Consider the following 56086-nt stretch of genomic DNA (forward strand, 5'->3'; position numbering starts at 1 on the left):
GGTGTCGAACTCAGGGGTGTCGAACTCAGAGGTGTCGAACGCGGAAAGTGTCGAACTCAGAAGTACGGTCGCGCGCGTCCGCCTCAGTGAGCGATCTGCGGCCGGGCCTCCTCTGACGGTTGCCGCGCGCGTGTGGAACTTCTCGCCGCTGAACGGGTGACTTCCGCGTTGAGCCGTCACCGCCCGTGACATCCCCGGCCGGGTGCGGCCGGCTCACCACCGTTCCCAGTGCAGGACCTCCTTGCGGGGGATGCGGTGAGCGGGCTTGAAGCCGGTGCCGATGCTGAAGGCCAGGGGGATGAAGGCCGCCAGCATCACCTCGTCGTACGGTACGCCGAGCACCCTGGCCAACTCGCGTTCGAGCGGCCCTTGCGCGGTGGTCCACACGGTGCCCAGGCCGCGCGCCCGAGCGGCCAGCATGAAACTCCACACTGCGGGCAGGATCGATCCCCACGTCCCCGCCTGTACGGTCGCCGGGGCTCGGTCGGTGCGTCCCTCCACGCCCGGGATGACGAACGCGGGCACCCGGTGGATGTTGTCGGCCAGGTGCCGCAGGCCGTCGAAGACCCGCTCGGTGGAGCCGGAACGGTGGTTCATCCTGCGCACGTCGCCTTCGGTCAGCGGCTGCCCCGTGGCCAGGGGGAGGGCGCGGAGGAAGATGTCGGCCACGGCCCGCCGCTGCTCGGGCTCGGTCACGACCATGAAGTGCCAGCGCTGCCGGTTGCGCCCGGTCGGTGCCTGCACGGCCAGGTCCACGCACTCCTCGATCAGCTCGCGCGGGACCGGGCGGGTGAGGTCGAGGCGTTTGCGCACCGCGCGAGTGGTGCTCAGCAACTCGTCGGGGGTGAGATCCAGCGTCACGATATGCCTCTTTCGAGCAGTGGGTGCGGGACATGCTCGCCGTCTCGTCCACCAGTTGGCGGCCGACGTCGGGTCACGATCACCCTCCGTCTGCATGCAGACAGTTGGTGGACAGATGATTTAGACCGTATGGCCACAAATAATCTGCTGTCAAACAGTCTGCGTGGAGATGGGTTTGCGATAGGCTGACGGCTGAACGCAAGGGGAGAGTGATGGCGACGACGACCAGGACGACGGATCGCGGGGCGGCCTACTTTCCGCAACTCGCCGCCGAGCGGTTGGACATCGCGCTGTGCCGGGCCTCGGCCGCCGTGTCCCGCGCGGCCGAGGCGCATGCCGCCGGGGAAGGGCTCGGGGTCGGGCAGCATCTCGTGCTCCAGATGCTCGACGTCGTCGGCCCCTGCTCCCAGCAGACACTCAGCGAGGAACTCCGGATCGACCGCAGCGTCATGGTCGGCATCTGCGATGAGCTGGAGCGGGCGGGCCACGCCCGCAGGGAACGCAACCCCCGCGACCGGCGCTCGTACGCCGTCACCATCACCGACTCGGGCCGAGCGCGGCTCGCCGAGGCCCAAGCCTCGATCCCCGCCTTCCTTGAGGACACCTTCCAGGCCCTCACCCTCGACGAGCGCGGCCAGTTGAGCGCGATTCTCGCCAAACTCCTGCATCCCGGGGTCGATCGCTGACTCATGGGCAGGAGGTACGGCCTGTCGCCGTCCGATCGGCAGGGGTTCCGGTCCGAACCGGACGATTCGCACTTCCGACGTGGTTCAGCGGATGGCTCGATCCTGTGTGGGTTCCGGCGGGTTGGTGACGGTCATGGTCTTGGCGGGCCGCCGTAGGGCGAGTGTGACGAGCATGCCCGTGATCATCGCGGCCGCCACCAGCAGCACCACGAGTACGGAGCCGTCGGCGATGGCGGTCCGTAGCGCGTGGCCGGTCTGGCCGTCGACGCCGAGGTCGGCGATGGCGACGAAGACCGCCAGACCGATGGCGTTGCCGATGTTGAAAGCGGTGGAGGCGATCCCGTTGGCGACGCCCTGCTGATGGGCGGCGGTGCCCGTCGCGGCCGTGATCCACATGGCGGTCCAGACGATGCCCTGCCCGATACCCGAGACGACGAGCCCGGGCACGAGCAGCCCGTACCCGGCGTCGGCGCCGAAACCGAAGGCGAGCGCCGCCGTCCCGACCATACCGGTGGCGAAGCCGGTCAGCAGGGTGGCCCGGGCGCCGGACCGCGTGGTCAGACGCTCGCCGAGTTGAGTGCCGGCGGCGATGGCCAGCGAAGGGATGAGGAAGGCCAGTCCGGTCTGCAGGGCGCTGTAGCCGTGCACGTTCTGCATCAGGACGGTGAGGAAGTACGGCAGCACGCCGAAGGTGGCCATGTAGATGAAGGTGACGGCCATGCCGACCGTGAGGCTGCGGTTGCGGAACAGCCGGAACGGCATCAGCGGGTCGGCGCTGCGAGCCTCGACGATCGCGAAGATCGCGAGCAGTATCACAGCCAGGAGCAGGGCGCCGATCACCAGTGGGCTGTCCCAGCCCACTTCGGGGCCTTGGACCAGGGCGAAGACCAACAGGGTCGATCCGGCGGTGACGCTCAGGACTCCTGGGACGTCGAACCTCCGGCGTTCGCGCCGCGCCGGGTCCGGCGGGATGGCGAACAAGGCCGCCACCGCGACGAGCACGGCGAGCGGGACGTTGACATAGAAGACGGCGGGCCAGCCGAAATTCTCGGTGAGCAGGCCGCCGAGCAGCGCGCCCACGGTCAGGCCGCTGGCGCCGGCGCCGCCCCAGATCGCGAGAGCCCGATTGCGCTGGGGGCCCTCGGCGAACAAGGTGTTGATCAGTGCGAGGGTGGACGGCAGCAGCAGTGCGCCGCCGATGCCCTGGACGGCGCGGGCGGCGATGATGACCTCGGGGCTGTCGGCCAGGCCGCCCGCCAGCGAGGAGACGGCATACAGGGCGAGGGCGAGGACGAAGAGGCGGCGGCGGCCGAGCAGGTCCGCCGCGCGGCCGCCGAACAACAGGAAGCCGCCGGCGAAGACGACGTAGGCACTGACCACCAGCTGCTGGGTCTGTCCGGGAAAGCCCAGGTCGGAACCGATCTGGGGGAGTGCGACGAACACGATGTTCAGGTCGAGCGCATAGATGAGCTGGGCGAGGGCCAGTAGCGCCAAGGTCCAGCCGAGACGTCGCTTGGCGCCGCTCGGGGTCTGCCCGTGCGGCATGGGTGAATGGGACATGTGATGGGGCGCCCTTCGTCGGTGCTGTTCGGGACTACGGCCGTCGGTGGGACGGGCGGCTCTCCGAAAGACTGTACGTAGTTTTACGTACAGTCGTACAGTTCGCAAGCGGGTGGCGCCGGATTGTTCGTATGTCGCGGTACGGTGGGACTATGAGCGTCCGTCATCCCGATCGCGATCAGATCCGTGTCGAAGACGTCCTGTCGGCAATGGGAAACCACCTGCGTCTGGAGGTCGTCCGGCTGCTCGACGCCGGAGGCGAGCACAACTGCACGAGTCTGCTGAACGTCCTGGGTGTCACGGCGAAGTCGACCATGACGCACCATTGGCGGGTGCTGCGCGAGAGCGGTGTCATCTGGCAGCGGCCCTCCGGCAGGGAGAACCTCCTCACCCTCCGCCGCGAGGATCTCGACGCGCGCTACCCGGGACTCCTCGACGCCGTCTTGACCGGCGCCCTCACCGACAGCCTGACACCGGCTTCCCGTACCCGGGCCGACTCGGAAGGGTGATCGTGTCCTGGCGGGCCCGCAGCAGTCGCTGGGCAGGATCCGGGCGATGGTGTCCAGGCCGGCGGCGTTCCGCTCCGTGCGTTGATCGTTCTATCGGTAGTGTGGCGAGACAGAGGGCATGACATGGCGTGCCGCGGTCGGCGTGCGCGAGCGCCTGGTGCGGCGCCAGGGTCATGGTCGGGGTGGGCGCCCCTTGGGGCGGCGCGGGCGGGTGCTGCGGGTGGCGGCACTGTCGGATAGCGCTATTATCTAGTGATGCGTATCTCGGAGCTGAGCGCCCGGTCCGGCGTCGCCCTGCCGACGGTCAAGTACTACCTGCGGGAAGGACTCCTCCACCCGGGCGAGCAACTCGCCGCCACCCGTGCCGACTACGACGACTCCCACCTGCGCCGTCTTCGCCTGATCCGGGCCTTGCTGGAGGTCGGCAAGCTTCCCGTGGCGGGAATCAAGCAGATCATCGCCGCCGTCGAGGACGAGACCATGCCCGTTCACAGGATGCTCGGGACCGCTCAGTACGCCCTCTCCCCGGCCGTCGCCCCTGAAGCCTCCGAAGCCTGGGAGCAGGCCGCCGCCGAGGTGGACGACCTGGTGGACGAATACGGCTGGGACATCCACGCCCGCGCGCCCGCCCGCGCCGAACTGACCGAGATCCTCGTCCGCATGCGACACCTCGGCATGAAGGCCGACCTGCGACCGTATGCCGAGGCGGCCAATCGGCTGGTCACGGAGGTGGAGATGAGCAAGGTCCCGTTCGACGGCCCTCGGGACGCCGCCGTGGAGGCGCTGGTCCTGGGCACCGTCCTGTACGGCAGAGCATTCGACGCCCTCCGTCGCCTCGTCCAGGAGTCGGAGTCCGCCCACCTCCTTGGCCGGCCCGCAGCGCAGGGCTGACCGGCTCGGCGCCGCTGGAGCTTGTCGAGTGCGCCGACCTCAGAACAAGGTGAGCGGCTCGACCGGTTCCGGCGTGGGCAGCGGCGCCAGGTCGGGTACCCGTACCCGCACCTCCTCATGGAACCTGCGAGCCAACGGCGGCGCCTCCGCGTTGTCCGGCGTGTGGATGAAGACGGTCGGCGAGCGGCCCTCGCGCAGCCAGCCGACGACCGTCTCCACCCAGAACGCCCACCCTTCGACCGTCTGATCGGCGTCATCGCGCCCGATGTACCGCACGATCGGCCACCCGGTGAGCGCCCGCGCCCTTCTCGGCAGCCGAGGCTTCTTGGTCCACGCCTCTCGCTCGGCGTCGCTGGTCGGCGGCTGCTGGAACAGCGCCACCGTGTCGAACGGCACCCACTCCGCCCCTACCGCACCCAGTACGTGCTCCAGTCGCGCCGCCGTACGGTCGTCGGTGAAGAAGTCCCGGTGCCGCACCTCGACCGCCACCCGGCGCCCCTCGGGCAGCTGCCGCAGGAACCCCGCGAGCACCCCCAGATCGCCGGGCCCGAACGACCCGGGCAACTGCACCCACAACGCGTGCTCCCGGCTCCCCAGCGGCTCGACCGCGTCGAGGAAGGCCGTCAGCTCGGTAGCGGCTCCGCTGAGCCGCCGCTCGTGCGTGATCGTCCTGGGCAGTTTGATCACGAACCGGAAGTCGGGGTCCGTCTGTGCCGCCCACGTCTCGACGGTGCCGCGCGCCGGGGTGGCGTAGAAGGTGGTGTTGCCTTCGACGGCGTTGCACCAGCCCGCGTACGCCCGCAGCCGCTCGGTCGGCGGCAGCGGATGCGGCACGAACCGCCCTTGCCATGGCGCGAGCGTCCACATCGCACATCCCACATGAAGCCGCATCCCCCGACGCTATCGGAGCTTCAGGCACGGTGTTCGGGCCGCTCCGCCCCGCGGCGCGAGTCTGCGACGGCACGGGTCCGTGGCCGCACGGACGGGAACAGAGCAGGGCCTGGGCCTATAGTCGCCCCTATGGATCTCGGTATCGCGGGCAAGGTCGCCCTGGTCAGCGGGGGCAGTGCGGGCATCGGGCCGGCGGCGGCCAAATCCCTGGCCCGATGCCCGCACCTCTGCGCCAGCGCGCGCAACCAGGAACGCCGTCATGGAGCTCCAGGAGTTCGGCGGCATCGTCCACGACGTCGGCATCAGGTCTGAGGAGAACCCGTAGCCCGGTTCGACGAAAACGCCGTGACGCGGTCGGATGCCACTTGTCGGCGCGAGAAAGGGCTTGGCCACCGGCTACGCTGAAGATGCACCTCAGGTAACGCGACCGAAGGAGTCGAGCGACGGTGAGCGTGGACCTCGAACACGAGCCCATTCATGACCTCGCCCGCCGGGTCATCCGGCTGGCCGAGGAAACCCAGCACGCCGCTCAAGTGCTCGAACGCCGTCTGGATGCGCTGGAACGACGCTCCGGAGCCGCCGACAGAGCCGAGCGCATCCTGAGCGTTGCCGCCGACATGCGAACTCGCCTCGGTCAGGACCGGCTGTCCGTTGAAGACCTGTACGACCCGGACACCGGCCTTCCCGCATGATCATCGATTCCAGCGCCATCATCGCCGTCATCAACGGGGAGCCTGAAGCCGTCCACTTCGCTCAGGCCATCGCCGCGGCCGTATGTCGTATCTCAGCTGTCAACTACGTCGAAGCGGCCATCGTGGCCGACAATCGCGGTGAGGCCATGCGTGACGCTTTCGACACGCTCGTCAACGAGATGGGTCTTATCGTCGAGCCTGTAACACCCAATCAGGCCAGGATCGCGCGTCGGGCGTACCAGACATATGGCAAGGGCAACCACTCCAAGGCCAAACTCAACATGGGTGACTGCTTCGCCTACGCCCTCGCCAAGGACCTCGATCAGCCCTTGCTCTTCAAAGGCGAGGATTTCCCGCACACTGACATCACTCCCGCACAGCCATAACGGTCCTGTCCGGGGGGATCGCAGAGATTCCCTGCGGGAGCATCGTGTGCCGCAGGGACTCGCCCGCAGTTGCTCGCTGTAGCCGAACCCTTCCCGCGCTCACGCCTGTGGACGTGGGGGCGTTGGTGCTCACGGCGGGCTCAACTCGGCCCAGCTCGCTCGCCTGGGCCTATAGTCGCCCCTATGGATCTCGGTATCGCGGGCAAGGTCGCCCTGGTCAGCGGGGGCAGTGCGGGCATCGGGCTGGCGGCGGCCAAGTCTCTGGCCCGCGAGGGCGCGCATCTCTGCGTCAGCGCCCGCAACCCGGAACGCCTCGCGAACGCCGTCGTGGAGCTACAGGAGTTCGGCGGCATCGTCCACGCCGTCCTCGCCGACGTGGAGGACCCCGCCGCGGCCGTCCGGGTGGTGGCCGAGACGCGTGACGTGGTCGGCCCGGTCGACATCCTGGTCGCCAACGCCGGGGGCCCGCCCGCCGGCCGGTTCGTGGACGTCGGCCTCGCCGACTGGGACGTGGCGGTGCAGCGCAACCTCCTCGGCACGGTACGGCTGGTGCACGCCGTACTCCCCGAGATGCGGGCGCGCGGCTGGGGCCGGATCGTGACGATCACCAGCAGGTCGGTGCGCGAGGCCATCGACGGGCTGGCGCTGTCGAACGCCACCCGCGCAGCGGTCGCCGGAGTCGTCCGTACGCTCGCACGCGAGGTGGGCCGCGACGGGGTGCTGGTCAACAACGTGCTGCCGGGTCCGATCGACACCGACCGGCTGCGTGAACTGGCCGGCGACGGCCTGGCCGGACGCGGCGAGGCGGTCCCCGTCGGGCGGATCGGGCGCCCGGAGGAGGTGGGGGACGTGGTGGCGTTCCTGGCCAGTGCGCGCGCCTCGTTCGTGAACGGGGTCTCGATCCTGGTGGACGGCGGGGAGAGTCACGTCATCGCCTGACCGAACAAGCGCTTGCCCGCAATGGGCGCCCGGGCTACCGTGACGGCAGCCGGTCAGAGGAGCAGCGCCATGCCGAGGAACCCGACGCCGTTCACCGGGCAGGCGGCCGTCGCCGGGATCGGCATGACCGCGCTCACCCGGGCCTCAGGCCGTACCGAAGAGGATCTCGCCGTCGCGGCCTGCCGGGCCGCGTGCGCCGACGCCGGCATCGAACCCCGCGACGTGGACGCGATCCTCAGCTACCACCTGGGCGACTCGGCCCCGGTGATCCAGGTCGCCCGCGCCCTGGACCTCGACCACCTCGGCTGGCACAACGACATAGCGGGCGGCGGCACCCAGACGGCCTCCATCCTGGGAGACGCCGCTCTCCTCATACAAGCCGGTTTAGCACGAAATATCCTGGTCTATCGGGCGTTGAATGGGCGATCCGGGCAACGGGTCAACCGGCTTCCCACCGGACCGCCCGACGCGCGGCGCCACGGCATGGCCGGACCCGTCCCCATGTTCGCCCTCGCCGCCACCCGCTACCTCCACGACACCGGCCTCACCGAGCGGCACCTGCACGCCGTCGTCGCCCAGTCTCGCACCAACGCCGCCACCAACCCCCGCGCCCTGCGCCGCGATCCCCTGCCCCTGTCCGACTACCTGGCGGCGCCGTACGTCTGCACCCCGCTCCGCACCGTCGACTGCTGCCAGGAGACCGACGGCGCCTGCGCCCTCGTCGTGAGCGGCGTCCTCGACGGCCCGCGCGTGCGCGCGGTGGCGCGCGGCGGCGGTCCCGGCTGCTCCGCGATGGACCGCGCCGCCGACGTGAGCGCGATCTTCTCCTCGTACGTCGCCCCCGCGCTGTGGGGCAGCACCCACCTGAAGCCCGTGGACGTGGACACCGCGCTCCTGTACGACGCCTACTCCTGGCTGGTGCCGAGGCAGCTCACGGACTTCGGCCTGGCCGACGATCCCGGCCCCTACCTGCTCGAACGCCGCCACGACTGGGTCAACCGCCACGGCGGGCTGCTGTCGGAGGGCTACGTGCACGGCCTCAACAACGTCGCCCAGGCCGTCCGCGAGCTGAGGCAGGACCGCGAGGTCGCCCTGATCACCGGCTTCGGCGGCTCGTACGGCAGCGCCGCCCTCCTCACCGCAGACGGGTGAAATGCCGGCGATCCCCGCGACATGGACAGAGTGTGACCACCGAAGCTGAGCGGTTCGCGAGCGTCTACGCCGCGACCTACGAACAGATACTCGGCTACGCCGTCCGCCGCTGCGAGGACCCGGAGGACGCGGCCGACGTCGTGGCCGAGACCTTCGCCACCGCCTGGCGCCGCGTCCACGCGCTGCCGGACGGCGACGAGGCCCGCCTGTGGCTGTACGGCATAGCCCGCAAAACCCTGGCCAACCACCGCAGAGGCCGGGTGCGCAGACAGCACCACAGCGCGGAACTCGACGCGGACGTGGCCGATCTGTACGCCCACGACCCCGACTCGGCCGTGGAGTTGAGCACGATCGCCCGCACGTTCCGCGAGCTGTCCGACGGCGACCGCGAACTGCTGTCGCTGGTCGCCTGGGAGGGCCTGGACCACGCCGAACTGGCGAAGGTCCTCGGCGTCTCCCGCAACGCCGTACGCATCAGGCTCCACCGCGCCCGCAAGCGCTTGTCGCGCGCGCTCCGCGCGGCCGGAGTGACGTCCCACCACCTCGTGACGGAGGCGAAATGAACGACTTGAAGCACCTCGCACGAGTGCGCGACGAGGAACTGTCCGGCCGCGCGTCCGGTGCGGGGGCCCGGACGCTGCTGGCCTCGATCATGACGGAGCAGCCGAGGCGCAGCCGCCGGGGCCGCTGGCTCACGGCCGCCGCGATCACGGGCGTGCTGGCCACGGCGGCGGTGGTCGCCCCGGTCGTGGTGGACGGCGGGCCGTCGCAGTCGTACGCGAACTCGGCGATCGAGGTGTGGCGCGACGGCGACACCCTCCGCGCCCGCATCAAGGACATGCAGGCCAACGAGAAGAGATACGAGGAGGCGTTCGCGGCGATGGGCGCCAAGGTGCGGCTGGACCGCGTGCCCGTCACACCGAACAAGGTGGGCAGCCTGATCAGGGGCGGTAGCGGAGGCGGGGCGGTGGGCGGCCGAACCGGGTTCGGCACGGATCCGGCGGGCTGCCTGCTGACGAGCCCGGACTGCGTCCTGGTGATCGGTGTCTCCGGGGTGGGGACGGAGCACTTCTTCCTGGTAGGTCGGCAGGCCGAGCCCGGTGAGACATACCAGAACCCCGCGACCGCCACCGACGAGGGCGGGCAACTCGCCGACTACCCGGTGGACGAGAAGACCGTGGGCACGGTCCGCCCGGTGATCGAGGCCCGGGGTCTGGAGATCGTCTACGAGATCATCGAACCGAGCCCGGACGGCCAAGGCTTCGGTGCGAACCCCAAGGACCAGAATCGGCCGGTCGGCGCGGACTGGGTGGTGTGGGAGGCCATGGACCTGCGGCAGGGCGTCGTCAAGCTGCTCGTCTCCGAGAAGCGGGTGGCGAAGAACCCGATCTACGGCGGCAGGAAGAGCGAGGTCAGCAAGGGCTAGCCACGAACCGCGCGTGCGCCTCGGCGGCCGAGGCACCGAGCCCTTCGCGGGCCGACAGCCACGCCGCGGCCCCGGCGGCGTCGCCCGCCGTGCGCACGGCCACCGAGGCGCCGAGCAGTTCCTCGACGCGCTGACGCACCGGGCCCGGGTTGGTGAGCACGCTGCCCGCCAGCACCACCGGCCCCTCGACGCGCACCCGGCGGACGGTCTCCACCAGGTGCGCCGCCGCCTCGCGGGTGATCACCAAGGCCATCGGGTCACCCGCCGAGGCGGCCTGCCCGACCAGCACGGACAGCGCGGCCAGCCGCATGTGGTCGGCCTGCGCGAGCTGGATGATCCGCGCGGCCGTGAGCCTGGGCGTCGCCCCGCGCGCCGCGCCCAGGAAGTGCTCGGTGACGAGGTCGCCGAGCAGCCCGGCGGGCAGCTCCCGGTCGAGGGCGCCGACCTCGCGGCTCGCGGCGGCGCGGCCGATCCAGAAGCCGGATCCGGCGTCGCCGAGCAGCCAGCCGAGCCCGTCGGCCGTTGCGTCGAGCCGGTGGCCGACGATCCGGGCCGCGATCGCGCCCGTGCCGGACAGCAGCATCGTGCCGTCGGGCTCGGGGGAGCCGGCCGCGTACGCGGTCACGACGTCGCCGCTGATCTCCAGCGGGCCGCCGACGCCGCTCGCGGACCACAGCCGGGCGAGTTCGGCGTCGAAGTCGTCGAACACGCCCGCGGTCTTCCCCGCGACCCCGGCGTGCGAGGCGACGACGCGGGCGGCGTCGAGGCCGTCGAGCGCCCGGGTGAGCGCCTCGCCGATCGCGGCGGCGGCCTTGGGGACACCGTGCGCGGTGGGGTTGCCCGCGCCCGCTCTGCCGTAGCCGACGCGGGTGCCGTCGAGCCGGTGGACCGACACGCGGGTGGAGGTCGCGCCGGCGTCCACACCGATCACGAGCGCATTTGTCACGAACCTGATTGTGGGTCTTGACTCGACCGAGAAGCAAGAATAATTTTCGCCAGAAGACCGAGTATTCGGAAGGAATATTCGTGACTTCAGGTGCCCTCAGACGCGTCGAGACCGAACTGCCCTCTCTGCCCGAGGCATTGCGCCGGGTCGGAGAGGTGATCCTGGACGACCCGGCCGAGGCCGCCCGCTCGACGATCATCACGCTGGCCGAGCGCGCGGGCAGTTCCCCGGCCACCGTCACCCGCTTCTGCCGCGCGTTCGGGTTCTCCGGATACGCCGAACTGCGCGTGGCCCTCGCGACCGAAATGGGCCGGGCCGCCCAGGCGGGCTGGGGCGCCGGGGTCGGGCACGAGATCGGCCCGGACGACCCCATCGAGTCGGCGATCCAGGTGATGGCCCAGGAGGACGCCCGCATCCTCCAGGACACCGCCGCCCAGCTCGACCCCGCCATCGTGACGGAGGTCGCCGAGGCGATCGTCGCCGCCCGCCGGGTCCTGCTCGTGGGCGTCTCCACCAGTGCCAACGTCGCCAGCATGCTCGAAGGACGGCTGCGCCGCATCGGCATCCCGGTCTGGAGCACCGGCGACCCCCACGTCGCCCTGGCCGACGCCGCACTGCTCGCCGAGGGGGACGTCGCCGTCGGCATCAGCCACCGGGGGCGTACCCGCGAGGTCATGGAGACGCTGGTCGAGGCGTCCGGGCACGGCGCCACCGCGGTCGCGGTCACCTCCTCCGCCCGCTCGCCGCTCGCCGACCTCGCCGACCTGGTGCTGACGACGGCGAGCTGGGAGCCCGCCTTCCGGCTCGGCGGCCTCACGGCCGTCCACTCCCAGCTCCTGGTCCTGGACGCGGTGTTCGTCGCCGTCGCCCAGCGCACCTACGAACGCACCAACGAGGCGTTCCACCTGACGATCAACGCGGTCGAGAGCCACCGAGTGGAAAGAGGCTGAATGTCGTACGCAAGCCAGGCCCTGCACCTGGCCGGGCAGGTCGCCGAGAGCCAGCGCGACCCGGTGCGGCGGGCCGCCGCGCTGATCGTCGCCTCGCTGCGCGCGGGAGGCGTGGTCAACGCCTTCGGCTCCGGCCACTCCGAGGCCATCGCCATGGAGATCGCCGGACGCGCGGGCGGGCTGGTGCCCAGCAACCGCCTCTCCCCGCGCGACCTGGTCCTTTACGGCGGCGAGCCGGCCTCCGTCCTCACCCCGGAGCTGGAGCGCGACCCCACGGTGGCCCGCCGCATCTACGACCTGGCGCCGGTCGAACCGCAGGACGTGTTCGTGCTCGTCTCCAGCTCCGGCGTCAACGGCACCGTCGTCGAACTGGCCACGCTGGTCAAGGAGCGCGGCCACCCGCTCGTCGCCATCACCTCCGTCGCGCACAGCACCGCGATGGCCTCCCGCCACCCCAGCGGGCGCAAGCTCATGGACCTCGCCGACGTGGTGCTCGACAACGGCTCCCCGTACGGCGACGCCGTCCTCACCCTCGAAGGCGGCGGCACCTACGGCGCGGTCTCGACGATCACCTCGGCCCTGCTGGCGCAGATGGTCGTCACCACCGCGATCGACGAACTCGTCGCCCTCGGCGAGTCACCCCCTGTCTACCTGTCGGTCAACATGACCGGCGGGGACGCGCACAACCAGGCGCTGGAGAGCCGCTACGCAGGTCGGATCAGACGTGGAGCGTAAGGAGATGTAAGCCCGTGAACGACACCCCCCGCATGTCCCGGCGGGCGCTGCTGCGCAGCGCCGCCCTCATCCCGGCCGCAGGGGCGCTGGCCGCCTGTGCGACCCCGGCGGCCCAGCCCACGGCCGGTGCCTCGCCGGGCGCCGCCAAGTCGCTGGAGGTGTGGGTCTTCGACGGCGGCTTCGGCCACAAGTACGCCACCGACATCCACCAGCCGCTGTTCAAGACCAAGTACCCCGACGTGACCGTCAAGCACAACTTCACCAAAGAGGTCACGAAGATCCTCCAGCCGCGCTTCGCCGGCGGCAACCCGCCCGACGTCATCGACAACTCCGGCGCCAACGCGATGGACTTCGGCGCCCTCGCCCAGGACGGCCAGCTCCTCGACCTGGCCCCGTTGCTCGACGCGGAGAGCTGGGACGACCCGTCGGTCAAGGTCAGGGACACACTCGACCCGTCGGTGATCGAGATCGGCACCTACGACGGGAAGTTCCACGTCGTCGGGTACGTCAACTACATCTACGGCATCTGGTACTCGATGAAGGCGTTCAAGGACAACGGCTGGGAGGTTCCGAAGACCTGGGACGCCTTCCTGCAGCTCTGCGAGACCATCAAGAAGTCCGGCAAGATGGCCCCGTTCACCTACGCGGGCAAGCACCCGGGCTACGCCCTCGACCCGATCCTCACGATGGCCGCCAAGATCGGCGGCAAGGACGTCCTGCGCAACCTGGACAACCTGGAGGACGGGGCCTGGAAGGCCGAGGCGCTGAAGGAGTCGGCCACCCGCTGGGCCGAGATCAGCGCGAAGTACCTCATGGAGGGCACCAACGGCCTCGACCACGTACAGACACAGACCGCGCAGAACAAGTACCAGGTGGCCATGCTGCCGTCGGCGTCCTGGCTGGAGAACGAGCAGCGCAGCACCACCCCCGAGGGCTTCGACTACGCGATGTTCCCCATCCCGGACGTCACCTCCGCCGACAAGATGCCCTACGGGGCCCTGCACACCCAGCCGGGCGAGAACTACCTCGTCCCCGCCAAGGCCGCCAACACCCAGGGTGGCATCGACTACCTGAGGGCGATGCTGTCGGTGAAGGCGGCGGGCCAGTTCATGCAGATGGTCTCCACCGTGCCGACCGTCAAGGGCGCGGGCGAGGGGCTGGAGCTGAGCACCGGCGTCAAGAGCGCCGCCGACGCCTACGCGGCGGCGGGCGACAACACCGTCTACTTCCGCTGGAACGCCTGGTACCTGCAGCTCAAGGACGAGTCGGCGGCCGCGACCGGTGAGCTCATGAGCGGCCGGATCACCCCCGACAAGTTCCTCGAACGCATGCAGAAGAAGGCCGACGAGATCAAGGCCGACTCCTCGATCAAGAAGTACAAGCGCTGACATGCGCCTGTCCGAGAGGTACCGCCGGGGACTGTTCATCACCGTGTTCCTGGCGGCACCGGTCCTGCTCTACCTCGTCTACGTGATCGCGCCGTACGTCCAGGCGTTCTACATCTCGATGACCGACTGGCGGGGCGTGAGCGCCTCTCCCACGTTCGTCGGGCTGGACAACTTCCGGCGCCTGCTGTCCGACGGGGTGTTCTGGAAGGCCGTCACGCACAACGGCCTGCTGCTGGTGCTGCTGCCGCTGATCACCATCGTGATCGCGCTGTTCTTCGCCTTCCTGCTCAACGTCGGCGGCGCCAAGGGCACCGAGGGCATCAAGGGCTCCGGCTTCTACCGGGTGGTGTTCTTCTTCCCGCAGGTGCTCGCCGTGGCCGTGGTGGCGGTGCTGTTCCAGCAGGTCTTCCGGCCGGACGGCAGCGGCATGCTCAACGGCCCGCTGATGGCGCTCGGCCTCGAACCCGTCGGCTTCCTGTCGAACCCGAACATCGCGTTCTGGTCGGTGCTCGGCGTCATGGTCTGGCAGGCCGTCGGCTTCTACGTGGTGCTCTTCTCCGCCGGGCTCGCCTCGATCCCGCGCGACCTGTTCGAGGCCGCGCAGATCGACGGCGCCGGGCGGGTCAGCCTGTTCTTCCGTGTCACGCTGCCGCTGCTGTGGGACACCGTCCAGGTCGCCTGGGTCTACCTGGGCATCCTGGCCCTCGACGTGTTCGCCATCGTCTGGGTGATGACCGACCAGCACGGCGGGCCCGACTACTCCACCACCGTGATGGCCGCCGAGATCTACCGCAACGCCTTCCAGTACTTCCGCTTCGGGTACGCCTCGGCACTCGGTGTGGTGATGTTCTTCTTCACCGTCGGCTTCGCGTTCCTGTCCCTGCGCCTGTCGCGCCGCGAACGAATCGAGTACTAGATGGCAACGACGACGTGGACGGCGGCCAACTCGCGCAAGCTCGCCCGCCGCGAGCGCAAGAAGCGGCTGGGCCCGCTGTCGGTGCTGACGCACGTGACCCTGGTCATCTGGACGGCGCTGGTCGTGGTGCCGATCGTGTGGACGTTCCTGGCCTCGGTCAAGAGCGAGGACGAGATCTTCGGCGAGGCGTGGGGGCTGCCCGCCACGCTGCGCTGGGACAACTTCGCCCGAGCCTGGGAGCAGGCGCAGATCGGGCAGTACATGCTCAACAGCGTGGTCGTCGTCGCGTTCAGCACGTTCGGCACCATGCTCGTCGGCGCGATGGGCGCCTACGTGCTGGCCCGCTACCCGTTCAGGGGCAACCGCGCCCTCTACCTGCTGTTCGTCTCCGGCCTGGCCTTCCCGGTCTACCTGGCGCTGACGCCGCTGTTCTTCGTGGTGCAGAACATGGGCACGCTGCCGCTGATCGGGCCGTTCATCGGCCTCAACACCCACGCGGGCCTGGTGCTCGTCTACATCGCGTACTCGATGCCGTTCACGATCTTCTTCCTGGCGGCCTTCTTCCGTACGCTCCCGAACGCCGTCGCCGAGGCCGCCCGCGTCGACGGGGCTTCGCACACCCGGGTCTTCTTCCAGATCATGCTGCCGATGGCCCGGCCCGGCCTGGTCAGCATCACCATCTTCAACGTGCTCGGCCAGTGGAACCAGTACCAGTTGCCGCTGGTGCTGCTCCAGGACCGCGACATGTGGGTGCTGACCCAGGGCATCGCCGACATCTCGACGGCGGCGGGCTACGACGCCGACTGGGCGGCCCTGTTCGCCGCCCTGACGCTGGCCATCCTGCCCATGCTGGTCGTCTACACGGTCTTCCAGCGGCAGATCCAGTCCGGTCTGACGACCGGAGCGCTCAAGTAGGGCACGCGGTGGAGATGATCGGCCGCGAGGCCGACCTCGCGGCGGTGACCCGCGCCCTCTCGGGCGCCGGGGCGCTGGTGCTCGTGGAGGGCGAGGCGGGCATCGGCAAGTCCCGCCTGCTCGACGAGTGCCTGGCCACCCCCGGCCTGCGGGAGCGGCGGGTGCTCGTGGCGGCCTGCCCGCCGCTCGCAGAGCCGTTCCCGCTGGGCGCGGTGGTCGAAGGGCTGCGCCCCTTCCACGGGCGCCTGGCCGACCTGCGGCTCAGCCCGCTGGCCGGGGCGTTGCGCCCGCTGTTCCCCGAGTGGGCGGCGCTGCTGCCGCCCGCCCTGGAGGCGCTGCGCGACCCTCGGGAGACCAGGCACCGGCTCTTCCGCGCCCTCACCGAACTCGTCGGCGCGCTCGGCGTCGAGATCATCGCCGTCGAGGACGCCCACTGGGCCGACCCCGCCACCCTCGACTGGCTGCTGACGCTGGCCGCCTCGCGCAGCCGCGACCACGCGCTCGTGCTCACCTACCGGCCGCTCGACGTGGCGCCGGGCTCGCCGCTGCTGCGGCTGACCTCGCGCTCGCCCGCCGCCCGGGTCAGCCTGGAGCCGCTGGACGTGCCCCAGACGCGGGCGCTGGTCGAGGCCATGTTCGGGGCTCCCGAGGTGTCGGAGCGGTTCGCCGCCTTCCTGCACGAGCACACCGGCGGCATCCCGTTCGCGCTGGAGGAGACCGTACGGCTGCTGCGCGAGCGCCGCGACATCTTCCGCTCGGACAGCGGCTGGCGCAGACGGCTCATGGAGGAGCTGAGCGTGCCGCCGACCGTGCGGGACTCCGTGCTCGAACGCGTGGCGCGGCTGGCCCCGCAGACGCGGGCGGTCCTGCGGGCGGCCGCCGTACTGGCGGCGCCGGCGGAGGAGGCGCTGCTCGGCGCCGTGGCCGGGCTCGACGAGCACGGCACCCGGGACGGCCTGGCCGGAGCGCTCGCCGGCGGCCTGATGCGCGAGGTCGAGCGCGGCGCCTTCGGCTTCCGCCACGTCCTGGCCGCCCGCGCCGTCGGCGACGCGATCCCGGCGCCGGAGCGCCGCCTGCTCCACCGGCGGGCGGGCCGGGCGCTCAGGGACGGCGAGCACCCGCCGGTGGTCCGGCTGTGCAGGCACTTCCGCGAGGCGGGCGACGTCGGCGCGTGGAGCGAGTACGCCGAGGCCAGCGCCGAACTGGCCCTGGAGTCCGGCGACGGCCACACCACCGTCGCCACCCTGCACGAACTCCTGACCACCGCCGAGCACCCGCTCGAACGCCGTGTCCGGCTGGCCCGCAGGCTCGGCGAGGCGGTCACGCTCAGCGCCGAGCCGCTGTCCGAGCTGGGCCGGAAGGTCCGCGCCGCGCTGGGACTGGCGCTGGCCGACCCCGAACTGCCCTCGGCCGAGCGCGGCGAGCTGCGTCTGCGCCTCGGCCGCCTCAAACTGCACCTGGGAGAGTACGAGGAGGGGCTGTCCGACCTGGAGGCCGCCGTTCCCGAACTGGAGCACCGCCCGACCCTCGCCGCCCAGGCCATGCTGCTGCTCGCCACCCCGTTCAACGCCGCCTGGCCCGCCGACCGCCACCGCGCCTGGGCGGACGCGGCCGTCCGCATCTTCGCCCAGGTACGCTCGCCCGCCGAACGCCTGGTCTGCCTCAACAGCCTGGCCATCGCACTGCTGCTGCTCGGCGACGCCGACGGCTGGCAGGTCGTCTCCGATCTGCCGGAGGCCGCCGACAGCCGCCTCGAACGCCGCGAGCTGGCCAGGGGCCGCCTCGCCATAGGCCAGCTCGCGACCGTCTGGGGACGGCACACCGAAGCGGCCCGCCTGCTGGACACGGCCGCCGAACTGGTCGAGGACACCGGCTACCGGCGCGTGGACGGCACCGTCGCCATCGGCCGTGCCCGCCTGGCCTGGCACCAGGGCGAATGGGCGGGGCTGGCCGAACGCGTCGGCGAACTGGCCGTGTCCGAGTCCGCCGACCAGGGCACCCGCCTGGAGGCCGCGCTGCTCCAAGGTCAGCTCGATCTCGCCTCCGGTGCCCGGGTCCGCGCCGAGCGGCGGCTGCGCAGGCTCCTGGCCTCGGTCGGGCCGAGCGGCCACGCCGACCCGTTCACCGCGCCGAACGCCGCCCTGGGCCGTCTCCTGCTGGACGCGGGCGACGTGACGGGCGCGCTCGCCTGCACCGGGCGGGCCATGGACGTGATCGTCGGCAAGGGCGTGTGGCTGTGGGCGACCGACCCGCTGCCCGTCCACCTCGACGCGCTGGTGGCGACCGGGCAGGTGGCGCAGGCGCGGGCGACGGTGTCGGCGTTCGCGGCGGGGCTCGCCGGGCGCGATGCCCCCGCCCCCGCCGCCGCCCTGCTCGTCTGCCGGGGCATCGTCGCCCGTGCCGCCGGCGCCGAGGAGGAGGCGGCCGCCCGGTTCGCACAGGCGGCGCTGGCGTGGGAGGAACTGCCCAGGCCGTACGACCGGTGGCTGACGGCCGAACGGCAGGGCCACGCGCTCCTGGCCGCCGACCGGCGGGAGCAGGCGCTGGCCGCCTGGTCGGCGGCGCAGGAGGGGTTCGTGGCGCTCGGCGCCCGCTGGGACGCCGACCGGGTCGCCCACGTGTTGCGCGGCCACGGCGTCGGCGTCGCCCGCCCCTGGCGCGGCGGCCGCAGGGGTTACGGCGACCGCCTGTCGCCGCGCGAGCGCGAGATCGTCGCCAGGGCCGCCCAGGGCTGGACCAACAAGCGCATCGCCGAGGACCTCAGCCTGTCGCCGCGCACGGTCGAACGGCACCTGAGCGCCGCGATGCGCAAACTGTCGGTCACCACGAGAACGGCGCTGGTGGCGGCCTCGGCCGGGCTCCTCGACGCCGACAGCTGACCCCGTGGGGCAGTTAATTGGGTGATTTCCCGGATCGCGGGGCGGCCGGGCCGGGCGGACGATGAGCCACGTGGAACCAGACCCCGAACAGCCCGCCGCCACCGAACCCGCCACCGCCGGGCTGGTGGAGGCGGCAGAGGACGAGACACCGTCCGACGACCGGCATGAACCCCTTTAGCCGGTTACCGCAGAGAGGCACCGCTTCATGACCGCACATCCGTTACGCCGCCACACTCTGCGCGGCCTACTCGCCGCCACTCTGGCCGCCGGGCTCGTCTCGGGACTCCCACCGGCCGCCTCCGCGGCTCCCGCCCCGACCGGCCCCACCCCGGCCCGTACGGCACCCGGCCCCGGCCCCCACGAGATCACCCTCATCACCGGCGACCGGGTCACCCTGACCGAGTCCGGCGCCGGGCAGTACATCGTCCGCAGCACCCCGGGCCGGCGCGCCGACGGCAGCCGCCCCAGGCTGAGCACCCAGTACACCCCGAAGGGCGTCTACGTCCTGCCGGAGGACGCCGTCGCCGCCATCGACTCGGGGCTGGTCGACCGGGAACTGTTCAACGTCCGCTACCTCGCGGAGAACGGCTACGCCGACTCGGGCACGCCGCGCATCCCCGTCATCGTCCAGTACGCCAAGGGCACCCGCGCCCGCTCCGCGCTGCCCGCCGCCACGACCACGAACACCCTGGAGAGCCTCGACGGCGCCGCCCTCGACGTGGCCAAGGCGCAGACGGCACGATTCTGGGACACCGTCGCGGGCCAGGCGAAACAGCGCGCCGGCGGCGTCGCCAAGCTGTGGCTGGACGGCAAGGTCACCCCCACGCTCGACCACAGCGTCCCCCAGATCGGCGCCCCCACCGCCTGGGCGGGCGGACACGACGGCACCGGCGTCAAGGTCGCCGTCCTCGACACCGGAGTCGACGCCGCCCACCGCGACCTCGACGGCCGCATCGCCGAGACCCGCTCGTTCGTCCCGGGCGAGGCCGTCCGCGACGGTCACGGCCACGGCACCCACGTCGCCGCGACCATCGCGGGCACCGGCGCCGCCACCGGGCGCAACAAGGGCGTCGCACCCGGCGCCCAGCTCGTGATCGGCAAGGTGCTCGGCGACAGCGGCTCCGGCCAGGACTCGTGGGTCATCGAGGCGATGGAGTGGGCCGCCCGCTCCGGCGCCAAGGTCGTCAGCATGAGCCTCGGCAGCGGCCCCACCGACGGCACCGATCCGGTGAGCCAGGCGCTGAACGACCTGAGCGCCGCCACCGGCACCCTGTTCGTCGTCGCGGCGGGAAACACCGCCGACGAGGGCACCGTGGCCGCGCCCGGCTCCGCCGACGCCGCGCTCACCGTCGCGGCCGTGGACCGGAACGACACCCGCGCCTGGTTCTCCAGCCAGGGCCCCCGCTTCGGCGACTCCGGGCTCAAGCCCGACCTCGCCGCGCCGGGCGTGAGCATCGCCGCCGCCCGCGCCGCCGGGACCTCGATGGGCGAGCCCGTGGACGACGTCCACACGCGGGCCAGCGGCACCTCCATGGCCACCCCGCACGTCTCCGGCGCCGTCGCCCTGCTCGCCCAGCGGCACCCGGACTGGACCGGCCCGCAGCTCAAGGCCGCGCTGATCGGCAGCGCGAAGGACACCGGCGCCACCGTGTACGAGCTGGGCGCCGGCCGCCTCGACGTGGCCAGGGCCTACGGCCAGACGGTGCACACCGCCACCTCGGGCCTCGACTTCGCCTCGGTCAACGACGAGCGGCCCGTCGTCAAGGACCTCGCCTACCGCAACACCGGCGACCGGCCGGTGACGCTCACGCTCAGGGCGAGCCTGCGCAGGGTCGGCGGCGACGACGCCTCCGGCAGCCTCACCGTCGCCGACCCCACCCTGACCGTGCCCGCGAACGGCACCGCCACCACCAAGGTCACCCTGACCCCGGCCGGAGCCGCCTTCGGCGCCTTCAGCGGCGCGGTCACCGCCGAAGCGGACGGCCTGCGGCTGCGCACCCCGGTCGGCGCCGTCCGTGAGAGCCCGAAGGTGCAGCTCACGGTCCGCACGATCGGCAGGGACGGCAAGCCCGCCAACCCGTGGGCGCAGCACACCCTCGACGTGAGCGGCACCGACGGCTTCCTCGGCGGCACCCGGCTCGTGGACACCGGCGTCACCGTCACGCGGGTGCCGCCCGGCGTCCACCACGTGACCCAGTGGATCGACTGGGCGGACGAGGACGACCGCCTCAACTTCGGCTACCTGGTCGACCCGGAGGTCCGGGTCGACGGCGACACCGAGATCACCCTCGACCTGCGCAAGGCCAGGCAGGTCCGCTTCACCACCCCGAAGCCGGCCGAGCCGCTGAACAACGACTGGGTCGCCAACGTGCAGCGCACCACCGCCGCAGGCGAGGTGTACGGCGCCGGGATCACGCCCAACAGCCCGTACGGAGCCTGGATGAACCTGTGGGTGACCCCCACGGAGAAGGTCACCGTCGGCAGGCTGCGCTGGTTCTCGCACTGGACGCTGGGCAAGTCCGAGCTGGCTATGAGCGTGCGCGGGCGCGAGCCGTACCCGCTGAAGGTCCTCGCTCCCGTCCACAGTGTCAACGCGCAGGGCCCCACGCAGAGCGGCCACCCCGGCTTCGTGCAGTTCACCGGCATCCGCGACCTGCCCGTCGCGGACGTCGGCCAGGCCCGGCCGGAGGACCTCGCGGGCCGCGACCTGCGCGGCAGGCTGGTGCTCATGGACACCGGGATGGCCGACGACGGCGGCGCACCGCTCTGCGAGGCCCCCATCGAGCGGATCGGCCCGCTGCGCGAGGCCGGCGCCGCCTTCGTGCTCATCTCCCCGACGCGCACCGGCGCGTGCGGGCTGCCGATGGCCATCACCCAGAAGCCGTTCACCGGCGACGCCAAGCCCATCGGCGTGCCGAACGCGTTCCTGAGCCACACGGAGGCGCGGCGGCTGAAGGAACTGCTGGCACGGGGACCGCTCACGTTGCGGGTGGCGGGCACGCCCGACACGCCCTACAGCTACACGCTGAAGCCGTACGACGAGGACCGGATCGCCGCCGACCAGCACCGCGTCCTGACCGAGCGGCAGCTCACCAGGGTCGACTCGACCGTGCACGCCGCCTCGTCGGCGCGGATCTCCGACTGGCGCTACGTCTTCAAGCAGGACGACGGCATCAAGACCGCCGTCGCCATCGAGGAGTTCCAGCCCTTCGCCTACACGGCACCGGCCCGGCGCACCGAGTGGGTGGGGCCGCCCGACCCGGCGGTCATCCAGGAACGCGGCCTGACCTCGGTGCCAGAGGCCGGGACCGCCACCCTGGACACCCGCTACCGCACCGAGGCGTACGGCAAGGCGGGACGCGTGAAGCAGCGCTGGTTCACTCCGGGCAGCACGCCGGGCGCCGCGATCGTGCCCGACGAGGTTCTGCGCCTGGCCGACCCGTCGCTGCCGCCGCTGGCCGCGAAGGGGACCGGCGTCATGTGCTCGATCTGCGTGCAGCAGGACGTGCTGTGGGCCGACTTCGTCCTCACGGGCCGTTCGGAGAAGCAGTGGTTCCAGGGCGCCGGGTTCTGGAAGGGCGGCATGGTCCTCACCCCCGGCTACGACGTACGCCTCTATCGGGACGGCAGGCAGCTCGACCGGCTCGACAACCCCTGGTTCCGTGAGCTGCCCGCCTTCCCGCTCCAGGGCGAGGGGGAGTACCGGCTGACGGCGAAGAACGCGGCGCACGACGTCGAGTGGACGTTCCGGGCGCCGCCCCCGCAAGGGCAGACCCAGCGCGGGGCGGGCTGCCGGGCGTGGAACATCCAGGGGCCCGTCGAGCACTGCCGGCCGGTGCCCTCGGTGTTCGTGGCCTACGACTTCGGCGACGACGTCACGATGGACAACCGGGTCAAGGCCGGGCCCGCCCACACCTTCCGGGTGACGGCCTACCACTCGCAGTCCACGACGGCGATGCCGAGGATCGCCGGGCTGAAGCTGTGGTCCAGCACCGACGACGGCGCCACCTGGACGCCGGTGGACCTCAGGCGCGAGCGCGACGGCGAGTTCACCGCCCGCGCCCGCTACGGCGGCAGGGGCGCCGTCAGCCTGAGGGCCGAGGCGTGGGACGCGGACGGCAACCGGGTGAAGCTGACCAGCCCGAGGCTCTTCACCCTCCGTTAGCCCGGTGTCACAGGGCCGCGCGGGCTCGCCGCGCGGCCTCCGCCACGTTCGCCAGCGCCGCCTCCACCTGCGGGTAGGTGCGGGTCTTCAGGCCGCAGTCCGGGTTGACCCACACCTGCTCGGCGGGCAGCACCGCGAGGGCCGCCGCCAGCCGGCCCGCGACCTCCTCCACGGGCGGCACCCTCGGCGAGTGGATGTCGTAGACGCCGGGGCCGAGCCCTCTGGCGTACCCGGTGACCGCGTCCAGGATCCGGGTGCCGGAACGGGCCGACTCGATCGTGGTCACGTCGGCGTCCAGACCGTCGATCGCCGACAGGATCTGGTCGGCGTTCGAGTAGCACAGGTGGGTGTGGATCTGGGTACGGTCGCCCGCCGCACCCGTCGCCCGCCGGTAGGCGGCCACCGACCACTCCAGATAGTCGGCCTGCTCGGCGGCCCGCAGCGGCAGCAGCTCGCGCAGCGCGGGCTCGTCCACCTGGATGACCGACACCCCGGCGGCCTCCAGGTCGCGCACCTCCTCGGCGATGGCCGCCGCCACCTGGTGGGTCACCTCGCGCAGCGGCAGGTCGGCGCGGTCGAAGGACCAGGCGACGATCGTGACGGGGCCGGTCAGCATGCCCTTGACGGGCTTCGCGGTCAGCGACTGCGCGTACTTCGCCCACCGCACGGTGATGGGGGAGGGCCGGCCGACGTCGCCGTGGATGATCGGCGGGCGGGTGCACCGTGAGCCGTAGGATTGCACCCAGCCGTGCGCGGTCACCGCGAAGCCGTCGAGGTGTTCGGCGAAGTACTGCACCATGTCGTTGCGCTCCGGCTCGCCGTGGACGAGCACGTCGAGGCCGAGCCGCTCCTGCACCCGGACGGCGTGCTCGATCTCGGCCTCGACCAGCCGCTCGTAGTCCTCCCGCGCGAGCGTGCCCGCCGTCACGGCCGCGCGGGCCGCACGCAGTTCGCCGGTCTGCGGGAACGAGCCGATCGTGGTGACCGGCAGCGGCGGCAGCCGCAGGTGCTCGGCCTGCGCCGCCGCCCGCACGGCGTACGGGCTGCGGGCGGGGACCGGCGGCAGCTCCGCCCGCCTCGTGGGTACGGTACCGGCCGCGCCCCCCGTCTCACCGGCGGCCAGCGCCCGCGCGAGCGCGACGACCTCGGCCGCCTTCTGCTCGGCGAAGGCCAGGCGCTCCCGCAGCCCGGGGTCGAGCCCGTCCTCGACCGTCACGTCGTACGGCACGTGCAACAGCGAGCACGAGGTGCCGACCACGACCCGGTCCGCCTCGACCGCCCGCAGCTTGGCCAGCGCCGCCGCCGGCGGGGTGCGCCAGACGTCCCGGCCGGAGACGACCCCCGCGACCACGGTCTTGCCCGGCAGCGGCGGCGGCACCGGGCCGCGCACCAGGTCCACGGCCAGCGCCTCGACCGGGGTCGCCGCCAGCACGGGCAGCGCCTCGCCGAGGTCGCCGAAGTAGGAGGCCACGAGCAGCTTGGGGCGTACGGGGAGGGCGCCGAGGCGTTCGTAGGCCGCGCGCACGGCCGCGAGCTCGTCGGGCGTGCGGTCCTGGACCAGCGCGGGCTCGTCGAACTGCACCCACTCGACGCCTTCGCCGGCCAGTGCCGCGAGCAGCTCCTCGTAGTGGCCGAGCACCTCGCCGAGCCGGTCGAGCGCCCCCGCGAGCAGCAGGAACGTCACCGGCCCGACCACCACGGGCCGGGTCTCGTAGCCGAGCGCGCGGGCCTCGCGCACCTCGCCGACGGGCTTGCCCGCGTCCAGTTTGAAGACGGTCTCCGGGCCGATCTCCGGCACGATGTAGTGGTAGTTGGTGTCGAACCACTTGACCATCCGCAGCGGCGCCAGCCCGTCGGTGCCGCGCGCCATGGCGAAGTAGGGGTCGTCGGCGGCCTGGTAGCGCTCCGGCACCGCGCCCAGCATCACGGCGGTGTCGAGCACCTGGTCATACAGGGAGAAGGTGTTGGACGGCAGGCCGTCGAGCCCCAGCTCCGCCAGCCGCCGCCAGGTGCCTGCCCGCAGCCGGGCGCCTTCTGCCTCCAGTTCCCGCCGCGTCGAGCGGCCGTCCCAGTAGGACTCCAGCGCCCGCTTGAGCTCCCTGTGGGGCCCGATCCGGGGGTATCCGAGCACGGTCGATGACTGCATGGTTCCGCTCCCAAGCCGATGAGGAAAACGTCTGGATCGTGCCCGCGCGGCAGGTGGTGGTGCATCATCTATTGGTGTTGCTTATGCTGCGTGAGATCCAGTGCTTCGCCCGCGTCGCCGACCGGCTCAGCTTCTCCCGGGCCGCCGCCGACCTGGGGATGTCGCAGCCCGCGATGAGCCAGGCCATCACCCGGCTGGAGACCGCCCTGGATCTCAGGCTCTTCGAGCGGACCCCACGCGAGGTGCGGCTGACGCCGGCGGGCAGGGGGCTGCTGGCCCAGGCCGACGAGGTGCTCGCCGCCATGGACGGATTCGAGGCGGAAGCGGCCCGGCTCACCCGTCCGGCTATCAGGATCGCTTATCCGGCACTGGCCGGGCCGTTGGTGGCGCGGATCGCCAGGCGGCTGGCCGCGCGCACCCCGCCGATCGCCGTCGAGCTGAGCGTGGCCGGGCGCGCGGCCGCCGCACGGGCGCTCGACACGGGCGAGGTGGCGGCGGCGATCGTCGCCATGCCCGCTCCGGCGCGGTTCACGACCGGGGCGCGCTTCCACGTGAGCGTGGACCGGCTGGCCGTGCCCGCCGACCACCCCTGGCGCAACCGGGTGCTCGCCGGGCAACTGGCCGAGCAGCGGGTGCTGATCCCCGGCCGAGGCTGGGCCCGCCTGCCCGGCATCCACCGGCAGGTCGCCGAGGACGACTTCGCGGCCGCCCTCGACCTGGTGGCGGCGGGCGCGGGCCTGCTGCCGATCCCGCAGCTCGTGGCGCGGGCCGTACGCAGGGAGGACGTCAGGTTCGTGCCTCTGGAGGGCGCCGAGCTGCGGCTGACCTACGGCCTGGCCTGGCTCGGCGAGCCGGTGGCGCCGGAGCTCATCACGCTGGTGCGGGTGGTGCAGGAGGCGCTGTGGACCCGCTGAGGTTCTTGAGCGCCTCGCGCCGGCTCAGCCCGGACAGGCCCTTGGCCCGCACGTAGCGGATCACCTCGCCGGGGTTGACCTTGGCGTACTCGCGCAGCGCCCACCCGATCGCCTTGCGGGCGAAGAAGTCGTTGTCCGACAGGCTCGGCTCGATGCAGGCGTACAGCAGCGCGGTGTCCGTGCGCTCCTTGAACCGGTTCTGCGACAGGATCGCCGTGCGGCGCCGCCACAGGTCGGAGTCGCCCGCCCACTCCAGCATGAGGGGGCGCATCGAGTCGGGGAAGGCGGCCAGCAGCCCGCCGACGCGGTGGGTGGCCAGTTCGTCGACGAGGTCCCACCAGGCGCCGGTGACGATCATCTCCTCGTACATCGGCACCGTGTAGAGGGTCTGGTGGGCGCGGTACAGGCGGTGGCCGGTGAGGTCGACGGCGGCGTAGCGCTCCTCGCGGTACTCGGCCTCGTGCCACAGCTCCATCACCGCCCGCCGCCACGCGGGCGCGTCGGGAAGGGGGTGCTCGGCGAAGACCTTCCGGAGCAGCGCGCGGCGCGGGGCCGCCTGCACGCCGAGGAAGGGCATGTCGGACTTCATGTACGCCTGCATGCCCGTGGCCTTGGCGGGGTCGGCCGCCTCCTCCAGCGCGGCTCTGACCGTCTTGCGGAGGCTCATGCCTTCTGCGTGGTCCGCTCGCCGGTGGCCAGGCCGTCGAAGAGCACGGTGACGTAGTGCTCGGCCAGGCCCGAGGTGTTGAGCCGGCCGCCGGGGCGGAACCAGCGCACGGCCACCCAGATGGTGTCGCGGATCATGCGGTAGGTGAGCTTGGGGTCGACGTCGGGGCGGAACTGCCCGGCGGCCTGGCCCGCCTTGATCTGGCCCACCCACATCTGCTCGACCTCGTCCTCGGCCTTGACGAGGTAGTTGAAGCGCTCGAACTGGCGCAGGTAGTTCCAGTCGTTCTGCATGACGGTGATCGCCGCGCGGTGGGGTTCGAGGGTGCCGAAGCCGATGCGGACCATCTCCGACAGCACGGTGCGCGGGTCGCCGCCGCTGTCGAGGGCCGAGCGGTAGCGCGCGATGAGGTCGTCGAGGAAGGTGGACAGCACCTCGTCGACGATCGTCTCCTTGGAGTCGAAGTGGTGGTAGAGACTTCCGGAGAGGATGCCCGCCTCCAGGGCGATCTCGCGTACCGTCGTCGCCTGGAAGCCCTTGCGCGCGAACAGTTCCGCAGCGAGCTTGACGAGGTGGTCGCGGCGCTCGGACGCGGGCCCTGTTGAGGTCGCGCGTGGGCGCTTGGCCGGAGCCGCGGTCGCGCCGGAGTTCTTTCGCGTGGTCACGTCCTCCATTATGAGCCTTCGCACAATCGCTTGTTCACCGAACGCTAGTCTACCAAGCGCTTGCTACAATGTCGCCCATGGGCGAGGCGTACATCATCGGCGCGGTCAGGACCCCGGTCGGGCGCAGGAACGGCGGCCTGGCCGCCGCCCACCCCGCGGACCTCGGCGCGCACGTGCTCACGGCGCTGGTCGAACGCACCGGCGTCGATCCGGCGGCCGTCGACGACGTCGTCTTCGGGTGCGTCGACACGGTCGGCCCGCAGGCCGGCGACATCGCGCGCACCTGCTGGCTGGCCGCAGGGCTGCCGGAGGAGGTGCCGGGGGTGACCGTGGACCGCCAGTGCGGCTCCTCCCAGCAGGCGCTGCACTTCGCCGCCCAGGCCGTCATGTCGGGCACCTGTGACCTCGTGGTGGCGGGTGGCGTGCAGAACATGAGCATGGTGCCGATCGGGCAGGCCATGGTCGCGGGCCGCGACCTCGGCCACGACAGTCCCTTCGACGGAAGCGCGGGCTGGCGTGAGAGGTACGGCACCCGCGAGGTCTCCCAGTTCGCCGGCGCGGAGCTGATCGCCCGCAGGTGGGGCATCTCGCGGGAGGACATGGAGCGGTACGCGCTGGAGTCCCACAGGCGCGCCGCGCTGGCCGTCGACACGGGCCGCTTCGCCGCGCAGGTGGCGCCCTTCGCCGGGGTCGGGCAGGACGAGGGGCCGCGCCGTGACACCGATGCGCGGAAGATGGCGGCGCTGCGGCCGCTGGTGGACGGCGGCCGTCTCACCGCCGCGCTGGCCTCACAGATCTCCGACGGGGCCGCCGCGCTGCTCGTCGCCTCCGCGCGGGCCGTACGCGGGCACGGGCTGACCCCGATCGCGCGCGTGCACCATCTGTCGGCGCGCGGCGGCGATCCGATCGAGATGCTCTCGGCGCCGATCCCGGCCACCGCGCACGCGCTCGCGCGCGCCGGCATGGCGATCGACGACTTCGACGCCTTCGAGGTCAACGAGGCGTTCGCGTCGGTCGTGCTGGCCTGGCTGAAGGACTGCGGCGCCGACCCCGACCGGGTCAATCCGAGCGGCGGCGCCATCGCGCTCGGCCATCCGCTGGGCGCGACGGGTGCGGTGCTGATGACGAAACTGGTGCACGAACTTCACCGGACAGGCGGACGATTCGGGCTCCAGACGATGTGCGAAGGCGGCGGACAGGCTAACGTCACGATCGTGGAGCGGTTGTAGGTCACCGTGCCATACGGGTACATGTCACGTTCTGTGAATGGATCATCGGGCTGACGTCCGAAGATGCCACTAGCAAATAGGAAACTTTCCTATTAGATTCTGGGCATGCCCATGAGCCGCGACCTGCTGCGCCTGGCGGATTCCGTCCTTCTGCCCGGCTTCCAAGGCACCACCCCACCAGACTGGCTCCGCCGCAGACTCGGCGAGGGCCTGGCCGGGGTCGTGCTCTTCTCCCGCAACATCGTCTCCCCCGCACAGGTCGCCGAGCTGACCGCCGCCCTCCGCGCCGAGAACCCCGCCGTGGTCGTGGCCACGGACGAGGAGACCGGCGAGGTCACCCGCCTGGAGGTCCAGGGCGGCAGCAGCCGCCCCGGCAGCTACGCGCTGGGCGTCGTCGACGACCCGGCCCTCACCGAGGTCATCGCCCGCGACCTCGGCCGCGACCTCGCCGCCGCGGGCGTCACCCTCGACTTCGCCCCCTCCGCGGACGTCAACTCCAACCCCGACAACCCGGTCATCGGGCTGCGATCCTTCGGCGCCCACGCCGACCTCGTGGCCCGGCACACGCGCGCGTTCGTGCGCGGCCTGCAGTCGGCCGGGGTGGCGGCGTGCGCCAAACACTTCCCCGGCCACGGCGACACCTCGGTCGACTCCCACTACAGCGTCCCCCTCGTCGGCGCCGACATCGAACAGGCCCTCGTGCCCTTCGCCGCCGCCATCGCCGAGGGCGTGCGCTCGATCATGACCGGCCACCTGCTGGTCCCCTCCCACGACCCCAACGCCCCCGCCACCCTCAGCCACAAGGTCCTCACCGGCCTGCTCAGGGAGGAACTCGGCTTCCAGGGCCTGATCGTCACCGACGGCATCGAGATGGGCGCCGTGGCCGGGCCGTACGGCATCGGCGGCGCCTCGGCCCGCGCCATCGCCGCCGGAGCCGACGCCATCTGCGTGGGCGGCGAGAACTCCGACGAGGCCACCGCAGTCTCGGCCCGCGACACCATCGCCGCCGCCGTCGCCGACGGCCTGCTGCCCGAGGAGCGCCTGGCCGACGCCGCCAGAAGGGTCGCCGAACTGACCGCCTGGACCACCGCCGCCCGCGCGGACGGTCCCGGCGGGCACGGCGGCGACGGTGCGCACGGCCTGGCCGGCGCCCGCCGCGCGGTGCGCGTCACCCGCCGCTCGGCCGCTCCCTCGCTCCCGGTCACCACCCCGGCCCAGGTGATCGAACTGTCACCGGAGATGAACCTCGCCATCGACAAGGACACCCCGTGGGGCGTCGGCGAACCCCTGGCCAAACTGCTGCCCGGCACCGCCGTCACCCGTCTGACCGCGCAGGAGGCGGGCGGACCCACCCTCGAACGCCTCCTCGCCGAGAGCCGGGACCGCCCCCTGGTGATCGTCGTGCGCGACGTGCACCGCTACGAGTGGCAGACCGCCGCCGTGACGCACCTGCTCAGCGGACGCCCGGACGCGGTCGTCGTCGAGATGGGCCTGCCCGCCCGCACCGACCTCGGCGCCGTCCACATCGCCACCTACGGCTCGGCCGCCGTCTGCGGGCAGGCCGCCGCGGAAACGATCACCGGTACGCTCTAGCGTCGTGGACTTCGACAGCGAGGATCTCTCCCACCAGGCACTCACCGAGCGGCTCGGCGACGGACCGCACGTCTTCCGCGACTGCGACCTCACCTCCGCCGACCTGTGGGGAGCCTCGCTGGCCGGATCCCGTTTCGAGTCCTGCGTCCTGGAGGGGACCGACTTCCGCAAGGCCGACCTCGACGGCGCCGTCTTCGCCGGCGGGGGCGGCCTCGGCACCCGCTTCAGCGACTCCGACCTGCTCGACGCCGTCTTCACCGACGTCGACCTGTCCTCGGCGCGGTTCGGCGGGGCGCTCATGACCGACGCCGCCTTCAGCGGCTGCCGCATGATCGGCGCCTCCCTGACGGCCTCGCGCGGCACCGGCTTCACACTCTCCCGCTGCAACCTGACCATGGCCAACCTCGGCGGCTGCCTGTTTCGCGGGCAGACGCTGGAGGGCCTCCGCCTCGACGACGCCGACCTGTCCGGCTGCGACTTCACCGAGGCCACCTTCACCGACTGCCGGCTGATCGGCGCCAAGGTGCTGCTGGCCACCTTCGCCAAGGCGGACCTGCGCGGCGCCGACCTCGGCGAGCCCGACGACGCCAAGCTGCGCGCCCTGTCCGGCGCGGTGATCGGCCCCGGCCAGGCCGCCGCCATCCTCCTGGCCAGGGGCCTCACGGTCCTGTAGGTCTCACGGTCCTGCAGGTCTCACGGTCCTGCAGGTCTCACGGCAGCCCGTCCAGGACGGTCCCGGCCTCCGCCATGATCCGCCCGATCAGTTCCTCGCACGACGGCAGGTCGCCGATGACGCCGACGACCTGCCCGCAGGCCATCACCCCGAGATCGGCGCGGCCGTCCACCATGGCCGCCCGCAGCAGCACCGGAGTGTTCGCCGCCTGCAGCACCTGCGCCCAGGTCAGCTCCCGTCCGCGCCGCATCCGGCGGGCCTCGCCGATCAGCTCGGCCCACGACAGCCCCGACAGCCTGCGAAAGCGCGCGCCGTTCACGACCGCCCGCAGCAGCCGCGTACGGCCCAGCGACTCCACGAACGGCGTACGGAGCACCCGGTGCGGCACCCCGTCCACGTCCCTGGTGACCACCGTCTCGTTCGCCGCCAGGTACACCCGCTTGACCGCGTCGGGCACCGGCGAGTCCCGGGTGAGCAGGAATCTGGTGCCCATGGCGATGCCGCAGGCGCCGTACGCGAGGGCCGCCACGAGCCCGCGCCCGTCGAAGAACCCGCCTGCGGCCACGACCGGGATGTCCACCGCGTCCACCACTTGGGGCAGCAGCAGCGTGGTCGGCGTCGGCCCGGTGTGCCCGCCGCCTTCGCCGCCCTGCACGATCACCGCGTCCGCGCCCCACGCGGCCACCTTCTCCGCGTGCCTGCGCGCGCCCACCGATGGGATCGTCACCAGCCCGGCGTCCTTCAGCCTGGCGATGAGCTCCGGTCTCGGCGCCAGCGCGAACGAGGCCACCCGCACCCCCTCGCGGATCATCACCTCGACCCGCTCGGCCGCGTCGGCGGCGTCCGCGCGGATGTTCACCCCGAACGGCGCGTCGGTGCGCTCCTTCACCCGCCTGATCGCCGAGGTCATCTCGGCCACCGGCAGTGTCGCGGCGGCGATCACGCCGAGCCCGCCGGCCGCGCTGGTGGCCGCCGTGAGCCGTGCGCCCGCGACGTACCCCATGCCGGTCTGCACGATCGGATACCGGCAGCCGACCAGTTCGGTGAGCGCGGTCCTCATGCCGGCACGGTCCGGGGGGCGCGTTCCGGAGTCCTGGGCAGGGATGCCGGTACGGCCCCGGGGGCGCGGTCTGGAATCCCGGGCCGGGCCGCCGGCACGGTCCTGGGGACGTGGTCCGGAGTCGCGGGCCGGGTCCTCACGCCACCTCCTTGTCCCGCGTGCGCTCGGGGTCCAGCCGGTCGAGCGCCCGCAGTTCCTCGTCGGTGGGGGTGCGCGTCACGGGGACCACGGCCGGGATCTCCAGCGCGAACCCGGTCGCCGCGACCACCTCGTCCACGCTCACCCCGGGATGCGCCGAGACCAGCCGCATCGTCCCGCCCACGCCGCCGAAGTCGAGCACCGCGAGGTTCGTCACCACCCGCCGCAGCTCGCACGCCCCCCGGTCGACGCCGATCCCGCTCACCACGTCCACCCGCTCCACGAACACACGCGGCGAGTGCCGGGGGATCCAGTAGCTGGTCGGGCCGCACCTGGTGTTGCCCGGCGCCCCGCGCACCCCGAGCAGCTGCGCCTTCGGCCGGGCCCAGTCCCCGATGGCGGAGATGTTGGTGTTGCCGTACCGGTCGATCTGCGAGGCGCCCAGCATCGCGTGGCGGCGGCCGTTCAGCACCAGCCACAGGTGGTCGCGGAACGGCAGCCAGCCCTCCACCACCGCAGGCGCCCGCCCCAGCGGCGGGACGTCGCCCGTGAGCAGGCACCCGCCGTCGTGCGTGAGCAGGTCCGGCTCGAACGTCGCGCGGGCCAGCCGGGCGCCGAGCACGGTGATCGCGCCGCCGACGCCCGCTGCCAGGATCTCGCCGTCGCCCCTGAACGCCTCCGCGCAGGCGAGCACGCACACCTCGGCCCTGCTCATGTCAGCCTTGCCCATGTCAGTTCTGCTCATGGCGGCCCTGCTCACCTCAGCCCTGTTCACCTCAGCCCTGTTCACCTCAGCCCTGTTCACCTCAGCCCTGTTCACCTCAGCCCTGCTCATCGAGGAACTCCCGCCAGTCCGTCGTCGTGTAGCGCCGCTGGCGCTCCTCGTCCCTGCCGTAGTCCGGCTCGCAGCTCGTGAACCACGCGCCGCCGGGTGCCTCCACCACGCCGCGCACCATCGACCTGCTGACCAGCAGCGACTGCACCGGCCCGGCCCCGACCAGGTCGGCGGTGGCCACGACGCGCTCGCACGAGACGTAGGCGCGCTCGGCCGCCTTGGCGTACAGGTCGTCGAAGTAGGGGTCGGGGCCGAGGTACTGCGCGTTGCCGCCGGCGTCGGCCCGGTTCAGGTGGATCAGCGCCGCGTCCGTCCGCAGCGCCGGAACCGCCACCAGTTCCTCGCCCCCGTACGGCGAGCGGACCGTGCGCAGCTCCGGGTTCACCCGCATCACGTCGGAGCCGAGCCCCGCGTACGTCGGCAGGAACGGCAGCCGGTGCGCCGCCGCCAGCAGGCCGAACATGAACATGCCCTCGTCGTACTCGGTGAAGGCGATCGTGCCCTGCTGGCGGGCGCGGCGGAAGTGCGGTTCGAGGGGGATCGAGTCGAGGGTGACGAAGGGGGCGATCACCCGGCGCACCTTGCCGGCCGCGCAGAGCAGGCCGACGTCGGCGCCGCCGTACGAGACGATCGTGAGGTCCTTCAGCGGCGAGCGGAGGATGCCGGCCACCAGCGCCATGGGCTTGCGGCGCGAGCCCCAGCCGCCGATGCCGATCGTCATCCCGCTGTCCAGTTCGGCGACGACCTCCTCCACGGTCATGACCTTGCTCATCGAAGGAACCTCTCCCGGTGCTCGTCGCCCGCGCCCATCAGGTTGAGCTCGAAGGTGAATCCCTGCTCGAAGCGGTAGCTGCGCCTGACGTCCACCGGGTCGATGCCGTTGAGCGACTCCTTCGCCCGGCGGATGATGTACGGGTCCTTGGCGGCGATCTCCCCGGCGACCTCCAGGGCGCGTTCGCGCAGCCTGCCGGGGGCCGTCACCTCCAGGACGGAACCGAAGGCGTGCAGCTCGCCGGCCGTGACGTTCCTGCACGTGTAGACCATCGCGCGCATCAGGTGGGCGGGCACCAGCCGGGCCAGGTGGGTGGCGGCGCCGAGCGCGCCCCTGTCCACCTCGGGCAGGCCGAAGTAGGCGTTCTCCTCGGCCAGCACGAGGTCGGCGTTGCCCGCGAGCCCCACGCCGCCGCCGAGGCAGAAGCCGTGCACGGCGGCGATCACCGGCACCTCGCAGTCGTAGACGGCGGCGAACGCGGCGAAGCAGCCCCGGTTGGCCGCCACCAGGGCGGAGTGGCCCTCGGCCTGGATCTGCTTGATGTCCACCCCGGCGTTGAACCCGCGCCCCTCGGCGCGCAGTACCAGCGCCCGGGTGGCCCGGTCGCGCCCGGCCTCGGCCACGGCCTCGGCGAGGTCGAACCAGTCACGCACGGGCAGCGCGTTGACCGGGGGGAGGTCCATCACCACCTCGGCTACCGGTCCGCCGCGCACCGTGATCCCCATCCGCCGCTCCCATGGTCGCACCTAACGCTTGCTTGGTACGGTAGCATCCGTGACCGCGACTTACGACCACACCGGCAGGCACGTGCTCGTCACGGGCGGCACCCGGGGCATCGGGCTCGGCCTGGTGCGCGCCTTCGCCGCCTCGGGAGCCCGGGTGACGGCCTGCGCCCGCACCCTGCCGGACCCGCCCCCCTGCCCCGGCGTCCGCTACGTGCGGGCCGACGTGCGCGACCCGGACGACGTCGAACGGCTGGTCGGCGGGCTGTCCCGGCTGGACGTGCTGGTCCACAACGCGGGCGGGTCGCCGCCCGCGCCGCTCGCGGGCACCTCGCCGCGCCTGCACGCCCGCGTCATCGAACTCAACCTCACCGCGCCGCTGCTGCTGTCGCAGCGCGCCCACCCGCTCCTGGCCGCCGCGCGCGGCGCCGTCATCATGATCGGCAGCGTCAGCGGCGTCCGGCCCTCACCCGGCACCTCCGCGTACGGCGCCGCCAAGGCGGGCCTGCACCATCTCGCCGCCTGTCTGGCCGCCGAGTGGGCGCCGGAGGTGCGCGTCAACACCGTCGTGGTCGGCCTGGCCGCGACCGAGGCGGCGACCGACCACCACGGGGCCGGCTCCGGACGGCTGGCCGCCACCATCCCGGCGGGCCGGCCCGCCACGCCCGCCGACGTCGCGCGGGTCTGTCTGTGGCTGGCCGAGCCCGGATACGTGACCGGCGCCAGGATCCTGGTCGACGGAGGCGGCGAGACCCCTGCCTGGAGCTGGCTCGCACAGCCGTAGAATAAACTTCTGATTACTCTGTGCTTTCGTTTGGGGACTCTCGGTTATAAGATCGCAATGGCTTTGGCCTCCAGGGGTCAAGGCAGGTCAATGGGATGGTCGTAAGCCAAGGGCCCTGGCATGCCTCCGTCCTGCACTCGACTGACAGGAGCGGTAAGTGATCAAAAGGCTGTGTGCCGGCAGTGTCGTCTTGGTGGCGGCCGCCGGTGTCACCCTGTTGGCATCTCCCGCGCAGGCGGACGTCCGCAACGGCAACTGGAGCGGCAACCGCGCGTCTTCCCAGTCCGGGAACAACTTCTCGCGCATCGGCGCCTTCAACCGGGCGGGCGGCGGTTCGACGAACGTGAACAACCTCAACGGGTTCACGGCCACGTCGTCCCACGGCAGCGTCACGATCGTCTACATCTTCAAGTAAACGATTACCGACCAGAACTTCCATCCGCCCGGCGTGGTCCACGACACCTCGGGCGAAATGCGGATCCTCCACGGAAATCCTCGAAGGGAACAGGAATGATCAAGAAGCTCTGCGTTACCGGTCTTCTCGTCGCCGCCACCGCCGGCACCACGCTCCTGGTCGCAACCCCCGCTCAGGCCCACGACTGGAACAACAACTCGAGCCGTAACTGGGGCTCCTCCCAGTCGGGCAACAACTTCGGCTCCGTCGTCGCCAGCAACGTGGGCGGCCACGGCGCGACCAATGTCAACAACGTCAACGGCAACGCCGTGACCACCACGAACGGCAGCGGATCCCGTCTGGGTGTCGACCTCGACTAGCCGTTCGCCCGAAGGTGCGCGGGCGGGCCGGGCGCATGCGCGGGCCCGCTCGTGATGAGGACGGGCCGCCACGGGCGCGTGCGTGGCCGGTCCGTCTCCCGGGCCGTGCGGGCGGGGTGCGCGTGTGGGCCGGTCGGCCCGGCTTCCCGTACGGGCGTGACTGTGCGCCTCCCGTCCGCCGGTTCTCGCGAGCGGCGGCGCGGAGCGTGGCCGGAGCCCGGTTCGTGGGCTGTGCGAACCGGGTCGCGGACGCGCTCCGCGCGACCCGCCCGTGATCGGCGCGCTCGCGCCGTCCCCTTCGTGAAACGGCCGCCGCATCCGGCGGCCCTTCACGAAGGGGTGAACGGGCGGCTCTGTGAAGGTCCAGCCGGTCAATATCCTGATATGTCCCGTATTAGCATGCCTCAATGACTGCATGTGCATATGTGACGTTTGAGGACCCGCAGGGAATCGACGACGAGCGCGACGGCGTCCTCGGCGCCTGGCGCGAGGCGGGCATCGACGGGGAGCTCGTCCGCTGGGACGACCCCGCCGTCGACTGGAGCTCCTACGACGCCGCCGTGGTGCGCTCGGTCTGGGACTACGTCCACCGCCGCGCCGAGTTCCTCGACTGGGCCCACCGGGTCGAGTCGGTGAGCAGGCTCCTCAACCCGGCCGCCGTGCTCGCGGCCAACACCGACAAGACCTACCTGCGTGAGCTGGGCGTCCCCGTCGTCCCCACCCACTGGTCGTCGCGGGAACTGCCCGCGTGGGCCGAGTACGTCGTCAAGCCCACGATCTCGGCGGGCGCCCGTGACACCGTGCGCACCGGCGACCGGAACGCCGCCGCCGCGCACGCCGCAGCCCTGGAGACCGCCGGGCGCGCGCCCATGGTGCAGCCGTACCTCGACATGGTCGAGACCGAGGGCGAGCACTCACTCGTCTACTTCAACCGGCGCCTCAGCCACACCGTCCGCCGGATTCCGATGCTCGCCGGGAACCTGGGCGAGGCCGACGCGGTGCGCGCCGAAGCGCGCGAACCGGCTCGGGACCAGGTCGAGCTGGCCGAGCGGGTGCTCGCCGCCATCCCGCAGCCGCTGCTGTACGCCCGGGTCGATCTCGTACGGCTGCCCGACGGCAGCCCCGCCGTCATCGAACTGGAGCTGACCGAGCCGTACCTCTACCTGAAGTTCGCCCCCGAGGCCCCGCGCCTGTTCGCCGAGGCCCTTCGCGACCTGCTCAAGCAGGACGCTCAGCAGGCCAGTCCGCCGTCGACCGGGATCACCGCGCCCGTCAGGTAGGCGCCCGCGCGCGACGACAGGTAGATGGCGGCGCCCGCCATGTCCTCCGGCCGGCCGATCCGCCCCAGCGGGACCTCGCCCGCGACCATCTCCCTGGTCACGGGGTCGTCGAGGGCGAAGGCCATCATCTTCGACTCGAACGGCCCCGGCGCTATGGCGTTGACCGTGATGTGGTCGGGGGCGAGCTTGCGCGCCAGGTGCCGGGTGAGCATGTGCACCCCGGCCTTGGCGGCCGAGTACGCGTACGTCTCCAGCGGAGGCACCCGGATGCCGTCCACGGAACCGACGTTGATCACCCGGGCCGGGTCGTCGGCCGAGGCGGCGGCGCGCAACTGCGGCAGGAACCGCTGAGTGACGTAGAAGACGCCCTTCACGTTGATGTTCCAGAGCTTGTCGAACGCCTCGGACGGGAACTCCTCCAGCGGCGCCCCCCAGGTGGCACCCGCGTTGTTGACCAGGATGTCCAGGGGGCCGTCGACGGCCTCGGCCAGGGTGGCGACCCCCTCGGGGGTGGACAGGTCGGCGGGGATCCCCGTGCAGCCCAGCTCTGCTGCGGTCTTCTCGACCTCCGCGCCCTTGCGGGCGGAGATGTACACCTCCGCTCCGGCGTCCACGAACCCGGCGGCGATCATCCGGCCGATCCCCCGGGATCCGCCGGTCACCACGACTTTCTTGCCGTTCACGGAGAAGAGATCCATGAGAGGGAGCATTTCATACCGACCGGTCGGTCGCTAGCGCGCTCCGGGCGTGTGGTGCGGTGGTGGCGGAGGCCGGGCCGTGTCAGAGTATGTCGCCGTTGCGGAAGAGGTCCACGAAGGTCTGGTGGTCGGTGCGGGCCTGGAGGCCGTAGGCGTGGGCGAAGTCCACCAGCATCCCCACGAAGCCGGCCGTGTCGCCGCCGACCGCCGCCACGATCGACTCCTCCGTCGAGAAGTCCACCAGGTCGTGGCTCGACTCGTCGTCGGCGACCGAGTGCATCCGCGCCACCGCCCGCCCCAGATCGCGCATGATCGACCGGAGTTCGTCCGGTTCGTTCACGTCGTCCCAGTCGAGGTCGGCCGAGTACGGCGACACCTCGGCGACGAGCTGCCCCACCCCGTCGAGCGCCGTGTACCCGAGCCACGGGTCCGAAGACGCCTGCAGCGCCCGCTGCGACTCCGCCGTGCGGTGTCCCTGGTGCAGGAAGTACCCGGCGACCCTGGCGTCGGTGACGTGCCTGGCCACAGCGGGCACCTGGGCCTGCTTCATGTACAGGATGACGTCGTTCTCCAGCGCCTGCGAGCGCCCTTCGAGCAGCAGGTTGTACGACGGCAGCCCCGCGGACCCGATGCCCACGCCCTTGCGCAGCGCCACGTCCTTGATGCGGTGCTCGACCGGGTCGGCGGCGGGCAGCCCCGGCAGCGTGGTCAGGTACCGCTCGAAGGCCGCCAGCACCCGCTCCCTGGTCTCCTCGGTGACGGCGGTGCGCTCGCCGGTGATCGCGAAGCGCCGGTCGTAGTCGTGGATCACGGTCTCGACGTCGAGCATGGCGACCCGGGTGCTGAGCCGCGCGGTCTGCAGCACCCGGTGCAGCACGCCGGTGGTCGTGTCCAGAGTGAGCGAGCCCACGGCGTCGTCGCCGCCGTGCGCGATGCCGGTCAGCTCGGCCAGGTAGGCCGTGCCGAACTCGGTGACCAGCGCGGTGATGGCGGTGTCCGACAGGGCTTTGCCGTACCCGATGAGGGCGACGCTGGCGGCGAAGCGCTTGAGGTCCCACGTGTACGGCCCGACGTAGGCCTCGTCGAAGTCGTTGACGTTGAAGACCAGCTCGCCGGAGGCGTTCATGTACGTCCCGAAGTTCTCCGCGTGCAGGTCACCGTGGATCCACACCCGGCCGGTGCGCTCGTCGAGGTAGGCGTCGTCGGCGAAGGCGCCGGTCAGGTCGGCGTAGAAGACCGCCGCACTGCCCCGGTAGAAGGCGAACGGCGAGGCCGCCATCTTGCGGAACTTCCGTGAGAAGGCGGCCGGGTCCTGCCGGATGGAGTCGCCGAACTCGGTGGTCAGGACGTCGAGGAGGTGAGCCGCGCGGCCCGTGGTGCTCATACCCGGAAAGGTAGGGCCGCGCGGCCCACGAGGGCTAGCCTGTCGCCACCTCGATCGGCCTGGCGGCGGGCAGCCGCCGCCATCCGGCTATGGCGGTGGTGATGACGGTCGCGCCGAGTACGACGATCAGAGGATGCGAGAAGCTGTCGCGGAACAATTCGGGCGTGAGCGACGCCAGATAGGTCGCCGCGACGACGGACAGCGCCAGCAGGGGCGCCGCGGAGGAACGCCGCACAGCGCAGACCACTGCGGCTACGACGATCGCGATGACGATCGTCCAGCTTCCGCTGATCAATAGGAGAACCTGGAAGACGCTGAGGTCCGCCAGACCGGCGAGTGCCAGGCCGGTGATCCCCAACCCGAGACCGGTGAGGAGCGCTGCGCCCAGCGGCAGCGCCCACCACGGCACGTGCGGCGCCCGTCGGCCCTTGCGGTAGCCGAGGTAGAGCGCCGCCACCGGGACGAGCGCGGGGATCGCAGGAAGGTAGCCGCTCGGCGTCGGGGCGTCACCTGGCGCAGGGAAGGCGGTCAGCGCCTCGGCGACCGGGTGGAGGAGCACGCCTGTCGCGCAGACTTTGGCCAGCAGGACGCGCCCGCGAACCAGTGCCACGTACGCCGACACGCTGATGGCGCTCACCGCAGTGACGACGAGGGTTTGTGGGGTGAGGTCCGGGTCGGTGCCGAAAAGGGGTACAGCCGCCCACGAGAGCAGCCCGGACAGGCCGTCGGCGGCGGAAATGAACAAACCGATCAGCGCGATGAGCCGGACCGTGTCGCCCCAGGCGAGGACGCGGGCTCGCGAGCCGAGCCGCAGTCGCAGCGACAGCCCGGCGATGCTGGCGACCTCTCCCCAGGGCGGGCGGGCGCCGACCGCGTCGTCCGGCTCGCCCGCGTACTCCAGGTAGGCCGTCACCATCTCTTCTTCGCGCTCGGCCCGGTACCACCGGGGCAGCAGCCGCAGCACGAAGCGGTAACGCTGTTCGAGCAGGTTCATCAGGCTCCTCCGAGTGCCACGTGCCGGGCCCGCAGCCGGGTCCGCGCGACGGCGGCGTTGGCGGCGACCCGCTCGGCCTCGGCCTGGAGCGCCGCCGCGCCGTCGTCGGTCAGGCGGTAGTAGCGGCGCAGCCGTCCCCGTTGGACCTCCTCGCGGTCGAGTTCGACCAGCCCCTCGGCGGACAGCCGGTCGAGCACGCCGTACAGGGTGCCGATCTTGAGCTGTACGCGCCCGCCGGACAGTCGCTCGACCTCCTGGACCACGCCGTAGCCGTGCCGAGGCCGGTCCACGAGCGCGGTCAGCGCGAGGAACATGGGCTCGGTGATGTTCATGCCGCCACCATATCCTGTCACTCAGGATATGGGGAAGGTCAGGGATGCTGGCTGGAGACCGAGACGATCTCGCCCGTCATGTACGACGAGTAGTCGCTGGCGAGGAAGACGATCACGTTGGCCACCTCCCACGGCTGCGCCGCCCGCCCGAACGCCTCCCGCGCGCTCAGCTCGGCCAGCAGCTCGTCCGTGGTGACCTTCGCCAGGAACGGGTGCATCGCCAGCGACGGCGCCACCGCGTTGACCCGGATGCCGCGCGGCGCCGCCTCCAGCGCCGCGCACCTGGTCAGCGCCATCACCCCGGCCTTCGCCGCGGCGTAGTGCGCCTGGCCCGCCTGCGCCCGCCACCCGGCCACCGAGGCGTTGTTGACGATCACCCCGCCCGCCATGCGCCGGAGGGCCGCGCGGGTGCAGCGCATGGTGCCGGTGAGGGTGACGTCCACGACCGCGTGCCACTGCTCGTCGGTCATCGCGACGAGCTCCGCCGTACCGCCGAGGCCGGCGTTGTTGACCACCACGTCGAGCCGTCCGTGCGCGGACACGGCCGCGTCGAACAGCGCCGTCACCTGCTCCTGCGAGGTCACGTCGCACGGCACCGCCAGCGGCCGCGCGCCCGTGAGCGCGGCCAGCGACGCGGCCGCCTCCGCCAGGCGGCGCTCGTGCCGGTCGGAGATCACCACCGTCGCGCCCTCCTCGGCGCAGCGCCGCGCGGTCGCGTACCCGATCCCGGCCCCCGCCGCCGCGGTCACCAGCGCGACCTTGCCGTCGAGCAGCCCGTGCGCCCTGGGGTACTGCGGCGCGCTCATCGCGGCAGCCCCAGCGCCCGCTCGGCGATGATCGTGCGCTGGATCTCGCTGGACCCGGCGTAGATCGTGTCCGCCCTGCTGAACAGATACAGCCGCTGGAGCTCGTTCAGCTCGCCGTCCTCGGCCACGAGTCCCGCCCGCCCCTGGACGGCCTGCGCCAGCTCTCCGAGCCGCCGGTGCCACTCGGACCAGTACAACTTGGTGAACGGCAGTCCCGGGTCGCGCAGCCCGTTCAGCCGCATGACCCGCAGTTCCAGCCACGACTGGGCGATCCGGTCGCGAAGGACCGGGTCCTGCGCCGCGCCGGTGCGGACGGCCGTCGCGACGACCCGGTCGAGCTCGCGCTGGAAGCCGATCTGCTGGCCCAGCGTGGCGGCGCCGCGCTCGTGGCCGAGCGTGGCCATGGCGATCCGCCAGCCGTCGCCGGGGGCGCCCAGGATGTGGTCGGCGGGGGTGCGGGCGCCGTCGAAGAACACCTCGTTGAACTCGGAGGTGCCGGTGAGCTGGACGATCGGCCGGACCTCGACGCCGGGCGCGCGCATGGGAACCAGCAGGTACGACAGGCCCCGGTGACGGGTCGAGCCGGGTTCGGTGCGGCACAGGACGAAGCACCAGTCGGCGACGTGGGCCAGGGACGTCCACACCTTCTGGCCGGTGACGACCCACTCGCCCGCCACGAGTTCCGCCCGCGTGCGGACGTTCGCGAGGTCGGAGCCCGCCTCCGGCTCCGAGTAGCCCTGGCACCACAGCTCCTCGCCGCGCCGGATCCCCGGCAGGAACCTGGCCTTCTGCTCGGGGGTGCCGAAGTCGAGGATCGTCGGGCCGATCAGGCCCTCGCCGATGTGGCCGACGCGGGCGGGGGCGTCGGCGCGGGCGTACTCCTCGTGGAAGGCGATCTGCTCGGCCAGGGTGGCGGCGCGTCCGCCGTACGCCTCCGGCCAGCTCAGGCAGGTCCACCCGGCGCGGCCGAGATGCCGTTCCCAGGCGAGGCGGACGTCGTGGCCCTCGTGCTCGCGTCCCGGGCCGCCGAGCCCTCTGGCGTGCGCGAACGTCGTGGAGAGCTGCTCCGCGAGCCAGGAGCGGGCCTCGGCCCGCAATCGTTCAGGACGATCCACTGAAACCTCCGTAACCGCCTCGGAAGAACACCAGCGGGCCGCCGTCGGCGTGGGCGTCGAGCTGGAGCACCTTGGCGACGACGATCGCGTGGTCGCCCGCGGGGTGCTCGGCCTCCACCACGCAGTCGAGCCAGGCGAGCGCGCCCGTGAGCAGCGGGTTGCCGCAGGGGGACTCGGTCCACGCGAGGCCCGCGAACTTGTCGCCGCCCCTGGCCGCCAGTTGCGCGCACACCGGCTGCTGGTGCTCGGCCAGGACGTTCACGGTCAGTGTCTTGGCGCTGCGCACCCGGGGCCAGCTCGTGCTGGTGTGGGCGACGCAGAAGGCCACCAGCGGGGGGTCGAGGGAGACGGAGGTGAAGGAGTTGGCGGCCAGGCCGTACGGCTCGGCGGTGTGGGGGTCGAGCGCGGTGATGGCGACGACGCCGGTGGCGAACCTGCCGAGCACCGATCGGAAGCGCCTGCTGTCCGGATGGCCGTTGTGGCGGTCGTGGTTCTGCATGGCGGCTCCGTCGAGGGGTCTGCGCTTGCGCGGCGAGTGGCCGAGCTCGGCGTGGACGCTCATCCGGGCCTCCTCGTCGGGGGTTGTCACCGAACTATACCAAGCGCTTGCTTGGATGGAAGGGGTTCGCGTTGACGGGGGCCGGGCGGGTGGTTACCGTCGGGCTCGTGGCCAAGCGCTTGTTCACACTGGCGGACCGGGTCGCCGTCGCCGGAGTCGGGTACACGCCCTTCACCAAGAACTCCGGGGTCAGCACGCTGACGCTCGCCTGCCGGGCCGTCCTCGACGCCCTCGGCGACGCCGGGCTCGGCATCGACGACGTCGACGGGCTCGCCACCCACCGCGTCGGCGACTCCGTCCCGCCGTCCCTCGTGGGCCCCGCACTCGGCCTCGACGAGCCGAGCTGGTACCTCGACCAGTTCGGCGGCGGCAGCGTCTCCCACGCGATGGTGGCCCAGGCGGCCCTCGCCGTGGCTTCCGGCGTCGCCGAGACGGTCGTCTGCTACCGGGCGATCAACGCCCGCTCCGAGTTCCGCATGGGCCGGGCCGCGAACCCGGGCCCCGAGGCCCAGTACCAGACCCCGTACGGACTCACCGCCCCTGTCCAGCACTTCGCGCTGAACGCCAGGGCGCACATGCTGAAGTACGGCACCACCGAGGAACACCTCGGCGCCATAGCCGTCGGGCAGCGCGCCCACGCCGTGAAGAACCCGCGCGCCCTGATGCGCGAGCCGATCACCCTCGCCGACTACCTCGCCGGGCGGTGGATCGCCGAACCCCTGCGACTGCTCGACTGCTGTCTGGAGACCGACGGCGCCTGCGCACTGGTGCTCACGACGACCGAGCGGGCGCGGTCGCTGCGCCGTACCCCGGTGCTCGTCTCCGCCGCCGCCTGGGGCGGCGGGCAGTCGTTCCTGTCGGGCGCCGACCCCACGGTCAGCGCCGCAGCCGCCCTCGCCCCCCGCCTGTACGGCCAGGCCGGGCTGGGCCCCGGGGACATCGACGTGGCGCTGCTGTACGACTGCTTCACGTACTCGGTGCTGGTGCAGTTGGAGGACTACGGCTTCTGCGCCAAGGGAGAGGGCGGCCCGTTCGCCGCCTCGGGGGAGGGGCCGCCGGTGAACACGCACGGCGGCTTCCTGTCCGAGGGGTACGTCCACGGGCTCAACCACATCGCGGAAGCGGTCTCCCAGTTGCGCTGGGAGGCGGGGGAGCGGCAGGTGCCGGGGGCCGAGACGGCGTTGTCGACGTCCCAGCCCGGCTACATCCTGCCCGCCACGTCCGCCCTGATCCTGCGGCGCGGGTGAGCGGATGACCGAGACGGGTGCCCCGGCTGTCCGAGGAGGACCGGGATGAGCGGAACAGTGGGCGACCGGGATTCGGCGCAGTGGTGGGAGCGGCTGGCCCGGGGCGAGTTCGTGGTTCAGGAATGCGACGGCTGCGGAGGGCGGCGGTTCCCGGCCCGCGCCTTCTGCGCCGGGTGCCGCGCCGAGGCGTGGCACTGGGTGCGGGTGGATCCGGTCGGCCGGGTGGAGACGTGGACGATCGGTCACCGGCCCTTCCCGGAGGGGACGGTGGTCCGGATCCGGCTGGCGGCCGTGCCGGACGCCACGGTCTTCGGCGGCTGGGCGGGGGAACGGGCTCCCGAGTACGGGCAGCGGGTGGCGGCGGTGCTCACCACGGACGGCTCCCGGCCCTTGTTGCGCTGGCGACCGAGGAGCGGCTGACGCCTCTCGGCGCCGCCTGTGTGGAGAACGCTCCCTGGCGGGCGTGGGGGACCCGCCAGGGAGCGCTTCCTTTCCCCGACGCGGGCGATGCCAGGACTCCGGCGAGGGATGGAGTCCTAACCCGACTGTTCGCGTGCGGAGTCGGTGGGGGAGTGACCCTCCGAGGAGTGACCCACGGGGGACTCCGGTTGTCGGTAGCGTGCGGCGATGCGTCGCGCGGCCCCGACCGGGTCGGCTGCGGGATGCCGGACTTCTACGCCCTCCTCAGTCCAGACGAAGGACCCGTCCTCGCATCTCACGGTCAACTCGGCTAACACGGACATCCCACTTCCACTGTCGTGGCTGGTGTGGACGAACCCCTGGCGACGCAACGCGTAACGCAGTAAACGTGTTGCGTCACGGGGATCGTGTCCGCGTGGACCGGCGGCACCGGCCCTCACCCCCTCACCGGCCTTTCGATGGATTTGTACCAACGAATGGATGATGCGGCTGTAAAGCCCGTCCGGTCAAGGGGTTGTGGCCTGCTAGAACCAGATCGTCTAAATTGTTGGAACAAAAGGGGTGAAAGTGGCAAGGTCGGCGCTGTATCAGCAGGTGGCTTCCGAACTCCGCAGAGCCATCTACTCCGGCGACTACGGACCCGGGGCACAGCTGCCGACAGAAGAAGAGCTCCGCCAGCGCCACGGTGTCAGCCGCAACACCGTCCGTCTCGCCGTCGCCGAGCTGGTCAACGAGGGTCTGGTCACCCGCGCCCCCCGCCGGGGCACGATCGTCAGAGAACGTCGTGCCCTGCTCATGCACCCCCAGCGCGAACTGCAGCGCCGGCCCACCGGTGAGCCCCGCGAGGCTTTCGCCTACGCCGTCAGCCAGGAGGGCCGCGCGCCCAGTCAGCACATCGACGTGCTCGCCCTGGTCCCCGCCGAGGAGATCGCCAGCAGGCTGGAGCTCGGCGACGGCGATCTCGCACTCGTACGGCGGCGCCTGCGGTTCGTGGACGGCCAGCCGTACAACACCAACGACTCCTACTTCCCCTTCGAGCTGGTGGGCGGCTCCGAGATCGCCCGCCAGGGCGACATCAAGCGGGGCGCCAACCGGGTGCTGGAGGAGCTCGGCCACGCGCAGGTGCGGGTCGTGGACGACATCTGGGCGCGGATGCCCAACCAGTCCGAGGTCGACCGGCTCCAGCTCGAACTCGGCACGCCCGTCGTCGTGTACGTCCGGGTCGGCTATGACCGCTCGGACATGCCGGTGCGGGTGGCCGTGTCGGTGCTGCCGGCGGACAAGCACCTGATCAGATACGAGCTCGACGTCAGCTGAGGTTTCCGGCCGGTCGCCGATGGTTTCGGTCCGTTCGGCCAGGGGAGTATTACATGCTCCCCCAAATCACAATTTATCCACAAATATCCGGTTAGCTACCGCGTGCCATGCGGTGGACACGTCATGTGTCCCCTTGGACACCCAACGCGACGAAGGGCTGACCGATGCGTTCGCACACCCTCCTGCACCCCCTCACCCTCCGCAAGGCCGGACCGGCCGACCTCCAGGGCGTTCTCTCCCTCCTCGCCGACACGGCGAAGTGGCTGCACTCGAGGGGGGTCCGCCAGTGGCCGCGCGAGGGCTTCGGGCCCGAGCGCATCGCGCCGCTCATCGAGGAGAGGGTCCTGTACCTCGTCGACGACGAGCTCCGCTTCCTCGACCCGGACGCGGCGGGCCGGCCCGTGGCCACGATCGCGCTCGACGGCCACGCCGATCCGGAGTTCTGGTCGCCCGCCGACGAGCCCGCGCAGGCGCTGTACGTCCACAAGCTCGCCGTGGCCCGCCTCTGGTCGGGCACCGGGCTCGGCGGGGCGCTGCTGGACTGGGCGGGGGGCGCGGCGCACGAGGCGGGACTGCGCTGGCTGCGGCTCGACTGCGCCAAGGCCAACGCCCGTCTGCAGGCGTACTACGCGCGCAGCGGTTTCAGGCACGTGCGCACGGTGGACCTGCCGCACCGCGCGTCCGGCGCGCTGTTCCAGCGCACCGCCGCCGCCTCGCTCCCGACCGCCTTCCGCCCTCTGGCGGCGTGACCGGCCACGCGGGCCTCACTTTCCGGCCATCGGCGGCGTGAGCGGTCGCGCGGGCGTCACGACTCGGTCGGATTGACCCCGCCCCAGCGGTCACGGCCCAGCCGGGCAGGCCGCCGCCCGCCGTCGCGGGCGCGCGGCCTCCCCGGCGNNNCCGCCACCCGCCGCCGCGCGCGGGCGGCCTCCCCGGCGCCACCCGGGCCCGGCGGCGCACCCGCCCGACGCCGCCCTGCCAGGCGTCTGGGGTTCCGGGCCGAGACCGTCTGTCGGTCAGTCGGCGTTCCGGGATGAGGCCGCCTGCCGGGCGCCTGGAGTTCCGGGATTCTGTGCCGTTCGCCCTCCTGGAACGTCGCCGTGGTCCCACAATGGCCTTGACCGTGATCTTGGCGTGCCCGGTGTCGGGATTGTCAGGGGATGGGCTGTCATGACGGGTTAGCGCACGATATAACCTCTCCTGCATGACCGGATCCCTCCTTGAGGTGATCGCGCTCGACGTGCGCGACGCCGTGGCCGCCGAGCAGGGCGGCGCCGACCGCCTGGAGGTCGTCGCCGACATGTCGGCGGACGGTCTCTCCCCGACACCCGAGACGGTCGCCGCCATCGCGGCCGAAACCGCACTCCCCCAGATGGTGATGCTCCGCTCCAGCGCCGGCTTCACCTCCGCCCCCGACGCCCTCGACCGGCTCAGAGCCGACGCCAAGGCCCTCACCCAGGCGGGCGCGGCGGGGTTCGTGTTCGGCTTCCTCGACGAGGCGGGCGTCGTCGACCTCGCCGCCACGGAGGCGATGATCCACGCGGTGTCCCCGCTGCCGTGGACCTTCCACCGGGCCGTCGACCACGCCGCCGACCACCAGGCCGGGTGGCGGGCCGTGCGGCTGCTGCCGAACCTGGCCACCGTCCTCACCGCCGGAGCCCCCACCGGGGTCTCGGACGGCCTGCCGGTGCTGAAGGCCCGCTGCGAGGCCGGCGACGCCGGGCTCATCCTCGCCGGAGGCGGGCTGAAGCCCCCGCACGTGCACTCGCTGCTCACCAACGGCGTGCGCGCCTTCCACGTGGGAAGTGCGGTGCGCCGCACCTGGTCGGAGCCCGTGGACCCGGCCCTCGTGGCCCGCTGGCGGGCGCTGGTCGACCGCGACCTCTGAGCCTGGGGGATCCGGGGTGAGCGCGAGTGGGCCCGGGTCCGCGGTTCCACCGCAGCCGCGATCGACCCCGCTGCCCGTCAGTCGCCGAGGGCGTGGCGGGCGCGGTCGAGGGCGGCGACCAGGGTCCTGATCGTGGCGGGCTCGTCCATCACGCCGTCCACCCGCCGCCGTTGCTCCCATGCCGCCACACGCCCGGCGTAGGCGTCGCGGGTGGCCAGGTGAAAGGCGTAGACCGTGGCGAACCGGCTGACCAGGTGCGACGGATGCATGTCCCAGCCCTGGTGGAAGCCGTTGGCCAGGCTGTGCCGTACGAGCCGGGCGTGGCGGCGCCACAGCGCGTGCACGTCGGCGCCCGCGTCGGAGGCGGGGGCGGCGGCCAGCGAGCCGTCCGACAGTTCGACGCCCGTGCCCGCGAACGCCGTCCGCATGACGTGGCGCGCGTGGTCGCAGGCGGGGTGGTCGAGGCGCTGCTCGTGCGGCGGCAGGCCGATCGCGGCCGTGTAGTCGAAGACGCCGAAGTGCGCCGCCGCGAGCCGGTCCGCCCCGAGCCCGGGGCGCAGGAACGGCAGCGTCTGCGGCGCCTCCACCTGGATCTCGAAGCGCAGCGGCGCGAGCCCGAGGCCGTGCTCCAACTCCCGCAGGAAGTCGGTGAACTGCCCGATGTACCCCTCCATGAGGACCTTCGGGAAGGTCACCGTGAACCCCTGGGGCAGGTGCCCGGCCGCGTCCACGACCCCGGTGAGGAACCCGTCGAGCGTGCGCAGCGACCGCTCGGGGTCGGCGTCCGCGAACGACTTCACCCGCAGTCCCCACCGCCGGGGCAGCGTGCCCGCCGCGTGCATGGCCGCGACGGCGGCGGCGGCCCGCTCGGCGTCGCCGTCCTCGTCGTCGGGGCGCACGCCGTAACCGTCCTCGAAGTCCACCCGCAGGTCCTCGACCGGCTCGGCGCCGAGCTTGGCCGTCACCCTGCGAAGGACGTCCGCGGCGATCGCGGAGGGGATCCCGAACACCTCGGCGACCTCGCCGGGATCCGGCAGGTGCGCGCCCGCCAGGGCGAGCGCACGCTCACCCCACTCGGCCACCGTCGCGGCCGTGAACCGGTCGGCGGGCACGTACACCGTGTGCACCGGCTGCCATCCCGGGCGGGCGGAGGGGAAGCGCTCGCACTGCAGCCGGTACTCCTCGGCGAACCCGGCGATCGGCCGGTGCCCCACGGTGACGCGCATGGTCCCTCCGTACGCTGCTTCATCGAGTCCGGGGTGAGACCGGAGAGCATGTCACAACCGGGCCCGGACCGCCTGCCGCATCGCCTCCAGGCCGACGAGCTTCACGCGATCCCCGCGCCCCAGAGAACGCGCCAGATCGGCCTCTGCGGCCTCGATGGACAACCACTGGTCGTAGGTGACCGGCCGCACCCCGCGGGCCTCCAGAAGCCCGTCCAGGGGCGTGTGTCCCTCTCTCCGCCGGTCGCCGAGGTCGTGCAGCAGCGTCCGTACGGTCTCCGCCGCGTCCGACTTGTTCGTCCCGATGACCCCGGTGGGCCCGCGCTTGAGCCAGCCCGCGACGTACTCGCGCCCGCGTACCCGCCCCGCCTCGTTGGGCACCGTCATCGACCTGTCGTCGAACGGCACCCCCGGCAGCGGCACGCTCTGGTAGCCCACCGACCGCAGCACCATCCCGACGGGCAGCGTCTCGAACTCGCCGGTGCCCTCCACGCGGCCCTCCGGCGAGAGCCGGGTCCGCTCCAGCCTGATCCCCTCGACCCGGTCGCGGCCGAGGATCTCCACGGGCCGCAGCCAGAATCGCACGTCCAGCCTGCGCGGCCGGCCTGCCGGCACGCGCGTCGACCACGAGCGCAGCACGTCGATGTTGCCGCGCACCTGCCGGGGGTAGTCGCCGGCCGGGACGACCGCCTCGTCGGGGCGCACGAGGACGTCGGCGTTGGTGAGCTCGCCGAGCTCGCGCAGCTCCTTGAGGGTGAACTTGGCGTGCTCGGGACCGCGCCTGCCGATCATGTGCAGGGCCTTGACCCGGCTGGCCGCCAGCCGCTCCAGCACCTCGTGCGGCACGTCCGTCGAGGCCAGCTCCTCCGCGGTCTTGGCGAGGACGCGGGCCACGTCGACGGCCACGTTGCCGACGCCGATGACGGCGACCTCCGGGCTGTCGAGCTCGAAGCGGTCGGCGGCCACGTCCGGGTGCCCGCAGTACCAGTTGACGAAGTCCGTCGCCGCCACGCTGCCGGGCAGGTCCTCACCGGGGATGCCGAGCCTGCGGTCGACCATGGCGCCGGTGCAGTAGACGACGGCGTCGTAGCAGGCGAGCAGGTCGTCCACGGAGACGTCCTCGCCGAGGGTGACGCCGCCGAGGAAGCGGACCTGGGGCAGCTCCAGCACCCGCCGCAGGTAGTTGGCGATCGACTTGATCGATGTGTGGTCGGGGGCCACGCCGTACCTGACCAGTCCGTACGGCGTCGGCAGCCGTTCGAGCACGTCCACCTCGACGGGCTCCACCGACTGCTTGACCAGCGCCTCCGCCGTGTAAATGCCGGCAGGGCCCGACCCGACCACGGCCACGCGAAGGGTCACGCTGCCTCCTCAGGAGCAGGGGATCCAGGTCGCGTGGCATCTCTGGGAACCCGCGCACGTGTCTCAAACCACGCGAACACCATAGATCCAACTTAACCGCCCGCACCCCGGTCCTGCGGGATTCTCGCCGGATCGGACGTTCCCGGATCAGCCCTTTCGGCCGAGGGTCAGCCGCCGGAGGGCGCTCTTGTCGGTCTTCCCGTTGGCGTTGGCGGGCAACTCGTCCACCACGATCAGCCGCTTGGGCACCTTGTATCCGGACATGTTCGCCCTGGCCCACTCCAGGACCCCGGCGACGTCCACGCTCGCGCCCGCCCTCGGCACGGCGAAGGCCCAGCCCGCCTCGCCGGAACGCTCGTCCGGCACCCCCACCACCGCGACCTGCGCCAGCGAGCCCTCCCGCAGCAGCAGCGCCTCGACCTCGGCGGGCGAGACGTTGAAGCCGTTGACGATGAACAACTCCTTCTTCCTGTCCACGACGCTGAGGTTCCCCGACTCGTCGAGGACGCCGACGTCGCCCGTGTGCAGCCACCCGTCGGCGTCCACCGCCTCCGCCGTCCGCTCCGGGTCGCCCCAGTAGCCGCGCATGACCCCGTACCCGCGCTCCAGGATCTCCCCTCGCACCCCTGCGGGCACCTCCCGCCCCTCCAGATCGACGATCTTCACCTCGATCCCCGGCACCGTCCGGCCGGCGCTCGCCGCGATCACCTCCACCGGGTCGTCCGCCCTGGTCATGGAGACCACCGTGCCCTCCATGAGCCCGTACGCGTTGATCACCCGTTCCAGCCCGGCCGCGCCGACCAGCCGGGTGACCAGCGCGGCGGGCACGGCGGCCGCGCCGCACACCGCCACCCGCAGCGACGACACGTCGGCCGCCCGCCGGTCCAGTTCGTCCAGCAGCCGGTGGAACAGCGTCGGCGGCCCGGCGAGCACGGTGGGCCGCCAGGACTCGACCAGCGACATCAGCGCGTCCGGGGCGAACGCGCCCACCGGCAGCATCCGCGCCCGCCGCATCACGCAGGCGACGAGCCCCGCGTTCAGCCCGAACCCGTGGCTGAACGGCGCGATCACCGGATACCGGTCCTCCGGCCCCAGGGTGACGATCTCCGCCCAGTCCCAGTAGCCGCGCAGCACCTGCGCGTGGTCGATCATGACGCCCTTGGGCGTCCCCGTGGTCCCGGAGGTGGACATGATCTCGCACAGGTCGCCGGGACGGACCGCCGCCGCCCGCTCCTCGACGTCCGGTCCGGCAGGCCCGGCAGGCTCGGCCCCGAGGCCGCCGCCGACCACGTGGCGCAGACCGGGCACCGGCGGCAGCAGGTCCGCCCGGACGCCGTCGAGCGCGACCAGCACCCCGGCCCCGGTCCTGGCGATCGTCTCCGCCGCCTCGATTCCCCTTGACCTGGCCGACAGCGGCACCAGCACCGCGCCGGCGTCCCACACGCCGAAGGCGGACCAGGCCCACGCGGCGTCGTTCACCCCCCAGACGGCGACGCGGTCGCCGGGCCGTACCCCGAGGTCGATCAATCCTTGGCCCACGGCGGCGGCGCGCTCGCGCAGCCCGCCGAGGGTGAGCGGGACCGGGCCGTCCACCACGAGCGCGCCGGGGTCGCGGGCGGCGAGGTCGCGCAGCATGCGGGGCAGCGTCCCCCACGCGGGCACGGTGTCCACGTCGGCTTCCCCGCCCCTCAGCCGAGCAGTGCGCGGTCGCTGCCGAGGTGGTGGCCGCGCAGGTCGGTCACGGCCCCGAGGACGCCGCTCTCGGCCGCCTCCGGCGCGATCTCCACGGTGACCGAGACCGGGGTGAGCGCCTGGACGGCCTGCTGCACACGGCCCTTCCACATGGGGTTGCGCACCAGGCCCTCGCGGTTGAAGACGACGGTCAGGGTGGCCGAGTCGAGCGTGCCCGGTCTGCTGAGGCGCAGCTCCCACCCGGAGACCCCGTCGATCCTCGCCAACGCCTTCCGCAGCCGGGGCAGCGCCAGCCACACGCCGCGCACCAGCACGTGCTCGCCGACGGTGTGCGCCGGGCGCAGGCCGTCGCGTGAGTAGAACCCGGTCCGCAGTACGGTCTCCCCGCCTGGCTCCCCGCCGAGGAGGACCACCTCGCCGGACCGCTCGGTGAACTCGTCCTTGGCGGGAGCGGCCAGCGCGAGGTCGGCGAGCGGCGTGAACGGCTCGTCCTCCGCCGCCCGCCACCCGAGCGCGCCGCCGCCGAAGGGGCTGGCGAACACCTCGCTCACCCGGGCGCCGAACTCCTCCGCCAGGTGCGACAGCGTGCGCTTGGAGGCGATCTCGCCGGTGACGACGAGGTGGCGCAGGCCGAGGTCCAGCGGGTCCAGCAGGAACTCCAGGTGCAGTCTGGCCAGTAGGTCCATCGCGCCGGTCGGGGTCGCGACCAGCGCCGTCGCCCCGAGCGCCGACAGCGCGTGGTGCAGGCGCAGCCGCCCCCTGGGGCCGACGGAGGCGGCGCTCGCGCCGATCCCGGCTGCGGCGCCGGCCCACAGGGAGCCCGCCGGCTCGGCCAGCGCGACGACCACCCGGTCCGAGGGGCCGATCCCGGCGGCGGCCAGGGCGGCGCGCACGCGCTCCGCGTCGGCGGGGGAGCGCGGGACGACGCTCTCCGCGTCGGGGGAGACCAGCAGCAGGCCGGTCGCCGCGCGGGCGCCGGAGGCGAGGTCGTCCCTGGTGAGCCAGCCGGGCATCAGCGCATCACCTCGGTCATGAAGGTCCGCATCGAGTCCTGGACCAGCGCGTGGGCCAGCCCGCCGACCTGGCACTGGAGGATCAGGTCGGTGGCGCCGGCCTCGGCGATCCTGGCGACGGCCTTGCGGGAGCCGTCCACGTCGTCGACCACGACCATGACGTGCTCACGGAGGGTGGCCATCGCCTCCTCCGGCGGCATCCCGGCGGCGAGCTGGCCGAGGACGCGGTGGGTGGCGTGCCTGGCGTCGTGGTAGCCGGGCGGGGTGACCAGGTTGACCTGGCGGCGGATGTACCAGAGGACCGCGTCGGCCGCCCGGTCCCGTTCGGGGCCGACGTACCAGGGGATCATGAGCGCGACGCGGCGGCTGTCCGGGTCGTGGCCGTGCTCGGCCAGGCACTCGCGGTATCGGGCGAGGTCGTCGGCCACGTCGTCGATGCCCTTGAGCATGGTCATGGCGAGCAGGTTGTACCCGTGCCTGGCTGCGGCCAGGAAGCCCTCCAGGGACGTGGAGGCCACCCACACCCTCGGGTGGGGGTTCTGCACCGGGCGCGGGTACACGGACACGTCGGGGATCTCGAAGAACTCGTTCGTCCGGGTGAGGGGCTGCCCGTCGGCCTCCCAGATCGCGAGGGTGGCCTCCAGGGAGTCCTCCCAGATCTGCCGCGACTTCTCGAACGGCCGCTGGAACGCCTGGTACTCAAGGGGGGAGGCACCCCGGCCGGTGCCGAACTCGACGCGGCCGCCGCTGAGGACGTCCAGGGTGGCGACGCGCTCCGCCGTGCGGACGGGGGACTGGAAGGGCAGCAGCACGACGCCGAGCCCGAGGCGGATGCGCTCGGTGCGCTGGGAGATCGCGGCCAGCACCAGGTCGGGGGCGGAGGAGTGGGAGAAGCCCCTGGTGAAGTGGTGCTCGACGAACCAGGCGGTGTCGAATCCGAGCTGGTCGCCGAGGACGACCTGGTCGATCACGTTCCGGAACGCCTGCTGCTCGACCTCGCGGGTTCGCCCGCGGACCTCCAGCTCGTATCCGAGGCTGATCCGCATCCATCCTCCAAGTAAACCAAGCGCTCGCTTGGTCGAGCGTATCAGGGCCGGGGTCTTGCGGGAAGGCCGCTGCGGCGATCAGAGTGGATGATCGTGAGGCGAAAGCACGCGCTGCGGCGGGCGAAAGATGGCACGCTCCCTGACATGAGGGGTTTCCGCCCGACCGGATCCGGCGACGACGAACCGTCGAACGCCCGCAGGTACGAGGCGTTCGGCAGGGTCATGGCCGCGCTGGCCACCCAGGCCGACTTCATCGAGTCGTGCCGGGACCTGACGTGGTGGCGCGGGTCCGACGACAGCTGGCACATCGAGTGGCGCGACGGGCCGTACGCCGCGGAGGTGGCCGAGTTGCTGGCCGAGCACGTGCGCGATCCCGACTTCGACGGCGCCCTCGTCACGGCCGCCGGGCCGGGCAACGCCGCCACCGCCGTGCTGGACGTGATGGGGGTGCGGTTCGAACTGCGCGCCGTCGACCCGATGGGGCGGGCGCGGGTGGGCTCCCGGCCGGCGTTCTGGCGCCTGTCCGAGGCCCTCGACACGACCCGCCGCACCACCGCGCGCCAGCCGTGGGAGGAGCTTCTCGGCGGCTGACCCCGCTTCCGGCGCGCCTTCGTCGACGAGCCTTCGTCGTCACGGCGAAGCCGCCCCACGGCCTCCCGCCGTCCCCTGTGACCGGCCTCCACGGCGCTCCTCACCTGTCCTCCCTCTCGCCGCGACGCCGCCCTCTTGTCCACGGCCGGGCACCCGCATCCGGCGCTTCTCGCCTGCCCCCTCTTGTCCGCGGCAGGGCGCTCCCATGCGGTCTTCGCGGATTCAGGGGGAAGTCGGCTCGAAGATGCGGCTCGCCAGGAAGCGCCGGTGGGATTCCGGGGTGCGGAAGAGGCGGGCGTCGGAGGTGGCGCGTTTGAAGTAGCGGTGGGCGTCGTGCTCCCAGGTGATGCCGATCCCGCCGTGGACCTGGATGTTCTCGCCCGCGGCGCTCAGGTACGCCTGCGAGCAGTACGCGCCCGCGACCGCCGCGTCCTCCGCCGAACACGTCTGCGCGAACGCCGCGGATCCGGCCGACTCCACCATCAGCAGCACGTCGGCCAGCTTGTGCTTGATCGCCTGGAAGGCGCCGATCGGCCGTCCGAACTGCCGCCGCCGCTTGGCGTGCCCCACCGCCTCCTCCAGGCATCGGGCGGCGCCGCCGTACTGCTCGGCCGCGAGCGCCCGGATGCCCGCGTCCCGAACTCGGGCCATGTGAGCGGCACCCCCTGTCACCCTGACCGGAACCCGGTCGAACCTCAGCCGTTCAAGCGGCCGGCCGGCGTCGAGGGTCGTGTACGACGTCCTGCCGGTGGGCACCGCCTCCACCAGCAGGCCCGAGACGTACACCAGGACCAGTTCGCCGGCCAGCACATGGTCCGCACACCCGGACAACCGCCCGTCTTCCAGCCGCAGGCCCCCATCGTGTGCCGGCTCGTCGGGGGACTCGTCGGGGAAGGAGCCGGCGAACACGAGGGTGGCGCTCACGGCGCCCTCCGCGAGGGCCGGCAGGAGGCGGTCCCGGGCGGCTTCGGTGCCGTCCAGCACCAGGGCCTGTACGGCCAGCACCGCCGTCTGCAGGAAGGGCTGCGGCGACAGCGCCCTGCCCAGCTCCGCCGCCACGACGGCGACCTCGGGGGACCCGCACCCGCCGCCCCCGTACTCCTCGGGGACGGCCAGCCCCGCGACCCCGAGGGCGTTCGCGAACTCGCCCCACGAGGCGTCGGGACGTCGGGCGAGGTACGAGCGGACCGTGTCACGCAACAGCTCCATGCACTGAGACTAACCAAGCACTTGCTCAAATAACATCTCAAGGCCGGCCGC

General features: G+C 72.2%; 54 protein-coding genes. 30 read left to right on the forward strand and 24 right to left on the reverse strand.

Going from position 1 to position 56086, the window contains the following annotated elements; genetic code table 11:
• Positions 1 to 213 precede the first annotated feature (213 nt).
• A complete protein-coding gene (locus tag ABD120_RS29990; protein ID WP_343953524.1) occupies positions 214 to 861 on the reverse strand; it encodes a nitroreductase family protein in 648 nt (215 codons plus the stop codon).
• A gap of 212 nt (positions 862 to 1073) precedes the next feature.
• On the opposite strand from ABD120_RS29990, the gene ABD120_RS29995 reads away from it, so the two are divergent.
• Positions 1074 to 1547 carry a MarR family winged helix-turn-helix transcriptional regulator gene (locus ABD120_RS29995; RefSeq protein ID WP_343953525.1) on the forward strand — a complete coding sequence of 158 codons (474 nt, stop codon included), beginning with the start codon at positions 1074 to 1076 and terminating at the stop codon, positions 1545 to 1547.
• Between the two features lie 84 nt (positions 1548 to 1631).
• On the opposite strand, the gene ABD120_RS30000 is transcribed toward ABD120_RS29995, so the two are convergent.
• Positions 1632 to 3092, reverse strand: a complete 1461-nt coding sequence (locus tag ABD120_RS30000) for an MFS transporter (protein ID WP_343953526.1) — start codon at positions 3090 to 3092, stop codon at positions 1632 to 1634.
• A 167-nt stretch (positions 3093 to 3259) separates the two neighbouring features.
• On the opposite strand from ABD120_RS30000, the gene ABD120_RS30005 reads away from it, so the two are divergent.
• Together ABD120_RS30005 and ABD120_RS30010 are read left to right on the forward strand one after the other, a co-directional pair.
• A complete protein-coding gene (locus ABD120_RS30005) occupies positions 3260 to 3616 on the forward strand; it encodes an ArsR/SmtB family transcription factor (protein WP_343953527.1) in 357 nt (118 codons plus the stop codon).
• A 255-nt stretch (positions 3617 to 3871) separates the two neighbouring features.
• Positions 3872 to 4507: a MerR family transcriptional regulator gene (locus ABD120_RS30010; protein ID WP_343953528.1), complete on the forward strand. Its 636-nt coding sequence runs from the start codon at positions 3872 to 3874 to the stop codon at positions 4505 to 4507.
• A gap of 39 nt (positions 4508 to 4546) precedes the next feature.
• On the opposite strand, the gene ABD120_RS30015 is transcribed toward ABD120_RS30010, so the two are convergent.
• Positions 4547 to 5398, reverse strand: a complete 852-nt coding sequence (locus tag ABD120_RS30015; RefSeq protein ID WP_343953529.1) for a DUF72 domain-containing protein — start codon at positions 5396 to 5398, stop codon at positions 4547 to 4549.
• A gap of 446 nt (positions 5399 to 5844) precedes the next feature.
• On the opposite strand from ABD120_RS30015, the gene ABD120_RS30020 reads away from it, so the two are divergent.
• From ABD120_RS30020 to ABD120_RS30045, 6 genes are all read left to right on the forward strand, one after another.
• Complete coding sequence (locus tag ABD120_RS30020) at positions 5845 to 6090, forward strand: hypothetical protein (RefSeq protein WP_343953530.1); 246 nt, start codon at positions 5845 to 5847, stop codon at positions 6088 to 6090.
• Positions 6087 to 6476, forward strand: a complete 390-nt coding sequence (locus ABD120_RS30025) for a type II toxin-antitoxin system VapC family toxin (RefSeq protein ID WP_343953531.1) — start codon at positions 6087 to 6089, stop codon at positions 6474 to 6476. Before ABD120_RS30020 ends, ABD120_RS30025 begins: the two co-directional genes overlap by 4 nt.
• Before the next feature lie 183 nt (positions 6477 to 6659).
• Complete coding sequence (locus ABD120_RS30030) at positions 6660 to 7415, forward strand: SDR family oxidoreductase (RefSeq protein WP_343953532.1); 756 nt, start codon at positions 6660 to 6662, stop codon at positions 7413 to 7415.
• 69 nt (positions 7416 to 7484) lie between these two features.
• Positions 7485 to 8567, forward strand: a complete 1083-nt coding sequence (locus ABD120_RS30035; RefSeq protein WP_343953533.1) for a beta-ketoacyl-[acyl-carrier-protein] synthase family protein — start codon at positions 7485 to 7487, stop codon at positions 8565 to 8567.
• Between the two features lie 32 nt (positions 8568 to 8599).
• Positions 8600 to 9130, forward strand: coding sequence for an RNA polymerase sigma factor (locus tag ABD120_RS30040; protein ID WP_343953534.1), 531 nt, complete (start codon positions 8600 to 8602; stop codon positions 9128 to 9130).
• On the forward strand, positions 9127 to 9993 hold the full coding sequence (locus ABD120_RS30045) for a hypothetical protein (protein ID WP_343953536.1): 867 nt from the start codon (positions 9127 to 9129) through the stop codon (positions 9991 to 9993). Before ABD120_RS30040 ends, ABD120_RS30045 begins: the two co-directional genes overlap by 4 nt.
• On the opposite strand, the gene ABD120_RS30050 is transcribed toward ABD120_RS30045, so the two are convergent.
• Entirely contained in the window at positions 9980 to 10939 is a 960-nt protein-coding gene (locus tag ABD120_RS30050) for an N-acetylglucosamine kinase (protein WP_343953537.1), read from the reverse strand. The genes ABD120_RS30045 and ABD120_RS30050 overlap by 14 nt on opposite strands.
• Before the next feature lie 80 nt (positions 10940 to 11019).
• Here ABD120_RS30050 and ABD120_RS30055 point away from each other — a divergent pair, with 80 nt between their 5' ends.
• The 7 genes from ABD120_RS30055 to ABD120_RS30085 all read left to right on the forward strand — a co-directional run bounded on the left by ABD120_RS30055 (position 11020) and on the right by ABD120_RS30085 (position 22887).
• The gene (locus tag ABD120_RS30055) at positions 11020 to 11889 is read left to right on the forward strand and encodes a MurR/RpiR family transcriptional regulator (RefSeq protein ID WP_343953538.1); all 870 of its coding nucleotides are present in this window, start codon (positions 11020 to 11022) and stop codon (positions 11887 to 11889) included.
• A complete protein-coding gene (locus ABD120_RS30060) occupies positions 11890 to 12624 on the forward strand; it encodes a sugar isomerase domain-containing protein (protein WP_343953539.1) in 735 nt (244 codons plus the stop codon).
• 14 nt (positions 12625 to 12638) lie between these two features.
• Positions 12639 to 14012 (forward strand): N-acetylglucosamine/diacetylchitobiose ABC transporter substrate-binding protein, encoded by a 1374-nt coding sequence (gene ngcE, locus ABD120_RS30065; protein WP_343953540.1) that lies wholly within the window; start codon positions 12639 to 12641, stop codon positions 14010 to 14012.
• Between the two features lies 1 nt (position 14013).
• Positions 14014 to 14928 (forward strand): carbohydrate ABC transporter permease, encoded by a 915-nt coding sequence (locus tag ABD120_RS30070; RefSeq protein WP_343953541.1) that lies wholly within the window; start codon positions 14014 to 14016, stop codon positions 14926 to 14928.
• Positions 14929 to 15843 carry a carbohydrate ABC transporter permease gene (locus tag ABD120_RS30075; protein ID WP_343953542.1) on the forward strand — a complete coding sequence of 305 codons (915 nt, stop codon included), beginning with the start codon at positions 14929 to 14931 and terminating at the stop codon, positions 15841 to 15843.
• Between the two features lie 14 nt (positions 15844 to 15857).
• A complete protein-coding gene (locus ABD120_RS30080; RefSeq protein ID WP_343953589.1) occupies positions 15858 to 18722 on the forward strand; it encodes an ATP-binding protein in 2865 nt (954 codons plus the stop codon).
• A gap of 205 nt (positions 18723 to 18927) precedes the next feature.
• Positions 18928 to 22887: a S8 family peptidase gene (locus tag ABD120_RS30085; protein WP_343953544.1), complete on the forward strand. Its 3960-nt coding sequence runs from the start codon at positions 18928 to 18930 to the stop codon at positions 22885 to 22887.
• Between the two features lie 7 nt (positions 22888 to 22894).
• Here ABD120_RS30085 and metE read toward each other — a convergent pair whose 3' ends face one another.
• Complete coding sequence (gene metE / locus ABD120_RS30090) at positions 22895 to 25033, reverse strand: 5-methyltetrahydropteroyltriglutamate--homocysteine S-methyltransferase (RefSeq protein ID WP_343953545.1); 2139 nt, start codon at positions 25031 to 25033, stop codon at positions 22895 to 22897.
• An 83-nt stretch (positions 25034 to 25116) separates the two neighbouring features.
• Between metE and ABD120_RS30095 the strand changes: the two genes are divergently transcribed.
• The gene (locus ABD120_RS30095) at positions 25117 to 25947 is read left to right on the forward strand and encodes a LysR family transcriptional regulator (RefSeq protein WP_343953546.1); all 831 of its coding nucleotides are present in this window, start codon (positions 25117 to 25119) and stop codon (positions 25945 to 25947) included.
• On the opposite strand, the gene ABD120_RS30100 is transcribed toward ABD120_RS30095, so the two are convergent.
• Both ABD120_RS30100 and ABD120_RS30105 read right to left on the reverse strand, forming a co-directional pair.
• Positions 25904 to 26614, reverse strand: coding sequence for a DNA alkylation repair protein (locus tag ABD120_RS30100; protein WP_343953547.1), 711 nt, complete (start codon positions 26612 to 26614; stop codon positions 25904 to 25906). The two genes, ABD120_RS30095 and ABD120_RS30100, sit on opposite strands and share 44 nt — an antisense overlap.
• The gene (locus tag ABD120_RS30105; RefSeq protein WP_425564068.1) at positions 26611 to 27288 is read right to left on the reverse strand and encodes a TetR/AcrR family transcriptional regulator; all 678 of its coding nucleotides are present in this window, start codon (positions 27286 to 27288) and stop codon (positions 26611 to 26613) included. Before ABD120_RS30105 ends, ABD120_RS30100 begins: the two co-directional genes overlap by 4 nt.
• Positions 27289 to 27356: 68 nt before the next feature.
• Between ABD120_RS30105 and ABD120_RS30110 the strand changes: the two genes are divergently transcribed.
• From ABD120_RS30110 to ABD120_RS30120, 3 genes are all read left to right on the forward strand, one after another.
• Complete coding sequence (locus ABD120_RS30110; RefSeq protein ID WP_343953549.1) at positions 27357 to 28508, forward strand: acetyl-CoA C-acetyltransferase; 1152 nt, start codon at positions 27357 to 27359, stop codon at positions 28506 to 28508.
• Between the two features lie 105 nt (positions 28509 to 28613).
• A complete protein-coding gene (locus ABD120_RS30115; RefSeq protein WP_343953550.1) occupies positions 28614 to 30101 on the forward strand; it encodes a glycoside hydrolase family 3 protein in 1488 nt (495 codons plus the stop codon).
• Positions 30102 to 30105: 4 nt separating this feature from the next.
• Complete coding sequence (locus ABD120_RS30120; RefSeq protein ID WP_343953551.1) at positions 30106 to 30774, forward strand: pentapeptide repeat-containing protein; 669 nt, start codon at positions 30106 to 30108, stop codon at positions 30772 to 30774.
• Positions 30775 to 30811: 37 nt separating this feature from the next.
• On the opposite strand, the gene ABD120_RS30125 is transcribed toward ABD120_RS30120, so the two are convergent.
• The 4 genes from ABD120_RS30125 to ABD120_RS30140 all read right to left on the reverse strand — a co-directional run bounded on the left by ABD120_RS30125 (position 30812) and on the right by ABD120_RS30140 (position 34304).
• The gene (locus ABD120_RS30125; RefSeq protein ID WP_425564066.1) at positions 30812 to 31834 is read right to left on the reverse strand and encodes an NAD(P)H-dependent flavin oxidoreductase; all 1023 of its coding nucleotides are present in this window, start codon (positions 31832 to 31834) and stop codon (positions 30812 to 30814) included.
• 136 nt (positions 31835 to 31970) lie between these two features.
• Positions 31971 to 32717: a CoA-transferase subunit beta gene (locus ABD120_RS30130; RefSeq protein ID WP_343953552.1), complete on the reverse strand. Its 747-nt coding sequence runs from the start codon at positions 32715 to 32717 to the stop codon at positions 31971 to 31973.
• Positions 32718 to 32793: 76 nt separating this feature from the next.
• Complete coding sequence (locus ABD120_RS30135; RefSeq protein ID WP_343953553.1) at positions 32794 to 33579, reverse strand: CoA transferase subunit A; 786 nt, start codon at positions 33577 to 33579, stop codon at positions 32794 to 32796.
• Positions 33576 to 34304: an enoyl-CoA hydratase family protein gene (locus ABD120_RS30140; RefSeq protein ID WP_343953554.1), complete on the reverse strand. Its 729-nt coding sequence runs from the start codon at positions 34302 to 34304 to the stop codon at positions 33576 to 33578. The genes ABD120_RS30135 and ABD120_RS30140 overlap by 4 nt, the downstream gene beginning before the upstream one ends.
• A 49-nt stretch (positions 34305 to 34353) precedes the next feature.
• Between ABD120_RS30140 and ABD120_RS30145 the strand changes: the two genes are divergently transcribed.
• The 4 genes from ABD120_RS30145 (at position 34354) to ABD120_RS30160 (ending at position 37139) form a co-directional block, all read left to right on the forward strand.
• Entirely contained in the window at positions 34354 to 35085 is a 732-nt protein-coding gene (locus tag ABD120_RS30145) for an SDR family oxidoreductase (protein WP_343953555.1), read from the forward strand.
• A gap of 157 nt (positions 35086 to 35242) precedes the next feature.
• Complete coding sequence (locus ABD120_RS30150; protein WP_343953556.1) at positions 35243 to 35500, forward strand: hypothetical protein; 258 nt, start codon at positions 35243 to 35245, stop codon at positions 35498 to 35500.
• Between the two features lie 95 nt (positions 35501 to 35595).
• A complete protein-coding gene (locus ABD120_RS30155; protein WP_343953557.1) occupies positions 35596 to 35859 on the forward strand; it encodes a hypothetical protein in 264 nt (87 codons plus the stop codon).
• 425 nt (positions 35860 to 36284) lie between these two features.
• On the forward strand, positions 36285 to 37139 hold the full coding sequence (locus ABD120_RS30160; protein ID WP_343953558.1) for an ATP-grasp domain-containing protein: 855 nt from the start codon (positions 36285 to 36287) through the stop codon (positions 37137 to 37139).
• On the opposite strand, the gene ABD120_RS30165 is transcribed toward ABD120_RS30160, so the two are convergent.
• The 7 genes from ABD120_RS30165 to ABD120_RS30195 form a co-directional block, all read right to left on the reverse strand.
• Entirely contained in the window at positions 37091 to 37837 is a 747-nt protein-coding gene (locus ABD120_RS30165) for an SDR family oxidoreductase (RefSeq protein ID WP_343953559.1), read from the reverse strand. The two genes, ABD120_RS30160 and ABD120_RS30165, sit on opposite strands and share 49 nt — an antisense overlap.
• An 82-nt stretch (positions 37838 to 37919) precedes the next feature.
• A complete protein-coding gene (locus ABD120_RS30170) occupies positions 37920 to 39221 on the reverse strand; it encodes a DUF2252 domain-containing protein (RefSeq protein ID WP_343953560.1) in 1302 nt (433 codons plus the stop codon).
• A 34-nt stretch (positions 39222 to 39255) separates the two neighbouring features.
• A complete protein-coding gene (locus ABD120_RS30175; RefSeq protein ID WP_343953561.1) occupies positions 39256 to 40215 on the reverse strand; it encodes a hypothetical protein in 960 nt (319 codons plus the stop codon).
• A complete protein-coding gene (locus tag ABD120_RS30180) occupies positions 40215 to 40547 on the reverse strand; it encodes a PadR family transcriptional regulator (RefSeq protein WP_343953562.1) in 333 nt (110 codons plus the stop codon). Before ABD120_RS30180 ends, ABD120_RS30175 begins: the two co-directional genes overlap by 1 nt.
• A gap of 38 nt (positions 40548 to 40585) precedes the next feature.
• Positions 40586 to 41353 carry an SDR family oxidoreductase gene (locus tag ABD120_RS30185; RefSeq protein WP_343953563.1) on the reverse strand — a complete coding sequence of 256 codons (768 nt, stop codon included), beginning with the start codon at positions 41351 to 41353 and terminating at the stop codon, positions 40586 to 40588.
• The gene (locus ABD120_RS30190) at positions 41350 to 42468 is read right to left on the reverse strand and encodes an acyl-CoA dehydrogenase family protein (RefSeq protein ID WP_343953564.1); all 1119 of its coding nucleotides are present in this window, start codon (positions 42466 to 42468) and stop codon (positions 41350 to 41352) included. The genes ABD120_RS30185 and ABD120_RS30190 overlap by 4 nt, the downstream gene beginning before the upstream one ends.
• Positions 42455 to 43057, reverse strand: coding sequence for a flavin reductase family protein (locus tag ABD120_RS30195; protein ID WP_425564067.1), 603 nt, complete (start codon positions 43055 to 43057; stop codon positions 42455 to 42457). The genes ABD120_RS30190 and ABD120_RS30195 overlap by 14 nt, the downstream gene beginning before the upstream one ends.
• Positions 43058 to 43134: 77 nt before the next feature.
• Here ABD120_RS30195 and ABD120_RS30200 point away from each other — a divergent pair, with 77 nt between their 5' ends.
• The 5 genes from ABD120_RS30200 (at position 43135) to ABD120_RS30220 (ending at position 47899) form a co-directional block, all read left to right on the forward strand.
• Positions 43135 to 44274 (forward strand): thiolase C-terminal domain-containing protein, encoded by a 1140-nt coding sequence (locus tag ABD120_RS30200; protein WP_343953565.1) that lies wholly within the window; start codon positions 43135 to 43137, stop codon positions 44272 to 44274.
• Positions 44275 to 44319: 45 nt separating this feature from the next.
• Positions 44320 to 44694 (forward strand): Zn-ribbon domain-containing OB-fold protein, encoded by a 375-nt coding sequence (locus ABD120_RS30205; RefSeq protein ID WP_343953566.1) that lies wholly within the window; start codon positions 44320 to 44322, stop codon positions 44692 to 44694.
• A gap of 594 nt (positions 44695 to 45288) precedes the next feature.
• A complete protein-coding gene (locus ABD120_RS30210; protein ID WP_343953567.1) occupies positions 45289 to 46011 on the forward strand; it encodes a GntR family transcriptional regulator in 723 nt (240 codons plus the stop codon).
• A 164-nt stretch (positions 46012 to 46175) separates the two neighbouring features.
• Positions 46176 to 46760 (forward strand): GNAT family N-acetyltransferase, encoded by a 585-nt coding sequence (locus tag ABD120_RS30215; protein WP_343953568.1) that lies wholly within the window; start codon positions 46176 to 46178, stop codon positions 46758 to 46760.
• Between the two features lie 455 nt (positions 46761 to 47215).
• Entirely contained in the window at positions 47216 to 47899 is a 684-nt protein-coding gene (locus ABD120_RS30220; RefSeq protein ID WP_343953570.1) for a copper homeostasis protein CutC, read from the forward strand.
• Between the two features lie 77 nt (positions 47900 to 47976).
• Here ABD120_RS30220 and ABD120_RS30225 read toward each other — a convergent pair whose 3' ends face one another.
• The 5 genes from ABD120_RS30225 to ABD120_RS30245 form a co-directional block, all read right to left on the reverse strand.
• Positions 47977 to 49125: a DUF6986 family protein gene (locus ABD120_RS30225; protein WP_343953571.1), complete on the reverse strand. Its 1149-nt coding sequence runs from the start codon at positions 49123 to 49125 to the stop codon at positions 47977 to 47979.
• Between the two features lie 51 nt (positions 49126 to 49176).
• Positions 49177 to 50484 (reverse strand): FAD-dependent oxidoreductase, encoded by a 1308-nt coding sequence (locus ABD120_RS30230; RefSeq protein WP_343953572.1) that lies wholly within the window; start codon positions 50482 to 50484, stop codon positions 49177 to 49179.
• A 147-nt stretch (positions 50485 to 50631) separates the two neighbouring features.
• Positions 50632 to 52155 (reverse strand): AMP-binding protein, encoded by a 1524-nt coding sequence (locus ABD120_RS30235; protein WP_343953573.1) that lies wholly within the window; start codon positions 52153 to 52155, stop codon positions 50632 to 50634.
• Between the two features lie 17 nt (positions 52156 to 52172).
• A complete protein-coding gene (locus ABD120_RS30240) occupies positions 52173 to 53189 on the reverse strand; it encodes a phenylacetate--CoA ligase family protein (protein WP_343953574.1) in 1017 nt (338 codons plus the stop codon).
• The gene (locus ABD120_RS30245) at positions 53189 to 54235 is read right to left on the reverse strand and encodes an LLM class flavin-dependent oxidoreductase (protein WP_343953575.1); all 1047 of its coding nucleotides are present in this window, start codon (positions 54233 to 54235) and stop codon (positions 53189 to 53191) included. The genes ABD120_RS30240 and ABD120_RS30245 overlap by 1 nt, the downstream gene beginning before the upstream one ends.
• Positions 54236 to 54379: 144 nt before the next feature.
• Between ABD120_RS30245 and ABD120_RS30250 the strand changes: the two genes are divergently transcribed.
• A complete protein-coding gene (locus ABD120_RS30250; protein WP_343953576.1) occupies positions 54380 to 54826 on the forward strand; it encodes a hypothetical protein in 447 nt (148 codons plus the stop codon).
• A 222-nt stretch (positions 54827 to 55048) separates the two neighbouring features.
• On the opposite strand, the gene ABD120_RS30255 is transcribed toward ABD120_RS30250, so the two are convergent.
• Positions 55049 to 56035, reverse strand: a complete 987-nt coding sequence (locus ABD120_RS30255) for an acyl-CoA dehydrogenase family protein (protein WP_343953577.1) — start codon at positions 56033 to 56035, stop codon at positions 55049 to 55051.
• Positions 56036 to 56086 lie beyond the last annotated feature (51 nt).

Source organism: Nonomuraea longicatena, from assembly GCF_039525605.1.
Classification (GTDB): Bacteria; Actinomycetota; Actinomycetes; order Streptosporangiales; family Streptosporangiaceae; genus Nonomuraea; species Nonomuraea longicatena.

Excerpts from the sequence above, each read along its gene's own strand:
- ABD120_RS29995 (WP_343953525.1), top strand. The coding sequence starts at position 1,074 with ATGGCGACGACGACCAGGACGACGGATCGCGGGGCGGCCTACTTTCCG.
- ABD120_RS30000 (WP_343953526.1), bottom strand. The coding sequence starts at position 3,092 with ATGCCGCACGGGCAGACCCCGAGCGGCGCCAAGCGACGTCTCGGCTGG.
- ABD120_RS30005 (WP_343953527.1), top strand. The coding sequence starts at position 3,260 with ATGAGCGTCCGTCATCCCGATCGCGATCAGATCCGTGTCGAAGACGTC.
- ABD120_RS30010 (WP_343953528.1), top strand. The coding sequence starts at position 3,872 with ATGCGTATCTCGGAGCTGAGCGCCCGGTCCGGCGTCGCCCTGCCGACG.
- ABD120_RS30015 (WP_343953529.1), bottom strand. The coding sequence starts at position 5,398 with ATGCGGCTTCATGTGGGATGTGCGATGTGGACGCTCGCGCCATGGCAA.
- ABD120_RS30025 (WP_343953531.1), top strand. The coding sequence starts at position 6,087 with ATGATCATCGATTCCAGCGCCATCATCGCCGTCATCAACGGGGAGCCT.
- ABD120_RS30030 (WP_343953532.1), top strand. The coding sequence starts at position 6,660 with ATGGATCTCGGTATCGCGGGCAAGGTCGCCCTGGTCAGCGGGGGCAGT.
- ABD120_RS30035 (WP_343953533.1), top strand. The coding sequence starts at position 7,485 with ATGCCGAGGAACCCGACGCCGTTCACCGGGCAGGCGGCCGTCGCCGGG.
- ABD120_RS30045 (WP_343953536.1), top strand. The coding sequence starts at position 9,127 with ATGAACGACTTGAAGCACCTCGCACGAGTGCGCGACGAGGAACTGTCC.
- ABD120_RS30060 (WP_343953539.1), top strand. The coding sequence starts at position 11,890 with ATGTCGTACGCAAGCCAGGCCCTGCACCTGGCCGGGCAGGTCGCCGAG.
- ABD120_RS30070 (WP_343953541.1), top strand. The coding sequence starts at position 14,014 with ATGCGCCTGTCCGAGAGGTACCGCCGGGGACTGTTCATCACCGTGTTC.
- ABD120_RS30075 (WP_343953542.1), top strand. The coding sequence starts at position 14,929 with ATGGCAACGACGACGTGGACGGCGGCCAACTCGCGCAAGCTCGCCCGC.
- ABD120_RS30080 (WP_343953589.1), top strand. The coding sequence starts at position 15,858 with ATGATCGGCCGCGAGGCCGACCTCGCGGCGGTGACCCGCGCCCTCTCG.
- ABD120_RS30085 (WP_343953544.1), top strand. The coding sequence starts at position 18,928 with ATGACCGCACATCCGTTACGCCGCCACACTCTGCGCGGCCTACTCGCC.
- metE (WP_343953545.1), bottom strand. The coding sequence starts at position 25,033 with ATGCAGTCATCGACCGTGCTCGGATACCCCCGGATCGGGCCCCACAGG.
- ABD120_RS30095 (WP_343953546.1), top strand. The coding sequence starts at position 25,117 with ATGCTGCGTGAGATCCAGTGCTTCGCCCGCGTCGCCGACCGGCTCAGC.
- ABD120_RS30100 (WP_343953547.1), bottom strand. The coding sequence starts at position 26,614 with ATGAGCCTCCGCAAGACGGTCAGAGCCGCGCTGGAGGAGGCGGCCGAC.
- ABD120_RS30105 (WP_425564068.1), bottom strand. The coding sequence starts at position 27,288 with ATGGAGGACGTGACCACGCGAAAGAACTCCGGCGCGACCGCGGCTCCG.
- ABD120_RS30110 (WP_343953549.1), top strand. The coding sequence starts at position 27,357 with ATGGGCGAGGCGTACATCATCGGCGCGGTCAGGACCCCGGTCGGGCGC.
- ABD120_RS30115 (WP_343953550.1), top strand. The coding sequence starts at position 28,614 with ATGCCCATGAGCCGCGACCTGCTGCGCCTGGCGGATTCCGTCCTTCTG.
- ABD120_RS30125 (WP_425564066.1), bottom strand. The coding sequence starts at position 31,834 with ATGAGGACCGCGCTCACCGAACTGGTCGGCTGCCGGTATCCGATCGTG.
- ABD120_RS30130 (WP_343953552.1), bottom strand. The coding sequence starts at position 32,717 with ATGAGCAGAACTGACATGGGCAAGGCTGACATGAGCAGGGCCGAGGTG.
- ABD120_RS30135 (WP_343953553.1), bottom strand. The coding sequence starts at position 33,579 with ATGAGCAAGGTCATGACCGTGGAGGAGGTCGTCGCCGAACTGGACAGC.
- ABD120_RS30140 (WP_343953554.1), bottom strand. The coding sequence starts at position 34,304 with ATGGGGATCACGGTGCGCGGCGGACCGGTAGCCGAGGTGGTGATGGAC.
- ABD120_RS30155 (WP_343953557.1), top strand. The coding sequence starts at position 35,596 with ATGATCAAGAAGCTCTGCGTTACCGGTCTTCTCGTCGCCGCCACCGCC.
- ABD120_RS30165 (WP_343953559.1), bottom strand. The coding sequence starts at position 37,837 with ATGGATCTCTTCTCCGTGAACGGCAAGAAAGTCGTGGTGACCGGCGGA.
- ABD120_RS30170 (WP_343953560.1), bottom strand. The coding sequence starts at position 39,221 with ATGAGCACCACGGGCCGCGCGGCTCACCTCCTCGACGTCCTGACCACC.
- ABD120_RS30175 (WP_343953561.1), bottom strand. The coding sequence starts at position 40,215 with ATGAACCTGCTCGAACAGCGTTACCGCTTCGTGCTGCGGCTGCTGCCC.
- ABD120_RS30180 (WP_343953562.1), bottom strand. The coding sequence starts at position 40,547 with ATGAACATCACCGAGCCCATGTTCCTCGCGCTGACCGCGCTCGTGGAC.
- ABD120_RS30185 (WP_343953563.1), bottom strand. The coding sequence starts at position 41,353 with ATGAGCGCGCCGCAGTACCCCAGGGCGCACGGGCTGCTCGACGGCAAG.
- ABD120_RS30205 (WP_343953566.1), top strand. The coding sequence starts at position 44,320 with ATGAGCGGAACAGTGGGCGACCGGGATTCGGCGCAGTGGTGGGAGCGG.
- ABD120_RS30215 (WP_343953568.1), top strand. The coding sequence starts at position 46,176 with ATGCGTTCGCACACCCTCCTGCACCCCCTCACCCTCCGCAAGGCCGGA.
- ABD120_RS30220 (WP_343953570.1), top strand. The coding sequence starts at position 47,216 with ATGACCGGATCCCTCCTTGAGGTGATCGCGCTCGACGTGCGCGACGCC.
- ABD120_RS30225 (WP_343953571.1), bottom strand. The coding sequence starts at position 49,125 with ATGCGCGTCACCGTGGGGCACCGGCCGATCGCCGGGTTCGCCGAGGAG.
- ABD120_RS30240 (WP_343953574.1), bottom strand. The coding sequence starts at position 53,189 with ATGCCCGGCTGGCTCACCAGGGACGACCTCGCCTCCGGCGCCCGCGCG.
- ABD120_RS30245 (WP_343953575.1), bottom strand. The coding sequence starts at position 54,235 with ATGCGGATCAGCCTCGGATACGAGCTGGAGGTCCGCGGGCGAACCCGC.
- ABD120_RS30250 (WP_343953576.1), top strand. The coding sequence starts at position 54,380 with ATGAGGGGTTTCCGCCCGACCGGATCCGGCGACGACGAACCGTCGAAC.
- ABD120_RS30255 (WP_343953577.1), bottom strand. The coding sequence starts at position 56,035 with ATGGAGCTGTTGCGTGACACGGTCCGCTCGTACCTCGCCCGACGTCCC.